Below are 54,770 nucleotides of genomic sequence, written 5' to 3' on the forward strand. Positions count from 1 at the left end.
CGCCCCGGTGCCGCTGCTCATCCATCGGGCCTTCGAAACCGCCCGTGATGTTGAAGCAGCGGTCGAAACCTTCCGCTGCCATCGCCTTGGCGGCTGCAAGGCTCCTGACCCCCGAACGGCACAGGAAGAAGAGTGCCGTCTCGCTGCCGATGCCGCGGCGCGTCAGCTCTTCAGCCAGCACCTCGGCGAAATCCTCGTTCACCGCCATGGCGGGATAGCTCTGCCATTCGACCAGCAGGATCTCCTTGCCGATCGACGACAGGTCGGGAATGCCGACATAGGCCCACTCGGCCTTGGTCCGCACGTCGATGAGCAGCGCCTGCGGCTCGCTCGACAGCGCCTCGAAGGCCTCCAGGGCCGGAACATCGCCGGCATAGGAGCCGGCAGGCGAAACAGACATGTCACCCCCTCATGCGCCCGACATTCAAGTCGAATGCAATCCCGAAACAACGCCTCACAAAATCTGGGAAGTCACCTCAAGCGGTAGACAATAAAGTAACGCACGGAGAAACCGAGTATACACTTACCAATGATCTGATTTTACGCGCGGTCACTCTACGAAACTGAAGAATGGTTCCGCTCAAACACGAAACCACGTCGGTTGGCCTTGTGGGGGCCGACGACAACTTCTTTCGTCGCCGCTATGAGGGAAAAATACACAGGCACCCCGCCCGCCGCAACGCCCGTCCAGACCTCTTCCAACCCCGCGCCTTGCGCCCGGAGGGGGCATCGGCGAAATGCCGAGGCTTAAACCCTTGCGAGTCAAAGGCTTCAATTCCCGTCCCGCGATAAGTCGTGCAAATCCGTAGCGGGCGAAAAATTTTTGGGTCCGGCCACTTGACTCGACCGGAATCGGATCGCCGCGGAGATCGTCCAGATTACCAAGAGATAACATACTGATATCTATGGGGAAATTATGTCAGGGTGACGATTGCGAGACAGTCGCGAAAGGGGCCCGAAATGCCTGCGGAACAGGCAGTCAGACGCTTATGCGCATAACAAAAAGCCCGGCCGAGGGCCGGGCTTTCCGCAAATCTGTGAATGAAATATCAGGCCGAGAGGGCCTTCACGCGCGCTGCAAGACGCGAGACCTTGCGCGAGGCGGTGTTCTTGTGAACCACGCCCTTCTGGGCGGCGCGCATCAGCTCGGGCTGGGCGGCGCGGAATGCCTCGGCGGCGGCGCCGGCGTCGCCGGAGGCGATCGCCTCCTCGACCTTGCGCACGAAGGTGCGGACGCGGCTGCGGCGATTACGGTTGACTTCGGTCCGACGCGCGATCTTGCGGGCGGCCTTCTTGGCGGACGGTGTATTGGCCATTAAGGGCCTTCCTGCTCAATTCGTTCGTGTCAGTCCGCTCCGGCGACGTCCAAGGCGCGCCTGGAGGGCGGGCGGCACGGCCGCCCCGTTCGAGGTCGCCCTTATAGTCGGGTGTGGCGGGGCCGTCAATCGCGGAGGCGGGCGTTTTCAGCGGTTCCGGAATGCCGGGGCCCGCTTCTCGAGGAAGGCGGCCATGCCCTCGCGCGCATCCTCCGTCGCGAAGAGCGAATGGAACAGCCGCCGCTCGCCGCGGATGCCCTCGGCCAGCGGCGTCTCGAAGGCGCGGTTGACCGCCTCCTTGGCGAGGAGGGCGGAGCTCCGCGCGAGGCCCGCGACCTTGGCGGCGACGGCGAGCGCCGTGTCCATCAGCTCGGCGGCGGGCACCACGCGGGAGACGAGGCCGATGCGCTCCGCCTCCGCCGCATCGACCAGCCGGCCGGTCAGCACCATGTCCATGGTCTTGGCCTTGCCAACCGCACGCGCGAGCCGCTGCGTGCCGCCGGCACCCGGCATCAGGCCGAGCGTGACCTCGGGCTGGCCGAATTTTGCGCTGTCCGCCGCGATGACGATGTCGCACATGAGCGCCAGCTCGCACCCGCCGCCGAGCGCGAAGCCCGACACGGCCGCGATGACGGGCTTGCGGACGGCGGCGAGGCGTTCCCAGGCGGCGACGAAGTCGTTCTCGATCAGATCGACATAGGAGAGCGGCTGCATCTCGCGGATATCCGCGCCTGCGGCGAACGCCTTCTCCGATCCCGTCAGCACGATGGCGCCGATCGCCGCATCGGCCTCGAAGGCGTCGAGGGCGGCATTGAGCTCGGTGACGAGCTGGCGGCTCAGCGCATTGAGCGCCTTCGGCCGGTCGAGCCGGACGAGCCCGACCGCGCCATGCGTCTCGACGATGATGGTCTCGTAGGACATGCCTTGCTTTCCTTGGGACCGATCGACACGCGCCGTCCCTCTGTCGGTTTCCGGGGTGTCATGGCCGGGCTCGACCCGGCCATCCAGCCTTCCGGCGTTTTCGTCCTGATAGAACGACAAGTCTGGATTGCCGGGTCAAGCCCGGCGATGACAGGTGTGGGGCCTCTTTGGGAACGCGATCCGCCGGCGCCTGTTCGTGCATGCGCCAAGACCCGTGGTGGCTCCCGTTGCGGCGTCGACCGTCTCAGCGCTGGCAGCGCCGGCAATGAAAGGTGGAGCGGCCGGACTGCACGGTGCGCTCGACGACGCCGTCGCAGGAAGGGCGCGGGCAGGGCTCGCCCTCCCGGTCATAGACGCGGAACGTGTGCTGGAAATAGCCGAGCTCGCCATTTGCCTGGCGATGGTCGCGCAGCGACGAGCCGCCCGCCGCGATCGCCTCGCCGAGCACGTCGCGGATAGCGGTGGCGAGACGGGCGGTATCGGCGGGCGAGAGCGAGCCGGCGGCCCGCTCGGGCGAGAGCTCGGCCCGGTGCAGCGCCTCGCAGACATAGATATTGCCGAGTCCGGCGATGAGGCGCTGGTCCAGCAGGGCCGCCTTCAGCGGTGTCCGCTTGCCCGCGAACAGGGCGTCCAGCACCGCGCCGCCGAATTCATTGCCGACCGGCTCGACGCCGAGGGCGCGCAGATGCGGATTGGCGTCGGCACCCGCGCGCAGCGCCAGATCCATGAAGCCGAAGCGGCGCGGGTCGTTGTAGACGATGCGAAAGCCGTTCGAGAGGTGGAAGACGACATGGTCATGCGCCGCCTGCTTGTCGCGCGGATGATAGAAGATGCCGGGCGTCGCGCTGGCGCCCCCTTCCTCGATCCGGAACGAGCCGGACATGCCGAGATGCATGATGACCAGCGCGCCGTCGTCGAGATCGGCGAGGAGATATTTGGCGCGCCGGCCGAGCGCCGTGACGGTCCGCCCGCCGACCCGTTCCGCGAAGCGCGCGGGGAAGGGGAAGCGCAGGTCCGGCCGCCTCAGTTCGACGCGGTCGATCCGCGCGCCCTCAAGGGCGGGGCGGAGACCGAGGCGGACGGTTTCGACTTCGGGAAGCTCTGGCATGATCGCGCTGCGTCGATGGTGATCGCCTCTCTCCGTGGCGCGGGGGACCGCGTTCCGCTATCAAGGCGTTGGATCGGTATCGGGTAATATAAGGAGTTGCGCACCATGACGACCGAAACTTCGGCGAACGGGTCGCGCGAGCGTGCGTCTTTCGGCTTTGCGGACGTGGATCTCGGCGCCAAGCAGGGCATGGTCGACGCCGTGTTCCACAAGGTGGCGTCGCGCTACGACCTGATGAACGACTTCATGTCGGCCGGCCTGCACCGCGTCTGGAAGGACGCGATGGTCTCCTGGCTGGCACCGCCCTCCGGCCGCGATTTCGAAGGCCTGGATGTGGCCGGCGGAACCGGCGACATCGCCTTCCGCATCGTCGAGCGCTCGCGCGGACGCGCCCGCGAGATCGTCTGCGACATCAATGCCTCGATGCTGGAGGTCGGCCGCGAGCGCGCCCGCAAGCGCCATCTCGATGGCAATGTCGAGTTCATCGAGGGCAATGCCGAGGAGCTGCCCTTCGCCAGCGGCCGGTTCGACGCCTATACGATCGCCTTCGGCATCCGCAACGTGCCGCGCATCGACGAGGCGCTGAAGGAGGCCTATCGCGTCCTGAAGCCGGGCGGGCGTTTCCTCTGCCTCGAATTTTCCGCCGTGGACGTGCCCGTGCTGGACAAGATCTACGACCTCTATTCCTTCCACGCGATCCCGGCGATGGGCGGCGTCGTGGCTGGCGACAAGGACAGCTACCGCTATCTGGTCGAATCGATCCGCCGCTTCCCGCACCAGGAACGCTTCGCGGAGATGATCCGCCGCGCCGGCTTCGCGCGGGTCGAATATCGCAATCTCACCGGCGGCATTGCCGCGATCCATTCGGGCTGGAAAATCTGAGGCCATGGCGATCCGCCCCGCCAGCCTCTTCCGCCTCGCCGCGGCCGGCTATGTGCTGGCCCGCGAGGGCGCCTTCGGCATTGTCGATCTCGATGAGCTGCCGCCTCAGGCCGTCTTCATGGTGCGCGCCCTGCGCCTTCTGGAACGGCGCGCGGTCAAGGGCGAGGATCGCGGCACGCGCATCACCGCCGCGCTGAACCGGCTCGGCCCGTCCTATGTGAAGCTCGGTCAGTTCATGGCGACGCGGCCCGATTTCGTCGGCGAGGATGTCGCCGAGGCGCTCGGGCGGCTGCGCGACGAGATCGAGCCCTTCGGCGAGGCCGCGGCGCGCGTCGTCATCGCGCGCGATCTCGGCAAGCCGGTCGAGCAGCTCTATGCGAGCTTCTCGCCGCCGATCGCCGCCGCCTCGATCGCGCAGGTGCACAAGGCGAGCCGGGTCAATGCCGACGGCTCTCGCGACGATGTCGCGGTCAAGGTGCTGCGGCCAGGCGTACGCCATCGCTTCAAGCGCGACCTTTCCACCTTCTACGCCGGCGCCCGGCTGGTGGAGGCCATGGATCCGGCGATGCAGCGGCTGCGGCCGATCGCCGTCGTCGACACGCTCGCCCGCTCGGTCTCGCTGGAGATGGATCTGCGCCTTGAGGCCGCCGCGCTTTCGGAGATGGCGGAACGCACCAAGGGCGATCCGGGATTTCGCGTCCCGAAGGTCGATTGGCAGCGGACCTCGCGCGATGTGCTGACGCTCGAATGGATCGACGGGGTCAAACTCTCCGATCCCGCGGGGATCGAGGCCGCCGGCCATGACCTCAGCGAGGTCGCGGTCCGGCTGATGCAGTCCTTCCTGCGCCATGCGGTTCGCGACGGCTTCTTCCATGCCGACATGCACCAGGGCAATCTCTTCGTCGATCCGGCCGGCAACATCGTCGCGGTCGATTTCGGCATTATGGGCCGGCTCGGCAAGGCGGAGCGACGGTTCCTCGCCGAGATCCTGTTCGGGTTCATCCGGCGCGACTATCGGCGCATCGCGGAGGTGCATTTCGAGGCGGGCTATGTGCCGCCGCGCCACACGGTCGAGGATTTTGCACAGGCGCTGCGCGCCATCGGCGAGCCGATCCACGGCCAGGCGGCGAGCGACATCTCCATGGCGCGGCTGCTGACGCTGCTGTTCGAGATCACCGAGATCTTCGACATGCGCACGCGGCCGGAACTCCTGATGCTGCAGAAGACCATGGTCGTGGTCGAGGGCGTCGCGCGCTCGCTCGATCCGAAATTCGACATGTGGCGCGCCTCGGAGCCTGTGGTCGGCGAGTGGATCGAGCGCAATCTCGGGCCGGTGGGCAAGATCGAGGAAGCCGCCTCGGGCGTCGGCGCCTTCGGCCGCGCGGCGGCACGCGTTCCGGCGCTGATCGACAATGCGGCGAAGCTCGCCGGGCGGCTCCGTGCCGCGACGGAGGAGGGGATCACGCTCTCGCCCGAGACGGTCGAGGCGATCGGGCGCGCCGAGGGGCGCGGCAATCGCTGGCTCACCATCGGCATCTGGGCCGTCGCCGTCCTGCTCGCCATCCTGGTGCTGCGATGAGCGCGGCCGCCGTTTGCCGGCCGGATGTGGCATGATGCGGGGCGGCCGTCCGGAGTGCGTTTCATGAGTTCGCTCGCCTCGCGCAACATCCTCCTCGTCATCGGCGGCGGCATCGCCGCCTACAAGGCGCTCGACCTGATCCGCCGCCTCAGGGAGCGCGGCGCGGCGGTCACGGTCGTGATGACAAAGGCCGCCTGCGAATTCGTGACGCCGCTCGCCGCCGGCGCGCTTTCGGGAACCAAGGTGTTCATGGAGCTGTTCGACCGGGCCGACGAGCACGATGTCGGTCATATCCGCCTGGCGCGCGGCGCCGACCTCGTGATCGTGGCGCCGGCGACCGCCGATCTGATGGCCAAGATGGCCGGCGGCCATGCCGACGATCTGGCGAGCGCCGTGCTGCTCGCTTCCGACCGGCCGATCCTGCTCGCGCCGGCCATGAACCCCCTCATGTGGGCGAATGCCGCGACACGGCGCAACGCCGCCCTGCTCGCCGAGGACGGCAAGCATTTCGTCGGTCCGGACGCCGGCGAGATGGCCGAGCGCGGCGAGGCGGGTGTCGGTCGCATGGCCGAGCCGCTCGCGATCGCCGCGGCCGCCGAGGCGATCCTCGCCCCCGTCGTCGGTCCGCTCTCCGGCCGCCATGTCATCGTGACCGCCGGGCCGACGCATGAGCCGATCGATCCGGTGCGCTATATCGCCAACCGCTCCTCGGGCAAGCAGGGCTATGCGATCGCCGCCGCCGCCGCTGCTGCCGGCGCGCGGGTGACCCTCGTCAGCGGGCCGGTCGATCTCGCTCCGCCGGTCGGCGTCACCGTCATCGAGATCGAGACGGCGCGCGACATGCTGGCGGCCGTCGAGATCGCGCTGCCGGCCGATGTCGCGATCTTCGCCGCCGCGGTCGCCGATTGGCGCCCGGTGCATGAGGCCGCATCCAAGATCAAGAAGGATGGCAGCGGCGCGGCGCCGCCGCTCGCCATGACCGAGAACCCCGACATCCTCGCGACCATCGCGCATCGCTCCGCCGGCCGTCCCGGCCTCGTCGTCGGCTTCGCCGCCGAAACCGACGATCTCATCGCCAATGCGTCAGTGAAGCTGAACAAGAAGGGGTGCGACGTGATCGTCGCCAATGATGTCTCGGCCGAGGGGGGTGTGATGGGCGGGGCGGAGAACGAGGTCGCTCTGGTGACTTCGGAGGGCATCGAGCGCTGGCCGCGCATGCCGAAGGGCGAGGTCGGCCGCCGTCTCGTCGCCTGGATCGGCGCGCGTCTCGCCAATGGCTGAACCCGGGCGAAATCGGGCGACACGCTGGTCGCGCGCCATCGGACGCGTGCTGCTGCGCGCCGTGCTGGCCCTCGCGATCGCGTTCAGCGGCCTCTTCATCGGCTTCGCGCTCTATTTCCAGCTGCCGCTGCCCGAGATGCCGCGCTGGATCGTGATCGGTCTCTGGGCGCTCCTCGTTCTCGTCATTCTCGCCGGCGAGATCGTCCGTGGCAGCTGGCGCGGACGGGGGCTCTATCTCCTTGCGCTGCTTGTCTTTTTCGGCTGGTGGTCGACCATCCACCCGACCAATGATCGCGTCTGGCGCGCCGATGTCGCCCATGGCGTCACGGGAACGGTCGACGGCGATACCGTCACGCTCGCCAATGTCCGCAATTTCGACTGGCGCTCGGATACGGACTTCACCGGCAAATGGGAAACGCGGACCTATGATCTCGCGAAGCTCCAGACCGTCGATCTGGTGCTGAGCTACTGGATGGGTCCTGAAATCGCCCATACCATTGTAACCTTTGGCTTTTCCGATGGGCAAAGGGTCGCCTTCTCGGCCGAGATCCGGCCGGACGAGACCCAGTCCTTCTCGGCGATCGCCGGTTTCTTCCGCGTCTTCAATCTGGTGCTGATCGCCGCCGACGAGCGCGACATCATCTATCTGCGCAGCAATGTGCGGAAGGAGGACGTCTATCTCTATCCGCTCGACATGCCGCAGGCGGGGATGCGCGCGCTGTTCCTCTCTTATGTCGAAAAGGGTAATGCGTTGGCGCAAAAGCCGAAATTCTACAACACGCTGACGGCCAACTGCACGACGGTGGTGTTCCAACTCGTGCGCGCGCTCGATCCCGGCCTGCCGCGCGATTATCGCATCCTGCTGTCCGGCCTCCTGCCGGGCTATATCTTCGACCATCAGGGCTATCGCACCGGCCTCTCCTTCGAGGATTTCCGCGCCCGCGCGGCGATCAGCCAACTCGGTCTCGCCGCGGGCGACGGCCCGGATTTTTCGGCGGCGATCCGGCCTCCCGAAGGCCTCGTCGGCCTTGCGGCGGTTGATAGGCGCTGAGGAAGGGTTGATTTCGGTCCGCCGAGGCCGACGATCCGCGAAAGCCAAGCCGAAAGGACGACCGTGCACCTCGAACCGACCGTCGAGCTCAAGATCCTCGACCCCCGCCTCACCCAGTGGGGCCTGCCCGACTACAAGAGCGCGGGGGCGGCTGCGATCGATCTGCACGCCTGCCTCGACGCGCCGCTGGTGCTCGAACCCGGCGCGCCGGCCGCCTTGGTGCCGGCCGGCTTCTCCGTCTTCATCCGCGATCCCTTCATCGCCGCGACGATCCTGCCGCGCTCCGGCCTCGGCCATAAGCAGGGGCTCGTGCTCGGCAATCTGACGGGGCTCATTGACTCCGACTATCAGGGTCCGATCCTCGTCAGCCTCTGGAACCGGGGCGCCGCGCATGTGACGATCAATCCCGGCGACCGGATTGCGCAGATGATGTTCGTGCCGGTGGTGCGGCCGTCTTTCGCGCTGGTCGAGGAATTCACCGCGGCGACAGAGCGCGGCGCCGGCGGCTTCGGCTCGACGGGCCGGGCGAGTTGAGAAACTAGGGAGCAGACGACCATGGCGGACACGGACGGAGCGCGGAAGCCGGGGCGCGGCCGCATCTACGAGTCGATCACCGACACGATCGGCGATACACCGCTGGTGCGCCTGAAGCGCATCGAGGCGGAGGCGGGTGTCGGGGCCAAGCTCCTGGCGAAGCTTGAATTCTTCAATCCGATCTCCTCGGTGAAGGATCGCATCGGCGTCGCGATGATCGACGCGCTCGAGGCCGAAGGCCGCATCACGCCCGGTCGGACCGTGCTCGTCGAGCCGACTTCGGGCAATACCGGTATTGCGCTCGCCTTCGTAGCCGCGGCGCGCGGCTACCGGCTGATCCTCGTCATGCCGGAGACGATGTCGATCGAGCGGCGCAAAATGCTGAAGCTGCTCGGTGCTGAGCTGGTGCTGACGGAAGGCGCCAAGGGCATGAAGGGCGCGATTGCGCGTGCGGAGGAACTGATCGCGGAGATCGGTGACGCGGTGATGCCGCAGCAATTCGCCAACCCGGCCAATCCCGCGATCCACCGCGCGACAACCGCGGAGGAGATCTGGAACGACACGCATGGTGACGTCGATGCCTTCGTGGCGGGTGTCGGCACGGGCGGGACGATCACGGGCGTCGGCCAGGTGCTGAAGCAGCGCCGTCCGGAACTGCGCGTCATCGCCGTCGAGCCGGCCGAGAGCCCGGTCCTTTCCGGTGGCGCGCCGGGGCCGCACAAGATCCAGGGTATCGGCGCCGGCTTCGTGCCGCCGGTTCTCGACACGACGGTCTATGACGAGGTGATCAAGGTCGCGAGCGCCGATGCAATTGCCCAGGCGCGCCTCGCCGCCCGGCTCGAGGGCATCCCGGTCGGCATCTCCTCGGGCGCGGCCATCGCGGCGGCCATCGAGGTCGGTCGGCGGCCGGAAATGGCGGGCAAGACGATCGTCCTGATCGTTCCGTCCTTCGCCGAGCGCTATCTCTCGACCGCCCTTTTCGAGGGGCTCGAATAGCAATCAGACGCGCCCTGCCGCGGGAATGCGGCGGGGTGCGTCCGTCCTGATCAATGATCCGATTGATTTAGTTCGCGAATTCGGCCGGGTTGAAGTCGTAGGCGAGGCCGCAGAATTCGCAGGTCACGGCGATCCGCCCGTCCTCGATCGACTGCTCGATCTCTTCGGCGGTAAAGCTGCGCAGCACGCCTTCGATCCGCTCGCGCGAGCACGAGCACTTGTCCTGGACCCGGCTCGGCTCGAACACCCGCACGCCGCGCTCGTGGAAGAGGCGGTAAAGCAGCCGCTCGGTCGTCACGTCGGGGTCGATGAGTTCGTGGTCTTCGACCGTGCTGATGAGCGACTGGGCCTCGACCCAGCGATCGTCAGCGTCCTCTTCGTCTGCTTCTGCGCCGCCGGGGGCGTCGCCGCCGGGCAGGTCGCGATGACGCTCCTCTTCCTCGGACTGCGGCAGGAACTGCACCATCACGCCGCCGGCGCGCCAGCTATGCGCGACGCCGCCATCCTCGCGCGTCATCATCTCCGCGACGGCGAGACGGACGGTCGTCGGAATCTGCTCGGACTGCTCGAAATAGGTATGGGCGACGTCTTCGAGGCTCGAACCGTCCAGCGAGACGATGCCCTGGTAGCGGCTGGTATGCGTGCCCTGATCGACCGTCATGGCGAGGATGCCCTTGCCGAGCAGGTCGGCCGGATCCGGCGTGCCTTCGGCTTCCAGCGCGGCGAGCCGCTCCTCGTCGAAACGGGCATAGGCGCGGAGGTCGCCGGGCGTGCGATAGTCGACCACGAGCATGTCGACGGGGCCGTCGGTCTGCGTCTGCAGGATGAACTGGCCGTCGAACTTGAGCGAGGAGCCGAGCAGCACGGTCAGGACGACCGCCTCACCGAGCAGCTTGGAGACCGGCAGCGGGTAATCGTGCCGGTCGAGCAAGGTCGACAGCGCCGGGCCCATCTGGATGGCGCGGCCACGCACATCGAGGCCGAGGACCTGGAAGGGCAATACGGCGTCGTCGCCCGCAGGCGTGATCGTCCGCGGCTCGCTGGCGCTCCCTGCGTCCATTACAGAGCCTCCTCGCCGGCGAGACACCAGGCGAGCACACCCTTCTGGGCATGCAAGCGGTTCTCGGCCTCGTCGAAGACGACCGATTGCGGGCCGTCCATGACTTCGGCGGTGACCTCTTCGCCGCGATGCGCAGGCAGGCAGTGCATGAAGACGGCGTCCGCATGGGCGCGCGCCATCAGCCGGGCGTTGACCTGATAGGGCTTCAGCAGATTGTGCCGGCGCTCGGCCTCGTTGTCGCCCATCGACACCCAGGTGTCGGTAACGATGCAGTCGGCGGCGTCGGCCGCCTCATGCGGATCCTCTCCGGCGATGACCTCGCCGCCATTCATCCGCGCCCAGTCGAGCAGACGATGGGCCGGCGCGAGTTCGGGCGGGGTCGCGATCTTCAGGCGGAAATCAAAGCGCGCCGTCGCGTGCACCCAGGAGGCGAGCACATTGTTGCTGTCACCGACCCAGGCGACGGTCTTGCCGGCGATCGACCCCCGATGTTCCTCGAAGGTCATGATGTCGGCCATCACCTGGCACGGATGCGAGCGGCGCGTCAGCCCGTTGATCACCGGAACGGTGGCATGGCGGGCGAGCTCGGCCAGCTGGTCCTGGTCGAGGATGCGGATCATGATGCCGTCGACATAGCGCGACATGACGCGCGCCGTATCGGCGATGGTCTCGCCGCGGCCGAGCTGCATCTCGGCGCCGGTGAGCATCAGCGTCTGGCCGCCGAGTTCCCGCATCCCGACGTCGAAGGAGACGCGGGTTCGGGTCGAGGGCTGCTCGAAGATGAGGGCGAGAACCTTGCCCGCGAGCGGGCCGACGCCGTCGCGCGCGCCATTGCGGACGGATTTCAGGCGCTTGGCGCCATCGAGGATGCGCCGCAGCGTTGCGGAATCGAAATCGCTCAGGTCGAGGAAATGCCGAACCATCTGCGCGCGCCTAGGCTTGATGGGTCGCGGGGGCGGGCTCGAACGCCCGGCATGCCGCTTCCAGCTTTTCGAGGGCCGCATCCACCTCGGCCTTGCCGATGGTCAGCGGGGGAAGCAGGCGCACGACATTGTCGCCCGCGCCTGCCGCCAGCATGTGCTGGGCGCGAAGCGCCGCCACGACCTCGGGCACGGGTTTCGCCGCATGCAGACCGACGAGGAGGCCCTCGCCGCGCACGCCGTCGAAGACGGTCGGGTGCTGGTCCACCAGCGCGGCAAGGCGCTGCTTGAGATAGAGACCGGTCTCGCGGACGTGATCGAGGAAGCCGTCGGCCAGGACCACGTCGAGCACGGCATTGCCGACGGCCATGGCAAGCGGATTGCCGCCGAAGGTCGTGCCATGCGTTCCGGGCGTCATCCCCTTGGCCGCCTCTTCCGTCGCGAGGCAGGCGCCGAGCGGGAAGCCGCCGCCAATGCCTTTGGCGAGCGAGACGATGTCCGGCGTGACGCCGGTCCATTCATAGGCGAACAGCTTGCCCGTGCGGCCGACGCCGGTCTGCACCTCGTCCATGACGAGCAGCAGGCCATGCGCATCGCAGAGCGCCCTGATCTCCTTGAAATAGCCCGGCGGAAAGCTCCGCACGCCGCCTTCGCCCTGGATCGGCTCGACCATGATCGCGGCGGTCTCGGGCGTGATCGCCGCCTTCACCGCCTCAATATCGCCGAACGGAACCTGGTCGAAGCCATCGGCCTTAGGGCCGAAGCCTTCAAGATATTTCTCCTGTCCGCCCGCGGCGAGCGTCGCCAGCGTCCGGCCATGGAAGGCGCCTTCCACGGTGATGATCCGGAAGCGCTCGGGATGGCCGTTCACGAAGTGATAGCGCCGCGCCGTCTTGATGGCGCACTCATTCGCCTCGGCGCCGGAATTGGCGAAGAAGACACGGTCGGCGAAGCTCGCATCGGCGAGCCGCTCGGCCAGCCGCTCCTGTCCCGGGATGCGGAAGAGGTTCGACGTATGCCAAATCTTGCCGGCCTGCTCCGCGAGCGCGGCGACCAGCACCGGATTGGCATGGCCGAGCGAATTCACGGCGATGCCGGCGGAGAAGTCGAGATAGGCCTCGCCCGATGGCGTAAACACCCACGCACCTTCCCCTCGCTCGAATTCGAGCGGCGCACGCGCGAACGTGTTGAAGAGGCTCGAATGCGACTTGGGCGGAACGGTAACGGGGGCGCTCATATCCCCTCCTTGGGTGTGGCCGTGACTTGACGATGGTCCAAAAATCAAAAGTGCCGCCCGAGGCCGTCGCGCCGGGCAGCACCTTTTTGCGTTGCCCTTATATCACGGTCGTGACGTTTTCTGTCAAGGAACGCCATGGGTCCCGGTGGCGTTGCACGGCTAAGCGCTTGACGCGACTCACGGATCAGGCATGTCGCCCTAAACTGGGGAAAAGGGTGAGATCGGCGTCTCGGATTCAGTGCGACTCTTGTCAGGGAGTCGCGCCATATAGTAGCTTAATGCTCGTTAAGATACGAAATATCGAGCGGTAGTACCTCCCCCCGATCGTTGCGTTAGCTGTGTCGTCGTTCGGCGTATCGAGCGGCGATCGATCTGGATTCGTACCACCGCTCCGACCGACAAGGATGAGCCATGACTTGGACGGACGAACGGGTTGAGTTGCTCAAGAAGCTCTGGACCGACGGACTGAGCGCCAGTCAGATCGCCACGGAGCTTGGCGGCGTGACGCGTAATGCCGTGATCGGCAAGGTGCACCGCCTCAGCCTCTCCGGAAGGGCCAAGCCTGCGGCCGCCCCGGTGGCGCGTGCCCGCAAGCCCGCTGCGACGACGTCGAACGGGCGCCAGATGCCCGCCGCCAGCCGGCCGCAGCCGACAATGCAGCGCCCCCTCGTCGCCGGCAATACGGCGCTGAAGCCCCTGGTTCAGCCGATGGCCGAACCCCGTCGCATGCTGCGCGCTACGGGCGGCGACGATGTCGTCGTGCCGATCAGCCTGCACGCGACGATCCTGACGCTCACCGAGCAGACCTGCAAATGGCCGATCGGCGATCCGAATTCCGAGGATTTCCATTTCTGCGGCCAGCGCTCGAACTCGGGCATTCCCTATTGCGAGTATCACTCCCGCATCGCCTACCAGCCGGTCAATGATCGCCGGCGTGAGCGCAAGCTCGTCGTCGGAGCCTGATCCCGTTCCGCGTGCCCGCCTGCCTTCCCCTCGCGCTCGCATGGAGGGGAGGGCACTCTTTTTGGAACCGGCGCGCCCGATCATCGTCTCCCGCTTGAGCCGGGGGGACGTTATCTCGTCCCTTCAATAATCTCTGACGGAAACACGGTCTCTGGCGGATACCGCTGAAGTATAGCCGGCGCGATCCGCGCGGCACCGTGGCGGTCGAACTCCCGGCCTTCGCATCGGATCGATCCGAAAGCCGGCTTCCACGCTTCGGCCCGAGGCTTCAGGCAACCCCGACGAACTGGTCGTCAAAGGCATAGCCCGAGCCGCGCACCGTGCGGATGGGGTCCTTGACGCGTCCGCGGTTCACGGCCTTGCGCAGGCGTCCGATATGGACGTCGACGGTCCGCTCGTCGACATAGACGTCCCGTCCCCAGACCCCGTCGAGAAGCTGCTCGCGCGAGAAGACGCGACCTGGGCTCTTCATCAGGAATTCGAGCAGGCGGAACTCCGTCGGCCCAAGACGCAGCTCGCGGCCCGAGCGGCGGACACGGTGCGTCTCCCGGTCGAGCTCGATATCGCCGGCCCTGAGCAGCGAGGCGATCACCTCCGGCCGCGACCGGCGCAGGATGGCGCGGACTCGCGCCATCAGCTCGGGCACCGAGAAGGGCTTGACGACATAGTCGTCCGCGCCCGTCGAGAGGCCGCGGATGCGCTCCTGCTCCTCGCCGCGCGCCGTCAGCATGACGATCGGCAGCGTGCGGGTGACGTCGCGTGCCCTGAGGCGGCGACAGAGTTCGATGCCCGAAATGCCCGGAAGCATCCAGTCGAGCAGCAGCAGGTCGGGAACGGTCTCGCGGAGCCGCGTCTCGGCATCGTCGCCGCGCGGCACCACTTCGACCTGATAGCCTTCCGCTTCCAGATTGTAGCGCAGGAGGAGGCTGAGCGCCTCCTCGTCTTCAACCACCATGACCCGTGGTGTCATTCATCAAATCCCGATCAGACCTGATCTCGGTGATCAGTTGTCCGCATAGGTGACGGTGGTAACGCTGGATTCGTCCTGCTTCGGACGGTCCTGCGTCAGCGCCTCGCCCGTGACGACATAGTGCACGGTCTCGGCGATGTTCGTCGTATGGTCACCGATGCGCTCGATGTTCTTGGCGCAGAACAGCAAATGCGTGCACAGCGAGATGTTGCGCGGATCCTCCATCATGTAGGTGAGGAGTTCGCGGAACAGCGACGTGTACATCGAGTCGATGTCGGCATCGCGCTTCCAGACCTCGAAGGCCTGGTGGACGTCGCGTGTCGCATAGGCGTCCAGCACGTCCTTGAGCTGGGCGAGCGAGAGCTCGGCCATATGCTCGACGCCGGTCATGAAGCGCTTCGACTGGAACTGGCCGTCGAGCGCCAGCACGCGCTTGGCGTTGTTCTTGGCGAGGTCGCCGATCCGCTCCAGATCATTGGAGATGCGCATCGCGCCGATCACCTCGCGCAGGTCCAGCGCCATGGGCTGGCGCCGCGCGATGATGCGGATGGCCTCTTCCTCGCACTGCCGCTGGATCTCGTCGAGCCGGCGGTCTTCCATGATCACAGTGTTGGCCATGACCGTGTCGATGCGCGTCAGCGCAGTGACGGAAAGATCCACCAGGCGTTCGGCGATCCCGCCCATCTCCGCGATGCGGCGCTGGACATCCTTCAGCTCGTCGTCGTAGCGCGAAACGATATGTTCCGACATGTCATCCTCCTGCCGTCGCCGGTCAGCCGAAGCGGCCGGTGATGTAGTCCTGGGTGCGCTTGTCGCTCGGCGCGGTGAAGATCTTCGACGTCTCGTCGAACTCGATGAGTTCGCCGAGATACATGAAGGCGGTGTAGTCGGAGACGCGGGCCGCCTGCTGCATGTTGTGCGTCACGATCGCGATCGTGTAGTCGGCCGTCAGCTCGTCGATCAGTTCCTCGATCTTGGCGGTCGAGATCGGATCGAGCGCGGAGCACGGTTCGTCGAACAGCACGACCTCGGGCCGTACGGCGATCGATCGGGCGATGCAAAGGCGCTGCTGCTGGCCGCCGGAGAGGCTGAGACCGCTCGAGGAGAGCTTGTCTTTCACTTCGTTCCAGAGCGCCGCGCGGGTCAGCGCCGCCTCGACGCGGGCGTCCATCTCGGCGCGCGAGATGTTCTCGTAGAGGCGGATGCCGAAAGCGATGTTGTCGTAGATCGACATCGGGAACGGAGTCGGCTTCTGGAACACCATGCCGATGCGCGCGCGCAGCAGGTTGAGATCCTGACCTGGGTTGAGGATGTTGCCGCCGTCGAACAGGACCTCGCCCTCGGCGCGCTGCCGCGGATAGAGATCGTACATCCGGTTGAGGACACGCAGCAGGGTCGACTTGCCGCAGCCCGACGGGCCGATGAAGGCGGTGACCTTCTTTTCGTAGAGCGGCAGGTTGATCGACTTCAGCGCCAGGCTGTCGCCATAGAAGAACTTGAGGTTCTTGATCGAGATCTTCTCGGGCAGCGCGTTCGGCGCGACAGCGGACTGCATCATTTCGAGGTCCTCGGGCTAAGGAAGGTGCGGGCGATGATGTTGAGCGCGAGCACCGCGATGGTGATGAGCAGCGCACCGCTCCAGGCGAGCTTCTGCCATTCCGGATAGGGGCTGAGGGCGAACTGGAAGATGGTCACAGGCAAGCTGGACATCGGCGCGTTGGGGTCGACGCTCCAGAACTGGTTGTTGAGCGCGGTGAACAGCAGCGGCGCCGTTTCGCCGCTGACACGGGCGATGGCCAGCAGGACGCCGGTGACGATGCCCGACAGTGCGGCGCGATAGGCGACCTGACGGATCATGACTGCGCGCGGCAGGCCGAGCGCCGCCGAGGCTTCGCGCAGCGTGTTCGGCACCAGATTGAGCATGTCCTCGGTGGTGCGCACGACGACCGGGATCACCAGGATCGCCAAAGCGAGCGAGCCGGCGATGGCGGAGAAGTGCCCCATCGGCGCGACCACGACCTCATAGACGAACAGGCCGATCACGATCGACGGCGCCGCCAGCAGGATGTCGTTGATGAACCGCACGACATTGGTGAGCTGGTTGTGGCGGCCATATTCCGCCATGTAGGTCCCGGCCAGGATGCCGATCGGGGTGCCGATCGCCACGCCGGCGATCGTCATGATCAAGCTGCCGATGATGGCGTTCAGCAGGCCGCCGGCTTCGCCCGGCGGGGGCGTCATCTCGGTGAAGATCGAGAGCGAGAGGCCGGAGAAGCCCTGGTAGAACAGCGCGATCAGGATCAGGGCCAGCCAGAGCAGGCCGAAGATCGTCGCGGCGAAGGACAGCGTCAGCAGGATGCCGTTGCTGCGGCGGCGCCTGCGATAGAGCGCCTGGGCGGCCGGCGTCGAGATGGCGGAATTTCCCAAAGATGCCATGGTGTTCGCCTCAGTTGCCGGCTTTGGTGTTCATGCGCGCCAGCATGATGCGGGCGGCAGCCAGAACGATGAAGGTGATGACGAAGAGGATCAGGCCCAGCGCGATCAGCGAGGACGTGTAGAGATCGCCCACCGCCTCGGTGAACTCGTTGGCGATCGATGCCGAGATCGTCGTGCCCGGAGACAGGATCGAAGCAGAGATCTTGTGCGCGTTGCCGATGACGAAGGTCACGGCCATGGTCTCGCCGAGGGCGCGTCCCAGGCCCAGCATGACGCCGCCGATGACGCCGACGCGCGAATAGGGCAGCACGACCTTCGTCACCACTTCCGCCGTCGTGCAGCCGAGGCCGTAGGTCGCCTCCTTGAGCACCGGCGGCACCGTGTCGAACACGTCGCGGGTGATCGAGGTGATGAAGGGCAGCACCATGATCGCCAGGATGATGCCGGCGGTCAGGACGCCGATGCCATAGGGCGGGCCGGCGAAGATCGAGTTCAGCACCGGGATCGGCGCGAAGACGTCGATGAGGAAGGGCTGCACCGTGGCCTGGAAGAAGGGTGCGAAGACGAACAGGCCCCAAATGCCGTAGATGATCGAGGGAATGCCGGCGAGCAGTTCGATGGCGACGCCGATCGGACGCTTCAGCCAGGGCGGGCACAGTTCGGTCAGGAAGATCGAGATACCGATGCCGACCGGGACGGCGATCAGCAGGGCGATGATCGACGTGACCACCGTGCCGTAGATCGGAGCCAGTGCGCCGAACTTCTCGGTCACCGGGTTCCAGCTCTGGGTGGTCAGGAAATCGAGGCCGAATGTTTGGAACGCAGGGATCGAGCCGTAGATCAGCGAGACGATCACGCCGCCGAGCAGGAGCAGGACCGTCAGCGCGGCTGCGAAGGTGACCCAGTTGAAGAGCAGGTCGCCGGCGCGCAGCCGACCCATTCGCTTGAGCTTGGTGCTGTCTACGCCTGCGCTCCGCAACCCGGTCATTATAGCGTCCGCCATCTCGTTCCCCCGGCCCTGATTGGAGCCTTCAATCTGAAGAGATCAGGAGAGGGGCGCCGCCCCTCTCCCAGGATCGATTGATCTTGCTTGCGATGCTTACTTGGCCATCTCGACGAAGAGCGGCTTGCCGTCCGCGCCGACGATATCCTTGGCCCAGGTGGCCTTGATGTTCGCAACGACGGAGTCGGGCATCGGGATGTAGTGCAGGTCGGCCGCGGCCTGGTCGCCATTGGCGTAGGCCCAGGCGAAGAACTTCAGGGCGGCGGCGGAAGCGGCGTCGTCCTTCGGCTGCTTGTGCATCAGGATGAACGTCGCGGCGGTGATCGGCCACGCCTTGGCACCCGGCTCGTTCGTCAGGATGACGTAGTAGCCCGGCAGCTTCGACCAGTCGACGCCTTCGGCGGCGGCGGCGAAGTTCGGCACTTCCGGAGCGACCGTCTGGCCGTCCTTGTTGACGAGCTTCGTGAAGGTCATGTTGTTCTGCGCGGCGAAGGCATACTCGACATAGCCGATCGAGCCGACCGTCTGCGACACGCCGGCGGCGACGCCTTCATTGCCCTTCGCGCCGAGGCCGACCGGCCATTCGACGGCAGAGGCGGCGCCGACGTCGCCGGCCCAGGCCTGCGAGACCTGCGAGAGATAGGTCGTGAACACGAAGCTGGTGCCCGAACCGTCAGAGCGATGCACGACGGCGATGGCGGTCGACGGCAGCGTCAGCGACGGGTTGAGCTTCTTGATCGCCTCATCGTCCCACTTGGTGATCTTGCCCTGGAAGATATCGGCGAGGGTCTGGCCGTCGAGGACGATATCGCCCGGCTTGACGCCCGGAACGTTGATGATCGGGACCACGCCGCCGATCACGGTCGGGAACTGGACGAGGCCTTCCTTCTCAAGCTCTTCCGGCTTCAGCGGGGCGTCGGTCGCGCCGAACGTGACCGTCTTGGCCTTGATCTGCTTGATGCCGCCGCCCGAACCGATCGACTGATAGTTGAGCTTGTCGCCGGTTTCCTTCTGATAGGTATCGGCCCACTTGGCGTAGATCGGATAGGGGAAGGTCGCGCCAGCCCCTGAAATGTCGGTGGCATTGGCCGATCCGAAACCGATGGCGGCGGTGACGAGACCTGCCGCGAATGCGATGTTCGTGAGTTTCACTGACCATCTCCCTGGTGCAGTCCAAAATGAAGCGGCGCTCCGTCGCAGAGAGGTCGCATCGGCAGCGCGGGTCGGACCCTAGTGGCCACCGGTAATGGTTCTATGACGAAGAGCTGACAAGTTTATGACAGGCTAAGTATCTGTCGACGCAGCGCTTATCGCGGACGGGAGAGGCTTGTCTGCGGTGGTGAAGGTCGGGAATTCGACTTTGAACAACGCGCCTTCCCCCGGCCGGCTCTCAATGTTCAAGCGGGCCCGGTGACGGTTCAGGATGTGCTTGACGATGGCGAGGCCGAGCCCCGTTCCGCGTTGCGCGCCGGTTCCGTCATTGGCCCGGTAGAACCGCTCGGTGAGCCGCGGGAGATGTTCGGCGGAAATGCCGGGACCGAAATCGCGCACACCGACGCCGACGAGCCCGCCATCCGCGCTCGCCTTGGCCTCGACGACAACGCGGCCGCCGGAGCGGCCATATTTGCAGGCGTTCTCAACGAGGTTCTGGAACACCTGCACCAGTTCGTCGCGGTCGCCCGCCACCAAAAGCGGCGTGGCCGGCAGAACCGTCTCGATCTGGACCGACTGTCCTTGGGCTTGCGGCTCCAGCGCATCCACGACGCCGCGGACAATCGCGACGACGTCGACCGGCGAGTCCGGCCGCATATGCGCCTTCATCTCGATGCGCGACAGCGATAGCAGGTCGTCGATGAGCCGGCTCATACGGGTCGCCTGGTCATGCATGATGGCCAGGAAGCGTTCGCGTGCCTTGGTATCGTCGCGTGCCGGCCCCTGCAGCGTCTCGATGAAGCCGGCGAGCGAGGCGAGCGGCGTGCGCAGCTCGTGGCTCGCATTGGCGACGAAATCGACGCGGATCTTCTCGCTGCGCCGCTGCTCGGTGAAGTCGGAGATGATCAGGACGATGAAGCCCGGACGGCTCGCGTCATCCTTGGGGTCCATGCGCGAGAATGATGCGCGGTACCAGCGCTCGGTCGGAACCCGCTCCAGGAACTCGATCCGCTCGGCCGGCCCGCCGGCGGCGACGCGCTCGAAGGTGCGGACGAACTCCGGCGCTCTGAGGCGCAGCGTCAGCGGATCGCCGGGGCGGATCGGAAAGGCAGCCTCGGCATGACGGTTGGCGTAGCGGACGACGCCGCGCCGATCGAGGATGATGCAGGATTCGGGCAGCGCATCCGCCATGCGCTTGACGCCCGTCTCGGGCCAGACCGAAGGCGGCGAGCGCCTGGCGAGACGCAAAGGCTCGATCCGCTCCTCGGCATAGACAATGCCGGTCGCGACGAGCATGAGCGCGAAGAGGAGCAATGCGGGGAGCGCCGCCAATTGACCGGTGACGACGAGCAACACGATCGCGGCGAACAGAATCCCGAGCAGAAGCCGCGCGTCCGCGATCTTCTGGAAGAAGCCGCGCGTGCGCACCGGGTCGGGAGCGTTGCCCTGCTCCTGGTCGTCTTCACTCATGCAGCAGCCTCGAACCCGCCTTCTCATCCACACGGGCAGTGGCGGCCTGCGCGGCCGCCATCGAACCGTCCGAATCCTTGGCAGAAGATGGCACAGGGTAGAGGACAAACCGACGACTTATGTGACAGAATCGCGCGCGACAGGCGGGACGCACGAAAAGGGCGCAAGACCCATGGCCAAAGAGAAGCTGAAGAAGGCGGACGCTGAGAATGTCGAGCCCGGGCAGGGTGTCGACACGCTGCCGTCCGTTCTGGTGCCCAACGTCGATGCCGCGCCGGTCACGCTGAAGTCGGGCAGCTTCGATCTGGACAATCCCGTCCTGCCATCCTGGGTCGAGGAAAAGGCGTTCAAGTCCGGCGGATATCCCTATGACAGGCCGCTGAAGTCCGACAAATACGAGGAGGATCTGAAGGCGCTCCAGGTCGAGCTCGTCAAGCTCCAGCACTATGTCGTGACCCGCAAGCTGAAGCTGGTGCTGATCTTCGAAGGGCGCGATTCGGCCGGCAAGGGCGGCGCGATCTTTGCATTCCGCCAGTATCTCAATCCGCGCAGCGCCCGCGATGTCGCGCTGCCGAAGCCGTCCGAGACCGAAGCCGGCCAATGGTATTTCCAGCGCTATATCGCCGAGCTGCCGACGGCCGGCGAGATCGTGACGTTCGACCGCTCCTGGTACAACCGCGCCGGCGTCGAGCCGGTGATGGGGTTCTGCACGCCCGAGGAGCACAAGATCTTCCTGAAGCAGGCGCCGCGCTTCGAGGGCATGCTCGTCGAGGCGGGCACCATCCTGTTGAAGTTCTGGCTCGACATCGGCCAGGAAATGCAATTGAAGCGGTTCCACGAACGCCGGCACAATCCGCTCAAGATCTGGAAGCTCTCGCCCATGGACTACGCTGCGCTGGACAAATGGGACGCCTATTCGGCGGCGCGCGACCAGATGCTGGAGGCGACGCATTCCGGCCCAGCGCCGTGGACGGTCGCGCTGGCCAACGACAAGCGGCGGGCCCGTCTCAACATCATCCGCCATGTGCTCGGATCGGTGGATTACGACGGGCGCGACAAGACCATCGTCGGCAAGCCGGATCCGCTGATCCTCGGCCAGGGACTTTCTTTCCTCAAGAAGAAGTGAGAGTGAGTCCGTCGCCGCTGCCGGCATCGGGTCGGCGCCGCCGCCTATCCACGCCATGAGCCAGCTCGACAACGTCCTTCGCCGATCGATCGCCCATATCGACCCTGCCGACTGGCAAGGGCGCGATCGGGTGTTCGCGAGCGCGCGCGAGGCCATGATCCGCCTGCTCCGCGTCTATGATCCGCCGCTGTCCGCTGACGATATCGATCGGAAGATCAAGGAGTTCGACGACGTCATCGGCGCGATCGAGGTCGAGTATCGCTGGGCGCGCCCCCTTGGGGACACGCTGGCGCTCGCTCCGCCGCGTCGGCCGGCCGCGCCAGTCCTGGCCGCCTTGCCGCCTCCCGAAGAGGACGAGGCGGACGAAGAGGATGAGGGCGCGGCTGTCGACACCGGGAGTGTCGACGAGGCGGACGAGCTCTATGCGGACGATCCGGATGACGAGGATTACGACGACTACGAAGATTATGACGGCGACGAATATCCATTTGACGGCGACGACGAGCCGCGGGGCGGCCTGTTCGGGCTGATCGACCGCATCGGCTGGCGCATGATCGCGGCGGTGATCGGCGCGGTCGTCATTGTCGGCCTCGCCGGATCGGCGCTTCTCGTTATGGGACACGGGTCCGGAAAGACCACTGCGTCCTCGCCGGAAACGCCGGCCGTCATCGATACGGCCGCGCCCGCATCCTCCGCACCGCCGCCGCAGGCCTCACCCGCTTTCGAGCCTCCCGCGACAGAGACAGCCGCGGCCCAGCCTCAGCCCGAGGCCCAGCCTGTTGCACCCGGCGGGCTGGCGCTGGAGACACTCGTGCTGTTCGACGGCCGCGATCCGGGCGTCTTCCAGTCGACCTCCGACAATCCCGTCGTCTTCCAGGGCGACCAGGACGGCGGCTTTGCGCGCGTCTCGTCCTCGACGACCTCGGCCGGAGCCCGGGTGCGGATCGGCCGCGGCGTCTATGAACGCATCGCGGGCCATCGGATCCGCATCGTGCTGGTCGCACGCGCCTCGCGGACCGCACCGGCGATGAATGTGCGCTTCGCCTATCAGAACGGCCGCGTCCAGAGCCCGTGGAGCGAGGTCAAGCTCGGGTCGAGCTACACCCCGCTCTCCGCGGAATGGACCGCGCCGCCGGAGCGCGGCGGCCCCGAAAACGATTCGCTGATCATCGAGCCCGGGATCCCGGGCGACGGCACGTCGATCGACGTCCGATCCGTCCGCATCGAGGTGCTGGGGTAGACGCATCCGGCGGCCGGATCAGCCGCCGAGATAGCCCCTCGTCTGCAGATAGGCGACGATACCATCCGCCATCGACTGGGCGTCGGTTTCCGTCGTCCTCAGATGGATCTCCGGCGCTTCCGGCGCCTCGTAGGGACTGTCGATGCCGGTGAAGTTCCGGATCTTGCCTTCCCGCGCCTTGCGATAGAGCCCCTTCGCGTCGCGCGCCTCCGCGACTTCCAGCGGCGTGTCGACGAACACCTCGATGAATTCGCCCGCCTCGACGAGATCGCGCGCAAGGCGGCGTTCCGAGCGGAAGGGCGAAATGAAGGAGACGAGGACGATCAGCCCGGCATCGACGAAGAGCTTCGCCGTCTCCGCGACGCGGCGGATGTTCTCGACCCGGTCGGCATCGGTGAAGCCGAGGTCGCGGTTGAGGCCGTGGCGCACATTGTCGCCGTCGAGCAGATAGGTGTGCCGGCCGAGAAGGTTCAGCTTCTGCTCGACCAGATCGGCGATGGTGGATTTCCCGGCCCCCGAAAGGCCCGTGAACCAGAGAATTGCCGGCTTCTGGCTCTTGGCGAGCGCCCGCGAGGCCTTGTCGACGGTGAGCGCCTGGCGGTGGATGTTGGTCGCACGGCGGAGGCCGAAGCGGATCATGCCCGCGGCGACCGTCTGGTTGGTGAAGCGGTCGATGAGAATGAACGCCCCCGTCGTCCGGTTCTCTTCATAGGCATCGAAGGCGACGGGCTCGGCGAGCGACAGGTTCGCGAAGCCGATGTCGTTCAGCGCCAGCGTCTTGGCGGCGAGCGGCTTCATCGTCTCGATTTCGAGCCGGTGCTTGAGCTCGCTCACGGCGGCGCCGACGACCCGCGTTCCGATCTTCATCAGATAGGGGCGCCCCGGCAGCATCGGCTCTTCGGCCATCCAGATCAGATGGGCGGCCACCTGGTCGGAAACCTCCGGGCGGGCCGTGGCCGGCGCCAGGATATCGCCGCGGGAAACGTCGATCTCGCGATCGAGCGTCAGCGTCACGGCGTCCTCCGCCGCGGCGCTCTCCCGGTCGCCATCATGGGTGACGATCCGGGCAACGCGGGCGGCATGGCCCGATCGCGCCACGACGATCTCGTCGCCGACGCTGACCTCGCCCTCGGCAACCGTGCCCGCATAGCCGCGGAAGGAAAGATCCGGCCGGTTCACCCATTGCACCGGGAAGCGGAACGGCCGCGACGGCGCGAGTTCGGGCGCCAGGTCGACGGTCTCCAGATGTTCGATCAGCGTCGGTCCCCGATACCAGGGCATGCGCTCGCTCTGGAACGAGACATTGTCGCCGAACCGGGCCGAGAGCGGGATGGCGACGCGGCTGGCGAAGCCGTAATGGCCGGCATCTTCGTCGAACGCGGCGACGATCCGCTCATAGACGGTGCGATCGAATTCCACGAGGTCGATCTTGTTGATCGCGAGCACGACATGGCGGATGCCGAGCAGCGCGGCGATGGTCGCATGGCGCCGGGTCTGGCTGAGGATGCCCTTGCGCGCATCGATCAGCAGCACGGCGAGATCGGCCGTCGAGGCGCCGGTCGCCATGTTGCGCGTGTACTGCTCGTGGCCCGGCGTGTCGGCGACGATGAAGCGCCGCCGATCCGTCGCGAAGAAGCGATAGGCGACGTCGATCGTGATGCCCTGTTCGCGCTCCGCTTCCAGCCCGTCGACGAGCAGGGCGAAGTCCATGGCGTCGCCCGCCGTGCCGAACTTCTTCGAGTCCTTCTCGAGCGCGACGATCTGGTCGTCGAACAGGCGCTTCGAATCGTAGAGCAGCCGCCCGATGAGGGTCGACTTGCCGTCATCGACGCTGCCGCAGGTCAGGAAGCGCAACGTTCCCTTATCGGGCTCGGCACGTGCGCTCGCTTCGCTCGCGAGCTGCAGCACGGTGAAGGGCTCGCTCATCAGAAATACCCCTCACGCTTCTTCTTCTCCATCGAGCCGCTCTCGTCGTGATCGATCAGCCGGCCCTGCCGCTCGGAGGTCGTCACCGAGAAGGTCTCGTGCACGATCTCCTCGACGCTGGCGGCGTCGGATTCGACCGCCGCCGTCAGCGGATAGCAGCCGAGTGTGCGGAAACGGACGCGCTTCATCTCCGGCACCTCTCCGGGGAGGAGGCGCATGCGCGCGTCATCGGCCATGATCAGCTGGCCGCCACGCCGCACGACCGGTCGGTCCGCCGCGAGATAGAGCGGGACGATCGGGATCGCTTCGGCCAGGATGTATTCCCAGATGTCGAGCTCGGTCCAGTTGGAGAGCGGGAAGACGCGGATCGTCTCGCCCTTGGCGATGCGGGTATTGTAGAGCGACCAGAGCTCGGGGCGCTGGTTCTTGGGGTCCCAGCCGTGATGGGCGGAGCGGAAGGAGAAGATCCGCTCCTTGGCCCGGCTCTTCTCCTCGTCGCGCCGGGCGCCACCGAAGGCGGCATCGTAGCCGCCGGCATCGAGCGCCTGCTTCAGCGCCTCGGTCTTCATGATCTGCGTATAATTGGACGAGCCGTGATCGAACGGATTGACGCCCGCCGCCGCGCCTTGCTGGTTGGTGTGCACCTTCAGATCGAGGCCCAGCCGCGCGGCCGTCTCGTCGCGGAAGGCGATCATCTCGCGGAACTTCCACGTCGTATCGACGTGGAGCAGCGGGAAGGGAGGCCGCGCGGGGAAGAACGCCTTCATCGCCAGATGCAGCATGACCGACGAATCCTTGCCGATCGAATAGAGCATCACGGGATTTTCGAAGGTTGCGACGACCTCACGCAGGATGAAGATCGACTCGGCTTCGAGGCGGCGAAGATGAAGCGGAAGTGCGCTGGTCATGGAGATCTCCGGAACGCAGCGAAACTAGACCTCCGCAGGGAGCAGGCCGAGATATGCGCGTCGCGTAGATTCCCTGATGCGTTGTCGCGCTTGGCGCGAATGGCGCATGGCGAGAAATCCCGTTCCAGATAACTCTATCGTCTTAGTCGTCTTTGCGAATGTCGAGGCGCCCGCCGGCAATGAAGGACGGGTTCCGGTAGGTGTCGAGGCCCACACCCGATTTCGGTCCATAGACCAGCGGCTCGCCCTCGGGCGTGGTCACCATGCCGCCGGCCGCGCGGAGCACCGCATCGCCGGCTGCGGTATCCCACTGCATGGTCGGCCCGAAGCGGGGATAGAGGTCCGCCCGGCCCGACGCGATCAGGCAGAATTTGAGCGAGGAGCCGGCCGGCACGATGGAAGCGCCGGGATAGCGTTCGATGAAGGCGTCCGTCTGCGAGGTGCGGTGGGAACGGCTCGCCACGATGCGGAGTGGCGCTGCGGGCTGCGCCACGGCGACGGCCCGCCGCTCGGCGATCCGCCCCGCCTCGATGCGCATTTCCTCGGCGCCGGCGCCGAGACGCCCCGCGAAGAGAACGTCGCGAGCCGGCGCGTAGACGACGCCGGCAATGGGAATGCCGGCTTCGATCAGCGCGATGTTGACGGTGAACTCGCCATTGCGCGAAACAAATTCGCGCGTGCCGTCGACAGGATCGACGAGGAAGAAGCGGCTCACCACATCCGGTATGATGCCGCCGCAGCAGGCCTCTTCGGCCACGACCGGAATGCCGGGTGCGATCCGCGCGAGAGCCGCCAGAATGATGATCTCGGCGCGGCGGTCGGCTTCGGTGACCGGCGAGGCATCATCCTTCGCGTCGACCGAAAAGTCGCGACCATAGATCGCCATCACTTCGGTACCGGCCGACAGCGCCGCCGCCACCATGCCTTCGAGCAGCGTGGCCTCGTCGGCTGATTCGCCGGGGACCGACGACATCGATTGAGCTTGCATCACGCCTCGCTGGCCGTCTGGAATTCAGCGCCCGGACGACCTCTTAGCGCCATTGCGCGCCGCGACCAAGCGCGGCGCGCCCCGTGGCGCAGGGACCAGCCTCAGGCTGCAATGCCGACCGGGTCCGCGAAGCTCACGCCGAGCGCTTCGGCAACGGCGCGGTGGGCGACGCGGCCGCGATGAATGTTGAGGCCTGCCCTCAGATGCGGATCCCGGGCGAGGGCTGCAAGACCCTCGCCGGCCAAGGCCAGTCCGAAGGGCAGCGTCGCGTGATTGAGCGCATGGCTCGAGGTGAGCGGCACGGCGCCCGGCATGTTGGCGACGCAGTAGTGGATCACGCCATCCTCGACATAGGTCGGATCGGCATGGGTCGTCGCATGGGACGTCTCGAAGCAGCCGCCCTGATCGATCGCGACGTCGACGAGCACCGCGCCGCGCTTCATCTTCGGCAGCATGGCGCGCGTGACGAGCTTCGGCGCGGTCGCGCCCGGAATGAGGACGGCGCCGATCACGGCGTCGGCCGCGATCACCTCTTCCTCGAGGGCGTCGATGGTCGAATAGCGCGTGCGCACGCGGCCGGCGAAGATCTCGTCGAGCTCGCGCAGCCGGGGGATCGAACGGTCGAGGATCGTCACCTCCGCGCCGAGGCCGGCCGCCATGCGAGCGGCATGCAGGCCGACGACGCCGCCGCCGATGACGGCGACGCGGGCAGGCGCCACGCCCGGGACGCCGCCGAGAAGGATGCCGCGGCCGCCATTCGGCTTCTGGAGTGCCGTCGCCGCGGCCTGGATCGAGAGGCGTCCGGCGACTTCGCTCATTGGTGCGAGCAGCGGCAGGCCGCCCTGTGCATCGGTCACGGTCTCATACGCGACGGCGGTGACGCCCGACGCCATCAGGCCGCGCGCCTGATCAGGATCGGGGGCGAGGTGGAGATAGGTGAAAAGGATCTGGCCTTCGTGCAGTTGCGCCCATTCGGAAGGCTGCGGTTCCTTGACCTTCACGACCATGTCGGCGAGCGCGAAGACTTCGGCTGCCTGGGATGCGATGGCGGCACCGGCCGCGACGTAGGCCTCGTCACCCGCCCCGATGCCGTCGCCGGCTCCGGTCTCGACCAGCACGCGATGGCCGCGCGCGACATATTCGCGAACCGCAGCCGGCGTGAGGCCGACGCGGAATTCGTTGTTCTTGATCTCCTTCGGAACGCCGACAAGCATGGTGATGATCCCCTGGTATTTTCTGGATGTCGCGCAGGATATCGCCGCTCCAGATGCGGTTCTGTGCTAATTCATGTCTCCGAAAGTCATTCAGCGCACATTTGATGCGTTGAACGCCGCTGCGGAGGCGAATCCATGCATCTGGACGAATTTGATCGCAGGATCGTCGGGCAATTGGCCCGCGATGGGCGTCTTTCGACGGTGGAGTTGGCCGATCGGGTCGGGCTGTCGCCCTCGGCCGTCACGCGCCGCCTGCAGCGCCTCGAGCAGGACGGCGTCATTGCGGGCTATCGCGCCGTGATCGATCCGGCGGCGGTCGGGCTCGGCATCACCGCCTTCGTCGAAATCTCACTCGAGCGGCAGAACGATGAGGCCCTGAAGGCGTTCGAGGCGGCGGCGCGGAAGTGTCCCAACATCCTGTCGCTGCATCTGATGTCGGGCTCAAGCGACTATCTGCTCCGCATCGTCGCGCGCGATCTCTCCGATTTCGAGCGTCTGCACGCCAATGTCCTCGGCCATCTGCCGGGCGTGGCGCGGATCGAATCCAAGTTCGCGCTGCGCGAGGCCATCGAGCGACCGTTGATGGTGGTGCCCGAGAGACCGCCGCGCAGCTGATCGCGACTGGCATATGGCGCCGTCGGACGCTATGCGAGAAGACGAGCCGCGCCGGCCGGAGGAGAACGGTGAGCCGGCTCGCAAGGGAGGAGCGCGCTGATGCCGCCGATGAAGATCGACCCCAATCCCCGGATGCCCTACCAGCATCCGATGCCGAAGGAGACGCTGCCCGACATCGTCATCCCCGATGCGGTTCCTGCTGACGAGCGGGTCTGGGTACCGCAGTCCGAGCGCGTCTGGTTCCGCCCGCTCTGCCTCAATCGCTCGCAGGGCTACTGGATGAACCTCTTGCGCGTGCGCAAGTCAGGCGTCCTCAGCCGCCATCGCCATCCCCAGGCCGTGCACGGCTATGTCATCAAGGGCCGCTGGCACTATCTGGAGCACGATTGGGTGGCGGAGGAGGGCGGCTATGTCTTCGAACCCCCGGGCGAGACCCATACGCTGGTCGTGCCCGACGATGTCGAGGAGATGATCACGCTCTTCCAGGTCAACGGCATCATGTACTACGTCGATGCCTATGGCGAGCCGCTCGGCTTCGAGGACGTCTTCACCAAGATCGACATGTGCCGCGCGCATTACGAGAAGGTCGGCCTCGGCGCAGACTATGTCGACCAGTTCATCCGCTGAGGGGAGCGTTTGGCGCGGCGGTCGTTTCCTGGCTGGCGTGACCGCAAGGGCATAACGAGCCGGCGTGGATCGCCAATGGCCATCCGTGATGCTGCGCCGCACCTTCACGGATTTGTCAGATATGCTGCACTGCACTCGCGTTGACGCGGCGCACCATAATGCGCATTATCGGGACGTTGCTGTCCTAAAGCATACTCCCTCCCTAAAGCCCGCCGGCGCGACTCGTCGCTCCGGCGGGTATTTGTTGTCCGCTCCTGCGTTTGATGCTGTGCCTCTTCGAGGTCGCCGCCCGGTGGGGCCTCACAGCGCGCGGCTGCCGCCATCGATCTTTGCCGGTGAAGAGAACTGGTACCGACACGAACATCGGCGAAATGCGCGGCTCGACCTGTTGGTCGGCTACGGCGCGCAGCTCGGATGCATCTTGAATGGGAAAATGGTGCCTAGGGCTGGAATCGAACCAGCGACACGCGGATTTTCAGTCCGCTGCTCTACCAACTGAGCTACCTAGGCCCGGCGCCGGTGGGTCGTGCCACGAGCGCGAAGACACGGCCTTATAGGGGAGCGCGGCAGGCCTGTCCAGAGGTCCGAGTGGGCTCTTCGAGCCTGTGGAAAGCTGTCGCGGCGACGGCGCGAAAGCCGGCTGCGCAGGGGCGTTCAGGCCTCTTCCTCGTCGTCCTCGCCTTCGCCTTCCACCGCGGCGATCGCATAGGCGCCCGTCAGCCAGCGATGCAGGTCGACATCCTTGCAGCGCTTGGAACAGAAGGGATAGGCGGCGCGCGTCGATTCCTGGCCGCAGATGGGGCAGGGCCGCGGCGGCCGCAGGGGTACCACCTCGGCAGACGGCTTCGTGCCCTGCTTGCCCTTGCTCATGCTCTCGATCCTCAGCTCGGCCCGAGCCAGCCCTTGCGTGTCGGAAAGCCCTCGCCCTCCAGCATGGCGACCGTCTCGTAGAGCGGCAGCCCGACGACCGAACTGTAGGAGCCGACCAGCCGCACCACGAAGGTTCCAGCGAGGCCCTGGATGGCGTAGCCGCCAGCCTTGTCGCGCCATTCGCCCGAGCCGAGATAGGTATCCATCTCCTCGCGTGAAAGACGCTTGAAGCGCACTTTCGTCTCGACGAGGCGCTGGCGGATCGCGCCCTTGGGCGTGATCAGGCAGACGGCGGTATAGACGCGGTGCGAGCGGCCGGAGAGCAGGAGCAGGCATTCGCTCGCCTGGTCGTGGAACTCCGCCTTCGGCAGGATGCGCCGGCCGACCGCCACCACCGTGTCCGCCGAGAGGATATAGGCATTGGCGAATTCGGGCGTCCGCGCCGCCATGGCGCGGGCAGCGTCCGCCTTGGAGCGGGCGAGTCGCTTGGCGAGGCTGCGCGGCAGCTCATGCTTCAGCGGCGTCTCGTCGACCGAGGTCGGCAGCAGGCTGTCGGGCTCGATGCCGGCCTGCGAGAGGAGCTGCAGGCGGCGCGGACTGCCGGAGGCGAGCAGGAGCTTCGGCCCGAACGCGGCTTTGGGCTCTGACTTTGGCTCGGGCGTTCCGATCATGCGCGATCTTCCGGTCGGTGAGGGCAAGGCTGGGGCGAAGCGCGCGGAACCTAGCGGAAATCGCCGGGCAATGAAACCGGCGGCAAACCTCAGCCGCTCGACGCCGGCATCCAGCCGAAGCGCGCCTTGATCCGGTCCGCCAGCTGGTCGCGGACGGCGCGATAGGCATCGAGCACCTGCTCGCGCGACCCCGATACCAGCGTCGGGTCGGGGGTCGGCCAGTATTCGACGTCCAGTGCCATGGTGCGCGTCAGTTCCAGCGCGCGATGATGCGCCTCGGGCGACAGCGTGATGACGAGATCGAAATTGGTGTCTTCGAGATCCTCGATCGTGTGCGGGCGATGGCGGGAGAGATCGATGCCGCGCTCCTCCATCACGATCTTCACGAAGGGATCGGCCTCGCCGCGTTTCACGCCCGCCGATTCGACATAGAGCGAACCGGGAAAGAGCTGGCGCGCCAGCGCCGCGCCCATTGGCGAGCGGATCGCGTTCATGCCGCAGACGAACAGCACCGAGGAGGGCGGCCTCGAGCGCGCCGGAGCCGCCGGCCCGGGGGCGACGGTGGCGGCCAAGCCTCAGCCTTTCCAGTGCAGCGCGCAGACGAGGGTGAACAGCCGCCGCGCCGTCTCGAAATCCACGATGATCTTGCCGGCGAGCCGCTGCATCAGCAGCCGCGACCCCTCATCGTGCACGCCGCGACGGCCCATGTCGATCGTCTCGATCTGGCTCGGCGTCGCGGTGCGGATGGCCGCATAGTAGCTGTCGCAGATCAGGAAATAGTCCTTCACGATCTTCCGCAGCGGCGTCAGCGACAGGAGATGCAGCACGAGCGGGCTGTCCGCCTCGTCGCGTATGTCGAAGACGAGCCGGTTGTCGCGGATCGAGAGGTGAAGCCGATAGCCGCCGGTCGGATGGCCGGGCAGGACGAAGCGGTTGTCCTCGATCAGGTCGTAGATGGCAATATTGCGCTCATGCTCGACATCGGCCGTCGAGCGGCCGATGGATGCCGCGTCAAGCTCGACGGCAATCAGCCGGCCGGTCTCTCCCTCCAGAAGGTCCGCCATCATCCCGCCTTGAAGCGTTTCCCCGGCACGAGCGTCTTCAGGCGAAAGGTCAAGGAACTCGCTTGAAGACGACGCGGCACGTTTCCGTTTTGCCGATCCTGCTACAGATTGAGCCGGATCGCCACCGATCGTGCATGGGCGCCGAGGCCCTCCGCTTCCGCAAGTGCGATCGCGGCCGGTCCGAGAGCGCGCAGCTGCTCCGGTCCCGTGCGGAGGATCGACGTCCGCTTGACGAAGTCGAGCACTGAGAGCCCCGAGGAGAAGCGCGCCGAGCGCGCGGTCGGCAGGACGTGGTTGGAGCCGCCGACATAGTCGCCGATCACCTCCGGCGTCGAGCGCCCGACGAAGATCGCGCCGGCATTGCGCACGCCGGCCAGCAGCGGCTCCGGGTCGGCGACCGCGATTTCGAGATGCTCCGGTGCCAGGCGATTGGCGAGCGGCAGCGCGTTCGCAAGGTCGTCGACGAGAATGACGGCGCCATAGTCGCGCCAGCTCGCCGCGGCGGTCTCGCCGCGCGGCAGCGTCTTCAATTGCCGCTCGACCGCCGCCTCGACCGCCGTCGCGAAGGCGGCGTCGTCGGTGATCAGGATCGACTGGGCCGCCGTGTCGTGCTCGGCCTGCGCGAGAAGGTCGGCGGCGATCCAGTCCGGATCGTTGTCGCCATCGGCGAGAATCAGCACCTCTGACGGGCCGGCGATCATGTCGATGCCGACCGTGCCGAACACCTGGCGCTTTGCCGCCGCTACATAGGCATTGCCCGGCCCAACGATCTTGTAGACGGGCTTGATCGTCTCCGTGCCATAGGCGAGCGCAGCGATCGCCTGCGCGCCGCCGACCCGGTAGAGCTCGTCGACGCCGGCAAGGCGGGCTGCGACGAGGACCAGCGGATTGATCACGCCGTCCGGCGTCGGCACGACCATGACGACGCGATCGACGCCGGCGACCTTGGCCGGGACGGCGTTCATCAGCACGGAGCTCGGATAGGACGCGGTGCCGCCGGGCACATAGAGGCCGACCGCCTCGATCGCAGTCCAGCGTGCGCCGAGCTCGACGCCGAGCGCATCGACATAGCGATCGTCGACCGGCTTCTGCCGCTCATGATGCGAGCGAATGCGATCGCGCGCCAGAATCAGCGCCGCGCGCGTGCGCTCGTCCACCGCCTTGTCCGCCGCCTCGAACTCCGCCTCGCCGACGCGCAGCGTGGCGGGCGTCAGCTCCAGCCGGTCGAAGCGCTTGGTATAATCGAGCACCGCCGCGTCGCCGCGCGCGCGCACATCGGCCAGGATGGCGCGCACCGCGCTGTCGACGTCCTCCGACACCTCGCGCTTGGTCGCGAGCAGCGCGACGAAGCGCGCTTCGAAATCCGGATCGGCGGCATTGAGACGAATGGCCAAGACACGGCTCCTCTTGTGCGAGCGACGTGTCTAGCGCGGTTGGACAGCAAGCGGAAGCGGTCGAAGCGTAGGGTATGCGACTACACCCTCAGGAGATGGCGTGTGGGGGCTGACAAAGCCAGAATGCATGTCTAGGTTGTAGTTTCGGGTACGCCGCAAATCTGGAGGAAAAGATGCGCAGCCGAACGTACGCGCCCCTGACGGCGGCGAATTCCATTGTCTATCGGGAGATCACGGGCTGGCCGAAGAACGTGACTAGTCGTTTGAATCGGAAGTTGAGTGCCCTCTGTCGGCACGGCGCCTATCACGTGAAAATCGGTATAACCAACTCGCCGTCAACTCGATGGAAACAAGCATACCGGTCGAACGGCTGGAGCCGGATGCATGTCATTTAAGCATCCTCCCGCCACGACCATGTTTGTGGAATAGAAAAGGCTCTTATCGAGCGGCTAGACAACTATCTCGTTCCTGAGATGCCTTGGTATTACAATGGTGTCGCCGGAGGTGGAGGGCGTAAGCCAGTAAGCCCTCCCTACTATCTGTATATTGTCACCGCACCAAAGTACGCCAGAGTCATCTACTGAACTATCTGAATTCAAATCCAGATTGGTAGCGACACGTTTTCTACGCGGTCTGGACGTCGACTTCATGCTTGGGGCAGCAGGTCGTGGCCCAGGCCGGACCGAAATCGCTGATCGCCGCCTCGATGCATTCGACATCGAGCGCGATGGCCGCGCCGCCGGCGAAGATGAGCGTGATCGTGCCGGCCGGCTCGTTGCTCGCCTCGAACGCGATGGCGAGGAGGTCGAGAACTGCTTCGGGATCGGTGCGGTCGATGCCGGCCGAGCGGCAGGCGAGGACGCGGTCGAAATGGAAGCCGGAGCGGCGTCGCTCCCAGGTCTTCTTGAAGGTGCCCTCGGCGGGCTTTTCCCAGACGAAGCGGTTCACGACGGCCGCGAAGCGCTTCTCCTTGGGCAGGAAGGTCATATCCTTGACCTTCAGGACGGCGTCCTGAACATGCGCCGATACGACGGCGAGATCATCGACATCGAAAGCTACAAGTTTCAAACGGTCCATTTCAGCACCCTTCCACCAACTGCGCAGCGAAGGTGGGGACGGACCGCGTGAAAAGCAAGCCGGGCGACGATCAGCCGGCGATGCGTTCGATGGTCGCGCCGCAGCGCGACAGCTTGTCCTCGAGCCGCTCGAAGCCGCGATCGAGATGATAGACGCGGTTGACCATGGTCTCGCCCTCGGCCGCGAGGCCGGCGATCACCAGCGAGACCGAGGCGCGCAGATCCGTCGCCATGACCGGCGCACCCTTCAGCGCCGGCACGCCGACGACGGTCGCGTTCTGCCCGTCCAGATGGATTTCGGCGCCGAAGCGCGCCAGTTCCTGGACATGCATGAAGCGGTTCTCGAAGATCGTCTCGCGAATATGAGAGGTGCCCTGGGCGCGGCACAGCAGCGCCATCAGCTGCGCCTGCAGGTCGGTAGGGAAGCCGGGGAAGGGCTCCGTCGTCACGTCGACGGGCTTCAGGTCCGCGCCGTTGCGATAGATGCGGATGCCCTCATTGGTCGGCGTCACCTCGGCGCCGACCTCGGTCAGGATCTCGAGCGGACGGGCGAGCGTGTCGTAGCGCGCGCCCTCGAGCAGCACATCGCCGCCGGTCATGGCGACCGCCATGGCATAGGTGCCGGCCTCGATGCGGTCCGGCATGACCTCGTGCCAGGCGCCGTGCAGGCGGTCCACGCCCTCGATGCGGATCGTGGATGTGCCGGCGCCGGTGATCTTGGCGCCCATCTTGATGAGGCATTCGGCGAGATCGACGATCTCGGGCTCGCGGGCGGCATTGGTGATGACCGTCTCGCCCTTGGCGAGCGTCGCCGCCATCATCGTCACATGCGTCGCGCCGACCGTGACCTTCGGGAAGTCGACATGCGCGCCGCGCAGCCCGTTCGGCGCCCGGGCGACGACATAGCCGGCCTCGATCTCGATCTCGGCGCCGAGCTGCTCGAGCGCCATCAGGAAGAGATCGACCGGCCGCGTGCCGATGGCGCAGCCGCCCGGCAGCGAAACCTTGGCGAAATGCTCGCGCGCCAGCAGCGGCCCGATCACCCAGAAGCTCGCCCGCATCTTGGAGACCAGCTCATAGGGGGCGGTGGTGTCGACGATGGTGCGCGCGGTCAGCTGAACCGTCTCGCCGGCAAGGTCGCCGTCGCCGATTCGCTTGCCGGACACCGTCATGTCGACGCCGTGATTGCCGAGGATGCGCTTCAGCAGCGCGACATCGGCGAGGCGCGGCAGATTGGCCAGCGTCAGCGTCTCGTCGGTGAGGAGGCTGGCGATCATCAGCGGCAGGGCGGCGTTCTTGGCGCCGGAGATCGGAATCGTGCCGTTGAGGCGTGCGCCACCGACGATGCGGATCCTGTCCATCCAAACGGGCCTTTCGCGTTTGCCGGCGAGCAGCCGATTCGAAATGGATGCGCCCCCGCCTGAAGTTCGCCCGTTTAGCCCAGGAATGCGGCCGACTCAAGGAATGGCGCGCGCCGAGGTGACGTCGGTCACTCTTCCTCAGGCGTGCCGGCCGCCTCGCCGAAATCATCGAGGCCGTTGCGGCGCGCCTGCTTGCGGCGCTGCAGATTGGTGCGGAGCGCCGCCGCCAGCCGTTCGGCGCGCGCATCCTTCGCGCCGCCCTTCGCCGCCTTGGCCGCCGGCCCGGTCGTGCCCTTCGCGCCTTCCTGGTCTGGCGCCTGCCCGCCAGCCGCGCCAGTCCCCTGGCCCTCTTCGCGCGAACCCGTCTTCACCATCGTCAAACCCGTTTCGAGCGTCGGCTCTGAAAGCTTTCACGGGAAACCGCCGTCCCGCGCTTGATCCCATCCGTCCTCTGTGGCAGAAGACCGCCGACCGCGCCAGAGGCCGGACACGCTGCAGTAGCTCAGTGGTAGAGCACTCCCTTGGTAAGGGAGAGGTCGAGAGTTCAATCCTCTCTTGCAGCACCATTCTTTCCCGCAGAATTCGTGCCGAACCGATCCCGTCCCTCGCGAGACGGGCGTGACGCATTCGCGATGCGGGATCGGGTTGTCTCCCGATCCCCGGTGCGGCACGCGGTAGCGGGCTTTTTCGCGTTCTCAGATGCTGGTGTAGCCGGCGTCTGCGCGCAGGATGGAGCCTGTCATCAGGCTCGAGGCGTCCGAGGCCAGGAACTGGACGACGGATGCGATTTCGTGCGGCTGGCCCATGCGGCCCATCGGCGTCAGGTCGAGCCATCGTGCGATCAGGCCGGGCTGGCTTTCGAGGCCGTGCAGCAGCGGCGTCTCGATATAGGTCGGCGCCACCGCATTGACGCGCACGCCGCGCGTTGCCCATTCGACGGCCAGCGAGCGGGTCAGGTGGTGCACGCCGGCCTTGGAGGCGTTGTAGTGGCATTGCGGCTGCGGCGTATTGACGATCTCGGCCGACATGGAGCCGATATTGATGATCGAGCCGCGCCCGGCTTCGAGCATGCGGCGGCCGAAGCCGCGGCAGGTGCGGAATACGCCCGTCAGATTGACGTCGATGACGCGCTGCCATTCGTCGTCGGACATGTTCTCGGCCGGCGTGTTGGTCACGATCCCGGCATTGCAGACGAGGATGTCGAGCGGCGGCAGCTCTGCGGCCATCGCGTCGATCCCGGCGCTGTCGGTCACATCCAGCGCGGCGGCGCGCGCCGCGTAGCCCTTGGCGACCAGCGCTGCCGCTGTTGTCTCGGCCCGGCGCGGATCGATGTCGGTGCAGATGACCTCGGCTCCGGTTGCCGCCAGCGCTTCGGCGCAGGCCGCGCCGATCCCCTGTCCGGCGCCCGTGACGAGCGCCAGCCGCCCGGCAAGATCCAGCCTCGCGCGATAGTCGATCGATGCGTGTTCGCTCATGTCCTGAGGTCTCCTCCTGATGTCGCGTTCCGGTCTCGGCCAGCTGTCGGCAGCCGAATACCGCATGCTGGCGGCCCGCGAAGGCCCCGTTTCGGCTGATTTGATAGTTAAACTACGTTTGTGCGCCGATCGCGGTCAATCCCCGGCCGAATGCGGTCTTGTCGAGACGCGGGAGCGACGAGTGGTTGGCGGTGGGATTTCGGTCTTCGATTGAGAGATCGTCCTATCCTATTGATCTGAATATGCAATAATGAGATCGCTTCATCGCGAGGCGCTTCCGGGGCCGGTTCCGCGCTCCCGGCGCGCGCCCACTTGCGGATTAGTAGTATTGCTATATTACTGGCATTCAAGAGCAACGATTGGAAACGTCCGATGCCTGATCAGACCATTCGCGCCCTCGATGGCAAGCTGTTCATCGACGGGGCCCTCCGCGAGGGCGCGGGGGCTCGCCTGCCGGTGGTCAATCCTGCGACCGGTGAGGTCCTTGGCACGATTGCCGCGGCGACGCCGGCCGAGATCGAGGCGGCCGTGGCGGCAGCGCGGCGGGCTTTCCGTCCCTGGGCGGCGCTCACGCCGCGCCGACGCGCCGAGGCGCTGCATCGGCTGGGGGATCTGATTGCGACCGACGCCGATGCGATGGCGCGCGTGATGACGCTGGAGCAGGGCAAGCCGCTCAACGAGGCACGCGGCGAGATCCTGAAGCTCGCCGAGGCCTGCCATTTCTATGCCGAGGAAGCGACGCGCGTATTCGGCGAGATCGTGCCGAACGACCAGCCGGGCTTCCAGAGCCTCGTCGTGCGCGAGCCGATCGGCGTCGTCGGCGCGATCACGCCGTGGAACTATCCGGCCGAGCTCGTCGGCTGGAAGCTCTGCGCCAGCCTCGCCGCCGGCTGCACGATCATCATCAAGCCGGCGGAGCTGACGCCGTTCACGGCGCTCGCCATTGCCGCCAAGGTTGCCGAGGCAGGTATCCCGGCCGGCGTCGTCAATGTGCTGACCGGCAAGGGCTCGCAGGTCGGGCAGGCGCTGGTCGATCATCCCGGCGTCGACAAGATCGCCTTCACCGGATCGAGCGCCGTCGGCCTGCATATCCAGCAGAGCTGTCCGGTGGTGAAGCGCCTGTCGCTCGAGCTCGGCGGCAATTGCCCGCTGATCGTCGCCGAGAGCGCCGACCTCGCCGCGGCCGTGAAGGGCGCGACGCGGCGGAGCTTCCGCAATATGGGTCAGATCTGCATCGCGATTAACCGGATCTATGTCGCCCGGCCGCTCTACGAGGATTTCCTCGCCGCGCTCGGCGCCAGCGCCGACCGGCTGACGATCGCCAACGGCATCGAACGGCCCGACGCGGATGTCGGCGCGATGGCCTCGGCCGAGCCGCTCGAGAAGACCAAGGCGCATCTTGCCGACGCGCTCGCCAAGGGCGCCAGGCTGGTCGCCGGCGGCAAGGCGCCGGAGGGCGAGGAATTCGCGCGCGGCTTCTTCTTCCGCCCCACCGTTCTCGGCGACTGCACGCATGAGATGCTGGTCATGAGCGAGGAGACGTTCGGTCCGCTCGTCGGCGTCGCGCCCTATGACACGCTCGACGAGGCGATCGAGAGAGCAAACGACACGCCCTACGGCCTCGCCTCCTATGTTTATGCCCGCGATCTCGTCGAGATCCAGCGCCTCTCGGCCGGGCTCGACTATGGCAATGTCGCCATCAACAATGTCGATGCCGGCATCATGAACGCGCCCTATGGCGGGCGGAAGCAGAGCGGCATCGGCTATGAGCATGGCCGCGAGGGCCTGCTCGAATATTTCAACTTCAAGCATGTGCGGCTGCATCACGGCGTCGGGGGCTAAGCCATGACCTCGGTGATCCTGGGCATCGATATCGGGACGTCCGGCTGCAAGGCGCTCCTGCTCGACATCGACGGCAATGTCGTCGCGAGCGAGACGGCGACCTATGGACTTTCGCAGCCCCGGCCGGGCTGGACCGAGCAGGATCCCGAGTTGTGGATCGAGGGCGCGCGTCAGGCCGTGGCGGGTGCGCTCGCGAAGGCAGGATCGGTCGAGATCCTCGCCGTCGGGCTGTCCGGCCAGATGCACGGGTTGACGCCGCTCGATGCCGATCGGCAGGTTCTGCGTCCCGCCATCCTGTGGAACGACCAGCGCAATGGCGCGGAATGCGCGGCGATCACCGAGGCGGCCGGCGGGATCGAGGCGCTGCTCGCGGCAACCAACAACCGCATGCTGATCGGCTATACCGGCGGCAAGATCGCCTGGATGCAGCGTCACGAGGGCGAAATCTTCGCCAAGCTGCGTCATGTGCTGAATCCTAAGGACTATCTTCGTCTCCGCCTTACCGGCGAGATTGCGACCGAGGTTTCCGACGCCTCCGGCACGGGGCTGTTCGATGTGCGGGCCCGGCGCTGGGCCGATGCGCTCGCGGGGCGGGTCGGCATCGATATCGGCCTGCTGCCGCCCGTGCATGAATCGCATGTCATCACCGGGCGGATCGATGCGCAGGGCGCTGCGCTGTTCGGGTTGCCGGCGGGCATTCCTGTTGCGGGCGGTGGCGGCGACAGCGTCATCCAGACGATCGGCTCCGGCGTGATCGCGCCCGGCGAACTGCAGACCACGATCGGCACGGCGGGCATTCTCGCCGCGGCGCTCGATACGCCGCAGCCGAATCCGGACGGCCGCCTGCAGGTCTTCTGCAATGTCGTGCCTGACAAATGGCACTGCATGGGCGTGTCGCTGAATGCCGGCGGTGCCATGGGCTGGTTTCGCGATTGTCTCGCCGCAGGTTTCGGCGGGGCGGCGGCGCCGTCCTTCGACTCGATCGTGGCGGCGGCTTCCCGGAGCCCGGCTGGCGCACGCGGCCTTCTGTTCCTGCCCTATCTCAATGGCGAGCGCTGCCCGCATCCCGATCCCGATGCGCGCGGCGCCTTTATCGGGCTGACGAGCCGGCATGGCCGCGCCGATATCGCCCGCAGCGTCATGGAGGGCGTGGTGCACGCCTTCCGTGACATGTACGCGCTGATGCAGCCGATCGGCATTACCGGCGCGATCGTGAAGGCCTCGGGCGGCGGCGCGCGCGCGCCGCTCTGGCGCCAGATTCAGGCCGACATGTTCGGCTGCGACGTGGTGACGACCGAGGGCGCCGCGGAAGGCGCGGCCTTCGGCGCGGCGCTGGTTGCCGGCATCGGCATCGGCGTGTGGCCGGATGGCGCAGCCGCTGCCTCCGCATGCCGTGAGCTGACGCGCGAACGGCCGCAGGGTGATGCCGGCCGGGTCTATGATCGGGCCAACGCGATCTTCCGCAGTCTCTATCCCGCCCTGCAGGAGAGCTTCGCCGCGCTCGGCGATCCGCTCTTCGAAGAGGCGTCCCATGTCTGAGCACGCTTCATCGAAGGCGAGGAAGTCCGAACCCATGACGTTCGCGCGCCCTGCGACCTATTCGGCGCTGATCTTCGATCTCGACGGAACGCTGATCAACAGCGCGCCGGACATTGCGGCGGCGGTCAACCGCACCTTCGCGCTGCGGGGCTGGCCGGAACTCGAGACAGATTATGTCGAGGCCTTCATCGGCAACGGGCCGCGCCGGCTCCTCTACGACATGCTGTCGGATCTCGGCCTGCCCTGCGACGATGCGACCGTCACGGCCGCGCTCGACGGCTATATCCGGAACTATACCGAGCATCCGGCCGATCGCACGCGCTTCTATGACCATGTGCTCGACGATCTCGTCGCGCTCCGCGATGCTGGCTTCCGCCTCGGCATCTGCACCAACAAGCCGCATGCGCTGACGCAGTCGATCCTCGAAGTGCTCGGTCTCGACGTGCTGTTCGAGGCCGCGCTCGGCGCCGATGCGGTACCGGCCTGCAAGCCCGATCCGCGCCATCTCATCGCCGTGGCCGAGGCGATGAGGCTCCCCGTCGGCGAGGGCGCGGTGAACTGGGCCTATGTCGGCGACACCGCGGTGGACCAGGCGACGGCGGATGCCGCCGGCGTTCCGTTCTTCGTGGTGCCCTGGGGTGGCGGTTCCCTGGTCGATGTTCCCGCGCATCAGCGTTTGAGCCGGCTTGCCGATCTGGTGCAGTTTGGTCCCCGCACCGCGACCGCGGTCGAGTGAGCGGAGGACAGGGCGTGACGGTCAGCCTTTTGCAGCGCGTTCTTCAGGAAAAGGCGACCATGGGCGCCGCGGAGCAGCGCGTCGCGGCCTATGTGAGCACCTCGCCGGGCGAGGTGATCCATATGAGCATGGCGCGGCTCTCGCAGATCTGTTCGGTCAGCGATCCGACGATCATGCGCTTCTGCCGGCGTTTCGGCTTCGAGGGCTATCAGGACTTCAAGCTGCATCTGGCGCAGAGCCTCGTGCCCTCGGCGCCCTTCGCCTATGAGCAGATCGTGCAGGGCGATGGTATCGACAACATCGTGCGCAAGACCTGCCGCAACTCGCTGAACGCGATCCAGCGGCTGTTGGAGGACATCGTCCCGCAGCATGTCGAAGAAGGCGCGCGGATTCTGCATGCCGCGAGCTGGACCGGCATCTATGCGACCGGCATTTCCGAGGTGACGGCGCTCGATGCCGAGCACAAGTTCCAGCGCCTCGGCATGCGCTGCCAGGCGCTGCTCGGCGGCAAGAAGCAATGGATGCATGCGGAAAGCGCGCGGCCCGGCGAGGTTGCGCTGATCTTTTCGCAGTCAGGCCATACCAAGCAGATGGTCGAGGTGGCGATCGCCGCGCGGGCGGGCGGCGCGCGCGTCGTCTCGGTCGCCGCGGATGACAGCCCGCTCGCGCGTGTCTCCGACGTTGTGATCGCCGTGCTGCCCTATGACCGCACCGAACTCATGACGCCGCTCGCCTCGCGGCTCAACCATCACCTCGTCATCAACATGCTGGTGACGGCGATCGCCATCATCGGCGGCAGCGAATTCCCGGATCAGCTTCCCGCGCTCGATTCCTGGCAGACCGACAAGATCTGACGCCTCGCGGCGCCAGCCCACACGACATTGCAATGAAGAGAATTGGAGGAGAGATGAGCGCTCAGGACGAGGCCAAGAGGGTTGCCGGTCGGCGCGTGATCGAGGAATTCGTGCGCGACGGCATGAAGCTCGGGCTGGGCTCCGGCACGACCTCGCATTTCTTCGTGCGCGAGCTTGGCAAGCATGTGGCGGCCGGCATGCGGCTGACCTGCACGACGACGTCGCGCTCGACCAACGATGTGGCGCGCGAGGTCGGCATCCAGATCACCGATCCCAACGAGATCGGCGAGATCGACCTGACCGTCGACGGCCCGGATGAGGTCGATCGCCAGTTCAACATGATCAAGGGCGGCGGCGCCTGCCTGCTCTGGGAAAAAATCATCGCGCATGCTTCGAAGCGGATGATCTGCATCTGCGACGAGACCAAGATCGTCGATCAGCTCGGCGCCTTCCCGCTGCCGGTCGAGGTGGTGCAGTTCGCCTGGAAGCAGACCGAGCGCATGGTCGCGAACACGCTCGCCGCCCACGGAATCGTCGGCGTTCCGATTGTGCGGCGCATGCGCGACGGCCAGCCCGTGGTGACGGATAGCGGCAACTTCATCCTGGATTGCCGCTGCGGCGTCATCGCCGAACCCGCCAAGCTGGAGATCGAACTGAACCGCATTCCGGGCGTGGTCGAGAATGGCCTCTTCACCCGCGAGGCGGTGGGAATGGTGGTCGGGTGCTTTGACGGCACGTCCTACGTTTCGATGCGATAATGTAGTAAAACTCGTATAGCGTTTTGATCTTTGTCTGATCGCTCTGGATGGCGACCCTCGGGCCGCTTTCCGCACATTCTTGCGCTTTTCGCGACCTTCGCTCATGGGTGGCGGGTGTCGGGAATCTCGATGGATCCCCATCGTCGCGCTTGACAGTGAGCATGGGCGTAGTATTACTATCATCACAATAACAGGGAGGAAGTTTGAATATGACCAGTAAAACCGGTGTGACCCGGCGTGGCCTGATGGCCGGCGGCGCGGCTCTCGGTGTCGGTGCGGCACTGGGCGGCACGGCCTTCGCGGCGGACGGCGTCTTTGTTCCGTATTCGAACAAGAGCCTCGACTATTACTTCTTCGTCATTCAGGAAGAAGCGGTGAAGCGGGCCGTCGAGGGCAATAAGTGGCGCTTCCAGTCCACCAATGCCAATTTCGACAATACGCGCCAGCTTGAGCAGTGGCAGAGCCTGATGCTGTCGAACCCGCAGGCGATCGTTTCCGATCCGATCGACAGCCAGGCGATCGTCAGCGCCATCCGTCGCTATAACCAGCGCAAGATCCCGGTCGGCATCATCGACACGCCCGCCGATGGCGGCGACGTTGCGATCACGGTCTCCTTCGACAACCGCCTCGGCGGCGAGATGGCGGCCAAGCAGATCATCGAGCGCCTCGTGAAGAAGTATGGCAGCCCCAAGGGTACGGTGCTGAACTGCTTCGGCGCGCTCGCCTCCGTCGCATGGCGCCTGCGCAAGGAAGGCATGGACGCCGAGTTCGCCAAATATCCGGAAATCAAGTATCTCGCCCGTCCGACCGAAGGTCAGCTCGAGCAGATGCTCTCCGTGACACTCGCGACGCTGTCCGAGTTCCCCGATCTCGACGCCGTTCATGCGCCGAGCGATTCGCCCTCGCGCGGCATCGTCACGGCGCTGCAGCAGAAGGGCCGCTGGAAGAAGGTCGGCGAAGAAGGCCACGTCATCTTCGTCAATATCGACGGCGAGCCTGTCGCGCTGAAGTGGATCCAGGAAGGCTACATGGATGCCTGCGTCTCGCAGGACCCGATCGCCTATGGCGAGATCGCGGTCGAGATGCTCGGCAAGCATTCCATGAAGGGCGAGGCGGTTCCGATCGGCGTCTACGAGAACAAGAACTACTTCTGGGAAAAGGGTGAGATCGTCGCCGGCAAGACCGGCCCGACCCTGATCATCCCGCCCTTCATCATCGACGGATCGAATGCCGCCGATGCGCGTCATTGGGGCGCGATCGCCGAGAAGAAGTGGGGTATTCCCTACACCTAGGATCCGTCCTTTCGAGACGGCTTGGCCGGCATCCGGGTCTCGACCCGGGGCCGGCTTCCGCGTCTGCCGGCAGGGCCGGCGGATGCGCGTCCGACAGGTGTCCGCCGTGTGACGGCGGCGCGGAATCTGAGAGGCCGGCGGGCGGAGACAGCTCCTCCACCCGCCCGTCGGCGCGAGGAGATCGACAGATGCTGCATCAGCACCAGCCCATGCCGGAAGGCGACCATATCCTCAAGGTGGAGGATGTGAGCAAGCGCTACGGCCCCGTGATCGCGCTGCGCGGCGTGTCGATCGCGGTCAAGCGTGGCTCCATCCACGGCCTTCTCGGCGAGAACGGCGCCGGCAAGAGCACGCTGGTCGGCATCATTTCCGGCCAGTTCCCGCCGAGCGGCGGCCGGATCGTGCTGAACGGCACCCCCTTGGCGCATGCCGATGTGCGCGCCATGGAGGAGGCGGGCGTCTTCCTGGTCACGCAGGAATCGATGATCATCGATCACATGTCGGCGGCCGAGAACCTGATGCTCGGCATCTGGCCGAACCGGCGCGGCTTCGTGAACTGGAGGCGCCTCACTGCCGATGCCGCACGCATGCTGGAGGGCAGCGGCATCGATCCGAAGGCGCGGGCGGGCAAGCTCGACGCGGTCGCCCGGCGTAAGCTCAATATTCTCCGCGCCATGTTCTCCGGCGGCAAGGTCATCATCCTGGACGAGCCGACCGCGGCGCTGACGGTGGCCGACCGGCGCGTGCTGTTCGATTTCATGCGCCGCCTCAAGGCAGACGGCGTCACCTTCATCTTCATCTCGCACTATAATGACGAGATCCTCGACGTCTGCGACGCGGTCTCGGTGCTGCGCGACGGCCTGCTCGCCGGCGGCTCCGACGATATCGGCGCCATGACCTCGGAACAGCTTTCGGAACTGGTGCTCGGCCGTGGGCTTGCCCTGTTCCAGCGCGAGCGTCAGTCGCATGAGGGCAAGGCACCGCTGGTGTCGTTTCGCGGCGTCGTCGCGAAGCATGTCGATCTCGCCGCGCTCGACATCGCGCCGGGCGAGATCGTCGGCTTCACCGGGCTACCCGGTGCCGGCGCCAAGGAGTTCGCCCGTACCATTTTCGGTCTGAACGTCGCCGAGGCCGGCACGATCGCGATCGGTGGCGCGGAGCCGGTACCGCTGCCGCGCGCTCCGCGCGACGCCTTCGATACCGGGATCGCCTATCTCTCGGATGATCGTCGCCGGGAAGGTTCGGTCGGCCAGATGTCGATCGGCGACAATATCGCCATGTCGTCGCTGCCCGCGCGCAGCCGCGCCGGCTTCATCGACAAGGCTGCCGAAAGCCAGGTCGTCGACCGCTATTTCCAGGCCATGGGCATCAAGGCGCCCACGCCGCAGGCCGCTGTCGACACGCTGTCCGGCGGCAACCAGCAGAAGGTGTGCCTCGGCCGCGTGCTCGCGACCGAGCCGCGCCTTCTTATCGTCGACGAGCCGACGCGCGGCATCGACATCGGCGTGAAGCAGGACGTGCTGCGCATCATCGACCGCCTCAGCCGGACCGGCGTCGCCGTCATCATGGTCTCGACCGATACGGACGAGCTGGTGCGCGCGACCGACCGCATCTGCATCTTCGAACATGGCGCCATCCGCGAAACGCTCACGGGCGCCGACATCTCGACCGAGCGCCTGCGCCGGACGGCCCAAGCATGACGGCCGAGCAGGATATGACGGGAGGAAACACGATGAACGACGGAACCCTGGCGGCCGCGAAGACGGTTCAGCCGCAGCCGGCGGCCGAGTCGCGCAACGTCCTCGGCTGGGTGCTGCACAATGTCGTGTGGATCTGGCTGATCGCTCTCGTCGCGATCTTCGGCTTTTTCAACGAGTTCTTCCTGACGATCTTCAACATGCAGAACATCACGGTCCAGGCGACCGTGCTCGGCATGCTCGGCCTCGCCGTGGCGCTGCCTCTGCTGGTGGCGGAGATCGATCTGTCGATCCCGGCCAATGCCGGCTTCTCGGCGGCGATCGGCGCGCTCGCCTATTCCGACCTCGGCCTGCCTTGGCTTGTCGCTATGCTCCTTGGCATCGCTGTGGCGACGGCGATCGGCTTCTTCAACGGGCTCTGCATCACCAAGCTCAAGATGGTGTCGCTCATCGAGACGCTGTCGATGATGATCATCCTGCAGGGCGCCCTACTGGCGCTGACGCAGGGCAAGACGCTGACCAATCTATCCGACGGCTATATCTGGATCGGTCAGGCGACCTTCGCCGGTGGCTGGCCGGTCATGCCGCTCGTGTTCGTCCTGGCGCTGATCGCGATGAGCATCCTGCTCCGCTTCACGACGCTCGGCCGCAGCATCTATGCGGTCGGCGGCAACGCGGTGGCGTCGAAGTCGGCCGGCATCCGCGTCGATCGCATCAAGGTGCTGACCTACACCATCTCAGGCTTCCTGGCCGGTCTCGCCGGCTTCCTGCTCGCGTCGTGGCAGATGGCGATCACGTCGAACCAGGGCTCGAGCTATCTGCTCTATGCCATCGCCGCGCCGATCATCGGCGGCGTCAGCGTGTTCGGCGGGCGCGGCAATGTGCTCGGCGTGCTCGGTGGCGTGCTGCTGCTCACCGTCATCCAGGTCGGCCTCGCCATCATCTCCGTGCCGTCCTTCTATGTCGGCATGATCGGCGGCTGCATGATCTTCATCGCCGTGGCGATCGACGCCATCCGCGTGCGCTATTTCGGTTGAGGCGAATGGTTGCGCGCTTCACCGCGCGCAGGTCATGGCGTGGGGAGGAGCCGGTAGATCAGCCGGCGCGCGACGATGAACTCGCCGCTGCGCAGCGCCGCTGGATCGAATCCCGCGACGCCGACCGGAGCAACGCCGCTGTAGCGGTAGCGACGACCGTGCTCGTCCTCGACGACATCGAAGATCGGGTGGTCGCCGAGGCGGCCGATCTCCCGGCCGCAAGGATGCACGCGGCCGAGCTCGAAGAAGACCCGCGAGCGCGCGAGCGCCTGGGGGCGGCCTGTGGGAAGATAGGGCATGGAGGCACACGAAATCCTGCGTATCGGGTCAGGATCGGCTCTCAGGCCAGGTGCCTGAAGAGCAGCCCGAGCGCGATGCAGCCTGCGACAAGCATCAGATCGAAGCGCAATTCCCGCCAGACCTTGCGGATCGCGGCGAACCTTCGCGGAACGTCGTTGTTTCCGCGTGACTGTGGGGCGTGAGGCGCGATCATGGGCGTCGCTCCCCCCGGCTTGCCGCGAGGGCTTGCGGCAGCGTCGCCTCGAACGAGGCGAGTTCCGCCAGCAGCAGTTCGATCTGCAGCAGCGAATCCGGCGATGGCCGTATCAGCGGCAGGCGTGGCCGGCCGTCGAAGTCCTCCCGAAGGCAGGATAGTGCGGCCTTGACGAGCGTCGGCTCGGGTTCGCCCCGGGCCGCGTCGAGCAGGGGCTGCAGCCGGTTCTGCACCGCGCGCGCCTGGGCGAGATCGCCACGGCCGCATGCGAAATGGAGCAGGCGAACCGTCCGTGGCAACAGATTCGCGAGGAGCGACAGTCCTCCGCCGCACCCGGTGAAATGGGCAGCCGGGACGTCGCCATCATCCGCCCCAAGCACCGTCGTCCGTCCGTTGACCGCCGCAAGGGTCGCCGGCTTGCCGACGAAGCCGGCGATGCCGTTCACGCCTGCCAGTTTCGAGATCGTCTGCGGATCAAGCGCGACGCCGGTTCGATCCGGCATGTCGTGCACGAGGATCGGCAGATCGACGACCTCGGCGATCGCCGTGAAGTGGAGCAGGATCCCATGCTGAGAAGGCCGATTATAGTAGGGCACGGTGATCAGCAGGGCGTCGGCGCCGGCGCGACGCGCGGCGAGCGACCACGCGATCGTCTGGCCGGTGGCGTTCGATCCGCTCGCCGCGACGACGGGACAGCGTCCGCCCGATGCCTCCACCGCGAGTGCGACCAGCCGTTCGCGCTCGGCCTCCGATAGGGTCGATCCTTCCCCGGCGAGTCCTGCCGTCACGATGCCGTCGACCCCGGCTTCAATCAGGTCCGCAACCAGTGCGGAGAAGGCGTTCTCGTCGATCGAGGCGCCCTTGAAGGGCGTCATGGAGGCCGCCAGAAGTCCGCTGACGGGCGGACGCGGGCGTCGGTTGAACCAGGATATGTTCATGGATCGCGTGTTCATGGGTCGCGTGGCTGGTGCCGCTCCGCACCGGCCATCCTCACATTGCGAGGCGCACATGGCCGCCGACGACCTTCACGCCGTCGGGGCTGCGGCCGCTCTCGGTGGCGGCGTAGCGCACCGCGGCCGAGCGGCTCGTGAACACGCCGCCGCCAAGACCATGAGTTTCGACCGCGAGCCAGCGACCGAGACAGTCCTGCCCAACGACGAAGGTCACATTCGTGATCCGCGTTCCCGGATGGAAACGATCGGCCACAGAAGATCGCATTGGCATCGTGAAGTTCCGAAATACCCAGCGCGTCGTGTGCGCCGCGACGGAAATCTCGGCTTCCGGGCATAAGGATTCGAGATCGATTTCTCGTCCCGGCCATAGGAATTCCGTAAAGGCCAGGACGCCGCCGAAACGGCAGGCGGTTGCGCCGCGGGCGTGCTCAGGCCTGTCCGGATCCCAGAAGCGCACGTGTCCGAGGATCGTCTTCGCCGCCGTAGAAGCGCGCCAGAGCGTCCGTCAGGAGTTCCCTGTCGCGCGGGTCGTCGGCGGCGGCGCGAAACAGCGTCAGGCAGGATCGGAACTTCAAATCGTCGGGCGAGCCGAAAATCCGGTGTGCGGACATATCGCGGTGCGCGAGGAGGAGGGCGACATGCCGGCGCAGCCTTTCCCCAAGCAGGGGATGGGCGAGGTATCGCCGGGCTTCATCGAGATCCGCGATGGCGTAGCGTTCCGCCATCGGCGAGTGCCCCAATCCGGCGATCTGCGGGAAGACGAACCACATCCAGTGTGTCTGCTTGCGGCCGGCCGCGAGCTCCTTCTCGATCTGCGATAGCAGCGGGTCCTGTGCAGCGACGAAACGTCCCAGATCCGGATGCGCGCGCATCATTCACCTCTCCTGGCCTGAACCGTGAGGCCGTCGGCCGCTGGATCCGGGCAATGCCGGGTAGCCGCTCGCGCGATCATAGAGCAGAGTATCCATCGGTGCAGAGCGGTGGTGGCCCCGTTCCGCGGTGCGGGGCTATGCGCTAAGTTCGCGCGGGGAAATCGGGCTTGACCAAATGCAACTGACAGAGCTGTGGCCCTACGCGCTGATCGTCGTGTCGGGGGCTGCGCTTGTCATGGTCCTCTTCATGCTGCTGGTCGCCCCGCGCGACACGGCGGGCTCGTCCACTCGCGCCAGGTTGCGCGGGACAGCCAGGCCGAGGGCCGGACAGCCGGCGACGCCACCGAGCGGCCCGGCGGGGGAGCGGAATGTCGCCCCCGGCCCGGGCGAGCGTCTGCCGCCGCCGGAGGCCGTCATGCCGCCGCCGCGTTCGGCCGGACCTGCAGCCGCCGCACCGGCCCGGCCCGAGCCGCGAGGCCAGCCGGCACCGCTTCAGAACGGCGGATTTGGCGCGGCGCTCCGATCCGAAGAACGGCCCCCCGCTGCGCGCGAGGAAGCGGGTTTCGACATTCCCTCCTTCCTGCGCCGCGAGGTGCAGTCAGGCGTCGCCGAGCCGGCGCCACCGCCCGCGGCGCCGAGCATGGTGCGTCCGCTCGCCAATGGTCTCGGCAGTATCGCCTTCGATCCGCCGCGAAACCTGCGGGAGGGAGACGTGGCGGTGCTGACGATTCGCCTGGCGCGTCCGCAGGAAGAGCCGACCGCCATGCCGCCGGTCATCCCCGGGCTCCGTGGCGCGCTCGCCTCCGCGGTATCGCATGCCGCCGTCTCGGCAACGGTCAGCCTGTCGGCGGCGCGCGGAACCTTTCGCATCGAGGCGCGCTCGCCGCTCATCCAGGTGCTCGACGAGCGGCGGCCCGTCTCCGAGTGGAGCTTTCATGTGACGCCGCTGAAATCGGGGCGGCAGCGGCTCGAACTGACCGTCGCCGGCGCGCGCAACGTGGGCGGTACGCTTGAAGCGGTGGACCAGGATATCGTGCCGAGCATGGTCGCGGTGCGTGTCAATGGGCGGCGCGTGGCGGTCCGGGCTGCGCGGATCGCGGCGGCGCTGCTCGGCGTCGTGATCATCGCCTGGGTCGTGGCGGCCTATGCCGGCCCGCCGCGCTGACGCGCCCGGCGTCTCCTCCAGCGGCATGGGCAAGGCTTTGCTTTGGGGGGGAGCCTGCTATAGGTGGTCAACCGCTATGGCCGCTTGGCTGTATCCGGTCTCCGATGATCCCTCAGACGATAAACCATGCAGCTCTCCCGCCTTGCCATCGATGATCTCGTCGCGATCGAACCACGGCGCTTCGGCGATGATCGCGGCTTCTTCAGCGAAATCTTCCGGGAGGAGTGGTTCCGCCGCGAGGTCGCCGATGTCGCCCTCGTGCAGGAGAACCACTCGCTGTCGCGGCGCGCGGGCACGATCCGCGGTCTGCATTTCCAGGCGCCGGAACACCCGCAGGGCAAGCTCGTGCGCGTCGCGCGCGGACGGATCTGGGACGTCGCCGTCGATATTCGCTTGGGTTCGCCGACCTTCGGGCAGCATTGCGCCATCGAGCTGTCGGCGGAGAACGGCCTGCAGCTGTGGATCCCGGTCGGCTTCGCACACGGGTTCTGTACGCTCGAGCCGGATTGCGAAGTGGTCTACAAGGTCAGCGACTATTATTCGGCGGCCAATGATCGGGGCCTCGCCTTCGACGATCCGGCGCTCGGCATCGTGTGGCCATGCGATCTGGCCGGCGCGACGCTGTCGGAGAAGGATCGCCGGCACTGCGGCCTTGCCGAACTGCCGGATTATTTCGTTCATGGTGGCTGAGGGAGGATCCATGCGCGTCATCGTCACCGGCGGGGCCGGCTTCATCGGATCGGCGCTGGTTCGCCATCTGGTCTCCGAGGTCGGCGCCGAGGTGCTGACCGTCGACAAGCTCACCTATGCCGGCAACCTCGCCTCGCTCAAGAGCATCGCCAACGCGCCGAACCATCGCTTCGAAAAGCTCGACATCTGCGACGCGGCGGGCATCGGCTCGGCCTTCGAGACGTTTCGGCCCACCCATGTGATGCATCTGGCGGCCGAAAGCCATGTCGACCGCTCGATCACCGGATCGAAGGCCTTCATCGAGACCAATGTCATCGGGACGTTCACGCTGCTGGAGGCCGCCCGGCGCTATTGGGGCGCGCTCGACGGCGAGGCGAAGCGCGACTTCCGCTTCCTGCATGTGTCGACCGACGAGGTCTATGGCTCGCTCGGCCCCGAGGGGCTGTTCACCGAAGAGACGCCTTACGATCCGTCGTCGCCCTATTCGTCCTCCAAGGCGGCCTCGGATCACCTGGCGATCGCCTGGCAGCGGACCTATGGGCTGCCCGTGGTCGTCTCGAACTGCTCGAACAATTATGGGCCCTATCACTTCCCCGAGAAGCTGATCCCGCTCACCATCTTGAACGCGCTCGACGGCAAGAAGCTGCCGGTCTACGGCAATGGCGCCAATGTGCGCGACTGGCTCTATGTCGAGGACCATGCGCGGGCGCTCGCCCTGATCGCGACGCGCGGCGAGGTCGGCCACAAATACAATGTCGGTGGCCGCAATGAGCGGTCCAATATCGACGTCGTCCGCCGGATCTGCGCCATTCTCGATGAGGTCCGTCCGGCCGGCGCGCCGCATGACCGGCTCATCAGCTTTGTCACGGACCGGCCCGGGCATGATCATCGCTATGCGATCGATGCCAGCAAGCTCGAGACGGCGTTCGGCTGGAAGGCGCAGGAGAGCTTCGACACCGGCATCGAGAAGACGGTGCGCTGGTATGTCGACAATGCCTGGTGGTGGCGGCCGCTGCGCGAGGGCGTCTATGCCGGCGATCGGCTCGGCGTGATCGAGAAGACGACCTGATGGTCCTGCCGCGCATGGCGGTCACCGGCCGCACCGGACAGATCGCGCTGTCGCTTGCAGAAGGCGCTGAGGCGGCAGGCTTTTCGCTTGTCACGCTCGCGAGGCCGGAGGTCGATCTGGCCGAACCGGCCTCGGTGGAAGCGGCGCTGCTGGCGCTGGCACCCGATCTCGTCGTATCGGCCGCGGCCTATACGGCCGTCGACAAGGCCGAGAGCGAGCCGGATCTCGCCATGCGGGTGAACCGCGACGGCCCGATGATGCTCGCCCGAACGGCATCGCGGCTCGGCATCCCGATCGTCCATCTGTCGACGGACTACGTCTTTGATGGAACGAAAGGCGCGCCCTATCTGGAGACGGACGCCGTCAGCCCGCTCGGCGTCTATGGTGCGACCAAGCTGGCCGGCGAACGGGCGATCGCGGAAGCGAGCGACGATTACGCAATCCTGCGCACGTCCTGGGTCTATTCGCTGTTCGGCGCGAATTTTGTCAAGACGATGCTGAGGCTCGCGGCAAGCCGCGACCGACTCACCGTCGTCGCCGACCAGCGCGGCAGGCCGAGCTATGCGCCTGATATCGCTGCGGGAATCTTTGCGGTTGCCCGCCACCTGCTCGAAACGTCGGCGCCGGAGGGCCGCGGCGTCTTCCATCTTACGGGCGGCGGGGACACCACTTGGCACGCCTTCGCAGCTGCAATCGTCGCCGGCGCGGCAGAGCGCGGCGGACGCGGCGTGCCCGTCGATCCGATCACCACGGCGGATTATCCGACGCCGGCGCGGCGGCCCGCCGATTCCCGGCTCGATTGCGGCAGGATCGAACGCATCCACGGCGTCGCGTTGCCGGATTGGCGCGTTTCACTGGACGCATGCCTAGATCGGCTGATGGCCGGCTGAGATCTGCACCCGACCGGCGAGCCGTGCTAGACGGGGGGCGAACGGGAGGGCAGGGAAGCCATGGCCAGGATCCTCGTCGGCGGCGTCTATCTGACGGACAGGCCGAGCACCGTCGATGCCGCCGTCGCGGCCTTTTCGGCCAGTTCGCAGCATGAAATCGTCCAGCGCTGGATTGCGCTCGGGCCGGCGCCGGAGCGGCCGGTGCCGCACACGGTGCGCCATGTCGACAAGCGGACGCCGAAATATCACCTCCTGAATGCGCTGTTCGAGGATGCGGCGCTGTTCGACTGGGTCGTGGCCTGCGACGACGACGTCGAGTTCGGCGAAGACTTCGTCGACCGTTTCTTCGCGCTCGCAGAGAGGCATGATTTCGCGCTCTGCCAGCCCGCTCGAACGCGGGAAAGCTATATCGATCATGCTATTACGGCCGAGATCGAGGGGCTTTCGGCGCGGCGGACCCGCTTCGTCGAGATCGGCCCGGTGACGGTGCTGCGGCACGATGCGGTGCGCCTGCTGCTGCCGTTCACGGACATTGAGGGCATGGGCTGGGGGCTCGATTTCATCTGGCCGGCGATCATGGAGGCCAACGGTCTCCGGCTCGGTATCGTCGATGGAGCGCCGGTGCACCATCGGCTGCGGCCTTCCGTGGTGAATTACAGCTATGCCGATGCCGAGGCGCGGATGAACGAGGTCGTCGCCGCCGTGCCGCATCTGTCCCGCGCCGAGGCCTATCGCATTCTGGAGACCTATCCTTGAGCGCGGCGATCGCCGTCCTTTTCGCCCACGCGCCGCCATTGGCGATCGAACGGGCGATCGCTCGGCTTTCCGGGCAGTCGCTGCCGGCCGATCGCTTCGAACTGGTCGTCGTCGACCGTACCGAAGGGTACACCCTCTCGACGATCGTGCGGCAGGCGTCGCCGGCTTTCGCGGTCCAAGTGTTGAAGCAGGGACCGGCGAGCCGGGCGCAGGGCGGTAACCTCGCCGTGTTCGGCGCGAGCGCGCCGCTGGTCCTCTTTCTCGATCCGCTGGTCGATCCCGAGCCTGGCCTGCTCGAAGCGCATGTCGCCGCGCATCAGCGTGCGGCAGAGACGGCGGCGGTGATCGGCGCGGTGTCGCTCGGGCGGGAGCGGGGTCCCGATGCGAGGGCGATCGCCGACCGGCCGGCGCTGCTCTCCTTCGGCTGGCCGCAGGCGGAGCGACCGGCCCGCGACAGCGTGTGGGGCGGTTCGGTCTCGGTGCGGCGGGAGGTGCTGATCCGCTTTCACCTGTTCAATCCGCTGCATCGCCCTCGCTTCGATGATCTGGATCCGGCCTGGCGCCTTGCCGAGCGCGCCTTCGAGCCCGTCTTCGAGCCGGCGGCCCTCTCGCGGCTCGGAGAGGCGGCGACGGCGGATGAGCTGATTGCCCGCGCCTTCGCGCTCGGCCTGCAGGAGGATGTGCATCGCCAGG

The 54,770-nt window shown here is 66.5% G+C and carries 57 protein-coding genes and 2 tRNA genes (2 of these 59 running past the window's edge); 26 read left to right on the forward strand and 33 right to left on the reverse strand.

Annotated features, from left to right (window positions below; all coding sequences use genetic code 11):
• The 4 genes from GGR25_RS23125 to mutM all read right to left on the reverse strand — a co-directional run.
• On the reverse strand, positions 1-400 hold the 5' portion of the coding sequence (locus GGR25_RS23125) for a rhodanese-like domain-containing protein (protein ID WP_183401246.1). It extends 47 nt beyond the left edge of the window; 400 of the gene's 447 nt are visible here — the first part of the coding sequence; its start codon is at positions 398-400; the stop codon falls past the left edge of the window.
• 649 nt (positions 401-1,049) lie between these two features.
• On the reverse strand, positions 1,050-1,316 hold the full coding sequence (rpsT, locus tag GGR25_RS23130; RefSeq protein ID WP_183401247.1) for a 30S ribosomal protein S20: 267 nt from the start codon (positions 1,314-1,316) through the stop codon (positions 1,050-1,052).
• A gap of 147 nt (positions 1,317-1,463) precedes the next feature.
• Entirely contained in the window at positions 1,464-2,237 is a 774-nt protein-coding gene (locus GGR25_RS23135; RefSeq protein ID WP_183401248.1) for an enoyl-CoA hydratase, read from the reverse strand.
• A gap of 244 nt (positions 2,238-2,481) precedes the next feature.
• The gene (gene mutM, locus GGR25_RS23140) at positions 2,482-3,345 is read right to left on the reverse strand and encodes a bifunctional DNA-formamidopyrimidine glycosylase/DNA-(apurinic or apyrimidinic site) lyase (RefSeq protein ID WP_183401249.1); all 864 of its coding nucleotides are present in this window, start codon (positions 3,343-3,345) and stop codon (positions 2,482-2,484) included.
• Between the two features lie 105 nt (positions 3,346-3,450).
• Between mutM and ubiE the strand changes: the two genes are divergently transcribed.
• The 6 genes from ubiE to cysK all read left to right on the forward strand — a co-directional run bounded on the left by ubiE (position 3,451) and on the right by cysK (position 9,668).
• Positions 3,451-4,227: a bifunctional demethylmenaquinone methyltransferase/2-methoxy-6-polyprenyl-1,4-benzoquinol methylase UbiE gene (ubiE, locus tag GGR25_RS23145; protein WP_183401250.1), complete on the forward strand. Its 777-nt coding sequence runs from the start codon at positions 3,451-3,453 to the stop codon at positions 4,225-4,227.
• A gap of 4 nt (positions 4,228-4,231) precedes the next feature.
• On the forward strand, positions 4,232-5,806 hold the full coding sequence (gene ubiB / locus GGR25_RS23150) for a 2-polyprenylphenol 6-hydroxylase (protein ID WP_183401251.1): 1,575 nt from the start codon (positions 4,232-4,234) through the stop codon (positions 5,804-5,806).
• Positions 5,807-5,869: 63 nt separating this feature from the next.
• A complete protein-coding gene (gene coaBC / locus GGR25_RS23155) occupies positions 5,870-7,087 on the forward strand; it encodes a bifunctional phosphopantothenoylcysteine decarboxylase/phosphopantothenate--cysteine ligase CoaBC (RefSeq protein ID WP_183401252.1) in 1,218 nt (405 codons plus the stop codon).
• Positions 7,080-8,138: an Lnb N-terminal periplasmic domain-containing protein gene (locus GGR25_RS23160; RefSeq protein WP_210300069.1), complete on the forward strand. Its 1,059-nt coding sequence runs from the start codon at positions 7,080-7,082 to the stop codon at positions 8,136-8,138. The genes coaBC and GGR25_RS23160 overlap by 8 nt, the downstream gene beginning before the upstream one ends.
• Positions 8,139-8,201: 63 nt before the next feature.
• The gene (gene dut / locus GGR25_RS23165) at positions 8,202-8,672 is read left to right on the forward strand and encodes a dUTP diphosphatase (protein WP_183401253.1); all 471 of its coding nucleotides are present in this window, start codon (positions 8,202-8,204) and stop codon (positions 8,670-8,672) included.
• A gap of 21 nt (positions 8,673-8,693) precedes the next feature.
• Positions 8,694-9,668 (forward strand): cysteine synthase A, encoded by a 975-nt coding sequence (gene cysK / locus GGR25_RS23170; protein ID WP_183401254.1) that lies wholly within the window; start codon positions 8,694-8,696, stop codon positions 9,666-9,668.
• Positions 9,669-9,735: 67 nt separating this feature from the next.
• Here cysK and GGR25_RS23175 read toward each other — a convergent pair whose 3' ends face one another.
• From GGR25_RS23175 to GGR25_RS23185, 3 genes are read right to left on the reverse strand one after another with little or no spacing between them, the layout of a single operon-like run.
• Positions 9,736-10,728 (reverse strand): Hsp33 family molecular chaperone, encoded by a 993-nt coding sequence (locus GGR25_RS23175; protein WP_183401255.1) that lies wholly within the window; start codon positions 10,726-10,728, stop codon positions 9,736-9,738.
• A complete protein-coding gene (gene argF, locus GGR25_RS23180; RefSeq protein ID WP_183401256.1) occupies positions 10,728-11,651 on the reverse strand; it encodes an ornithine carbamoyltransferase in 924 nt (307 codons plus the stop codon). The genes GGR25_RS23175 and argF overlap by 1 nt, the downstream gene beginning before the upstream one ends.
• 10 nt (positions 11,652-11,661) lie before the next feature.
• On the reverse strand, positions 11,662-12,885 hold the full coding sequence (locus tag GGR25_RS23185; RefSeq protein ID WP_183401257.1) for an aspartate aminotransferase family protein: 1,224 nt from the start codon (positions 12,883-12,885) through the stop codon (positions 11,662-11,664).
• Positions 12,886-13,296: 411 nt separating this feature from the next.
• Here GGR25_RS23185 and GGR25_RS23190 point away from each other — a divergent pair, with 411 nt between their 5' ends.
• Positions 13,297-13,848, forward strand: coding sequence for a GcrA family cell cycle regulator (locus GGR25_RS23190; RefSeq protein ID WP_183401258.1), 552 nt, complete (start codon positions 13,297-13,299; stop codon positions 13,846-13,848).
• A 268-nt stretch (positions 13,849-14,116) separates the two neighbouring features.
• Here GGR25_RS23190 and phoB read toward each other — a convergent pair whose 3' ends face one another.
• The 7 genes from phoB to GGR25_RS23225 all read right to left on the reverse strand — a co-directional run bounded on the left by phoB (position 14,117) and on the right by GGR25_RS23225 (position 20,879).
• Positions 14,117-14,818: a phosphate regulon transcriptional regulator PhoB gene (gene phoB, locus GGR25_RS23195; protein WP_183401259.1), complete on the reverse strand. Its 702-nt coding sequence runs from the start codon at positions 14,816-14,818 to the stop codon at positions 14,117-14,119.
• 33 nt (positions 14,819-14,851) lie between these two features.
• Positions 14,852-15,568 carry a phosphate signaling complex protein PhoU gene (gene phoU / locus GGR25_RS23200; RefSeq protein ID WP_183401260.1) on the reverse strand — a complete coding sequence of 239 codons (717 nt, stop codon included), beginning with the start codon at positions 15,566-15,568 and terminating at the stop codon, positions 14,852-14,854.
• Positions 15,569-15,590: 22 nt separating this feature from the next.
• A complete protein-coding gene (gene pstB / locus GGR25_RS23205; RefSeq protein ID WP_183401261.1) occupies positions 15,591-16,376 on the reverse strand; it encodes a phosphate ABC transporter ATP-binding protein PstB in 786 nt (261 codons plus the stop codon).
• Entirely contained in the window at positions 16,373-17,254 is an 882-nt protein-coding gene (gene pstA / locus GGR25_RS23210) for a phosphate ABC transporter permease PstA (protein WP_183401262.1), read from the reverse strand. The genes pstB and pstA overlap by 4 nt, the downstream gene beginning before the upstream one ends.
• A gap of 10 nt (positions 17,255-17,264) precedes the next feature.
• The gene (gene pstC / locus GGR25_RS23215) at positions 17,265-18,194 is read right to left on the reverse strand and encodes a phosphate ABC transporter permease subunit PstC (RefSeq protein WP_246410205.1); all 930 of its coding nucleotides are present in this window, start codon (positions 18,192-18,194) and stop codon (positions 17,265-17,267) included.
• Positions 18,195-18,353: 159 nt separating this feature from the next.
• On the reverse strand, positions 18,354-19,409 hold the full coding sequence (gene pstS, locus GGR25_RS23220; protein WP_183401264.1) for a phosphate ABC transporter substrate-binding protein PstS: 1,056 nt from the start codon (positions 19,407-19,409) through the stop codon (positions 18,354-18,356).
• 132 nt (positions 19,410-19,541) lie between these two features.
• Positions 19,542-20,879 (reverse strand): ATP-binding protein, encoded by a 1,338-nt coding sequence (locus GGR25_RS23225; RefSeq protein WP_183401265.1) that lies wholly within the window; start codon positions 20,877-20,879, stop codon positions 19,542-19,544.
• A gap of 172 nt (positions 20,880-21,051) precedes the next feature.
• Between GGR25_RS23225 and ppk2 the strand changes: the two genes are divergently transcribed.
• Together ppk2 and GGR25_RS23235 are read left to right on the forward strand one after the other, a co-directional pair.
• Entirely contained in the window at positions 21,052-22,005 is a 954-nt protein-coding gene (ppk2, locus tag GGR25_RS23230; RefSeq protein WP_183401266.1) for a polyphosphate kinase 2, read from the forward strand.
• A gap of 55 nt (positions 22,006-22,060) precedes the next feature.
• Positions 22,061-23,245: a hypothetical protein gene (locus GGR25_RS23235; RefSeq protein WP_183401267.1), complete on the forward strand. Its 1,185-nt coding sequence runs from the start codon at positions 22,061-22,063 to the stop codon at positions 23,243-23,245.
• 18 nt (positions 23,246-23,263) lie between these two features.
• On the opposite strand, the gene cysN is transcribed toward GGR25_RS23235, so the two are convergent.
• From cysN to ald, 4 genes are all read right to left on the reverse strand, one after another.
• A complete protein-coding gene (gene cysN, locus GGR25_RS23240; protein WP_183401268.1) occupies positions 23,264-25,171 on the reverse strand; it encodes a sulfate adenylyltransferase subunit CysN in 1,908 nt (635 codons plus the stop codon).
• Entirely contained in the window at positions 25,171-26,079 is a 909-nt protein-coding gene (gene cysD, locus GGR25_RS23245) for a sulfate adenylyltransferase subunit CysD (protein WP_183401269.1), read from the reverse strand. Before cysD ends, cysN begins: the two co-directional genes overlap by 1 nt.
• A gap of 142 nt (positions 26,080-26,221) precedes the next feature.
• Entirely contained in the window at positions 26,222-27,067 is an 846-nt protein-coding gene (gene cysQ, locus GGR25_RS23250) for a 3'(2'),5'-bisphosphate nucleotidase CysQ (RefSeq protein WP_183401270.1), read from the reverse strand.
• Positions 27,068-27,168: 101 nt separating this feature from the next.
• Positions 27,169-28,281 carry an alanine dehydrogenase gene (gene ald / locus GGR25_RS23255; protein ID WP_183401271.1) on the reverse strand — a complete coding sequence of 371 codons (1,113 nt, stop codon included), beginning with the start codon at positions 28,279-28,281 and terminating at the stop codon, positions 27,169-27,171.
• Positions 28,282-28,416: 135 nt separating this feature from the next.
• Here ald and GGR25_RS23260 point away from each other — a divergent pair, with 135 nt between their 5' ends.
• The gene (locus tag GGR25_RS23260; RefSeq protein WP_183401272.1) at positions 28,417-28,896 is read left to right on the forward strand and encodes an Lrp/AsnC family transcriptional regulator; all 480 of its coding nucleotides are present in this window, start codon (positions 28,417-28,419) and stop codon (positions 28,894-28,896) included.
• A 99-nt stretch (positions 28,897-28,995) separates the two neighbouring features.
• Entirely contained in the window at positions 28,996-29,523 is a 528-nt protein-coding gene (locus GGR25_RS23265; RefSeq protein WP_183401273.1) for a 2,4'-dihydroxyacetophenone dioxygenase family protein, read from the forward strand.
• Between the two features lie 434 nt (positions 29,524-29,957).
• On the opposite strand, the gene GGR25_RS23270 is transcribed toward GGR25_RS23265, so the two are convergent.
• From GGR25_RS23270 to GGR25_RS23310, 9 genes are all read right to left on the reverse strand, one after another.
• Positions 29,958-30,033: transfer RNA gene (locus GGR25_RS23270), tRNA-Phe, on the reverse strand.
• A gap of 144 nt (positions 30,034-30,177) precedes the next feature.
• The gene (gene yacG / locus GGR25_RS23275) at positions 30,178-30,393 is read right to left on the reverse strand and encodes a DNA gyrase inhibitor YacG (protein ID WP_183401274.1); all 216 of its coding nucleotides are present in this window, start codon (positions 30,391-30,393) and stop codon (positions 30,178-30,180) included.
• An 11-nt stretch (positions 30,394-30,404) separates the two neighbouring features.
• On the reverse strand, positions 30,405-31,064 hold the full coding sequence (locus GGR25_RS23280) for a Maf-like protein (protein ID WP_183401275.1): 660 nt from the start codon (positions 31,062-31,064) through the stop codon (positions 30,405-30,407).
• Positions 31,065-31,153: 89 nt separating this feature from the next.
• Entirely contained in the window at positions 31,154-31,636 is a 483-nt protein-coding gene (locus GGR25_RS23285) for an arsenate-mycothiol transferase ArsC (protein ID WP_183401276.1), read from the reverse strand.
• A 3-nt stretch (positions 31,637-31,639) separates the two neighbouring features.
• Positions 31,640-32,128: a UPF0262 family protein gene (locus GGR25_RS23290; RefSeq protein ID WP_246410207.1), complete on the reverse strand. Its 489-nt coding sequence runs from the start codon at positions 32,126-32,128 to the stop codon at positions 31,640-31,642.
• Between the two features lie 101 nt (positions 32,129-32,229).
• Positions 32,230-33,522 carry a histidinol dehydrogenase gene (hisD, locus tag GGR25_RS23295; RefSeq protein ID WP_183401278.1) on the reverse strand — a complete coding sequence of 431 codons (1,293 nt, stop codon included), beginning with the start codon at positions 33,520-33,522 and terminating at the stop codon, positions 32,230-32,232.
• 624 nt (positions 33,523-34,146) lie between these two features.
• Positions 34,147-34,599: a DUF2948 family protein gene (locus GGR25_RS23300; RefSeq protein ID WP_183401279.1), complete on the reverse strand. Its 453-nt coding sequence runs from the start codon at positions 34,597-34,599 to the stop codon at positions 34,147-34,149.
• 70 nt (positions 34,600-34,669) lie between these two features.
• Positions 34,670-35,959, reverse strand: a complete 1,290-nt coding sequence (murA, locus tag GGR25_RS23305) for a UDP-N-acetylglucosamine 1-carboxyvinyltransferase (RefSeq protein ID WP_183401280.1) — start codon at positions 35,957-35,959, stop codon at positions 34,670-34,672.
• A gap of 128 nt (positions 35,960-36,087) precedes the next feature.
• Complete coding sequence (locus tag GGR25_RS23310; RefSeq protein WP_210300070.1) at positions 36,088-36,339, reverse strand: hypothetical protein; 252 nt, start codon at positions 36,337-36,339, stop codon at positions 36,088-36,090.
• A gap of 111 nt (positions 36,340-36,450) precedes the next feature.
• On the opposite strand from GGR25_RS23310, the gene GGR25_RS23315 reads away from it, so the two are divergent.
• Positions 36,451-36,525 (forward strand) — tRNA-Thr (locus GGR25_RS23315).
• A 129-nt stretch (positions 36,526-36,654) separates the two neighbouring features.
• Here the strand turns inward: GGR25_RS23315 and GGR25_RS23320 are convergent.
• The gene (locus tag GGR25_RS23320) at positions 36,655-37,434 is read right to left on the reverse strand and encodes an SDR family NAD(P)-dependent oxidoreductase (protein ID WP_210300071.1); all 780 of its coding nucleotides are present in this window, start codon (positions 37,432-37,434) and stop codon (positions 36,655-36,657) included.
• 372 nt (positions 37,435-37,806) lie between these two features.
• Here GGR25_RS23320 and GGR25_RS23325 point away from each other — a divergent pair, with 372 nt between their 5' ends.
• The 8 genes from GGR25_RS23325 to GGR25_RS23360 all read left to right on the forward strand — a co-directional run bounded on the left by GGR25_RS23325 (position 37,807) and on the right by GGR25_RS23360 (position 47,189).
• On the forward strand, positions 37,807-39,276 hold the full coding sequence (locus GGR25_RS23325) for an aldehyde dehydrogenase family protein (RefSeq protein WP_183401282.1): 1,470 nt from the start codon (positions 37,807-37,809) through the stop codon (positions 39,274-39,276).
• Between the two features lie 3 nt (positions 39,277-39,279).
• Complete coding sequence (xylB, locus tag GGR25_RS23330; protein WP_183401283.1) at positions 39,280-40,815, forward strand: xylulokinase; 1,536 nt, start codon at positions 39,280-39,282, stop codon at positions 40,813-40,815.
• A 34-nt stretch (positions 40,816-40,849) separates the two neighbouring features.
• Positions 40,850-41,551, forward strand: coding sequence for an HAD hydrolase-like protein (locus tag GGR25_RS23335; protein ID WP_183401284.1), 702 nt, complete (start codon positions 40,850-40,852; stop codon positions 41,549-41,551).
• Positions 41,552-41,565: 14 nt separating this feature from the next.
• The gene (locus GGR25_RS23340) at positions 41,566-42,405 is read left to right on the forward strand and encodes an SIS domain-containing protein (protein ID WP_183401285.1); all 840 of its coding nucleotides are present in this window, start codon (positions 41,566-41,568) and stop codon (positions 42,403-42,405) included.
• Positions 42,406-42,458: 53 nt separating this feature from the next.
• On the forward strand, positions 42,459-43,163 hold the full coding sequence (rpiA, locus tag GGR25_RS23345) for a ribose 5-phosphate isomerase A (RefSeq protein WP_183401286.1): 705 nt from the start codon (positions 42,459-42,461) through the stop codon (positions 43,161-43,163).
• Positions 43,164-43,372: 209 nt separating this feature from the next.
• The gene (locus tag GGR25_RS23350) at positions 43,373-44,455 is read left to right on the forward strand and encodes a sugar ABC transporter substrate-binding protein (RefSeq protein ID WP_210300072.1); all 1,083 of its coding nucleotides are present in this window, start codon (positions 43,373-43,375) and stop codon (positions 44,453-44,455) included.
• 188 nt (positions 44,456-44,643) lie between these two features.
• Complete coding sequence (locus GGR25_RS23355) at positions 44,644-46,155, forward strand: sugar ABC transporter ATP-binding protein (RefSeq protein ID WP_210300073.1); 1,512 nt, start codon at positions 44,644-44,646, stop codon at positions 46,153-46,155.
• Positions 46,156-46,187: 32 nt separating this feature from the next.
• Positions 46,188-47,189, forward strand: coding sequence for an ABC transporter permease (locus tag GGR25_RS23360; protein WP_183401288.1), 1,002 nt, complete (start codon positions 46,188-46,190; stop codon positions 47,187-47,189).
• Positions 47,190-47,221: 32 nt separating this feature from the next.
• On the opposite strand, the gene GGR25_RS23365 is transcribed toward GGR25_RS23360, so the two are convergent.
• The 5 genes from GGR25_RS23365 to GGR25_RS23385 all read right to left on the reverse strand — a co-directional run bounded on the left by GGR25_RS23365 (position 47,222) and on the right by GGR25_RS23385 (position 49,507).
• Positions 47,222-47,488 (reverse strand): hypothetical protein, encoded by a 267-nt coding sequence (locus GGR25_RS23365; protein ID WP_183401289.1) that lies wholly within the window; start codon positions 47,486-47,488, stop codon positions 47,222-47,224.
• Between the two features lie 41 nt (positions 47,489-47,529).
• The gene (locus tag GGR25_RS23370) at positions 47,530-47,682 is read right to left on the reverse strand and encodes a hypothetical protein (protein WP_183401290.1); all 153 of its coding nucleotides are present in this window, start codon (positions 47,680-47,682) and stop codon (positions 47,530-47,532) included.
• Positions 47,679-48,692: a dihydrodipicolinate synthase family protein gene (locus tag GGR25_RS23375; protein ID WP_343068157.1), complete on the reverse strand. Its 1,014-nt coding sequence runs from the start codon at positions 48,690-48,692 to the stop codon at positions 47,679-47,681. The genes GGR25_RS23370 and GGR25_RS23375 overlap by 4 nt, the downstream gene beginning before the upstream one ends.
• Positions 48,673-48,849 carry a hypothetical protein gene (locus GGR25_RS23380; RefSeq protein ID WP_246410209.1) on the reverse strand — a complete coding sequence of 59 codons (177 nt, stop codon included), beginning with the start codon at positions 48,847-48,849 and terminating at the stop codon, positions 48,673-48,675. The genes GGR25_RS23375 and GGR25_RS23380 overlap by 20 nt, the downstream gene beginning before the upstream one ends.
• 214 nt (positions 48,850-49,063) lie before the next feature.
• The gene (locus GGR25_RS23385) at positions 49,064-49,507 is read right to left on the reverse strand and encodes a DUF1810 domain-containing protein (protein WP_183401329.1); all 444 of its coding nucleotides are present in this window, start codon (positions 49,505-49,507) and stop codon (positions 49,064-49,066) included.
• A 175-nt stretch (positions 49,508-49,682) separates the two neighbouring features.
• Here GGR25_RS23385 and GGR25_RS23390 point away from each other — a divergent pair, with 175 nt between their 5' ends.
• The 6 genes from GGR25_RS23390 to GGR25_RS23415 form a co-directional block, all read left to right on the forward strand.
• The gene (locus GGR25_RS23390; RefSeq protein WP_183401292.1) at positions 49,683-50,672 is read left to right on the forward strand and encodes a hypothetical protein; all 990 of its coding nucleotides are present in this window, start codon (positions 49,683-49,685) and stop codon (positions 50,670-50,672) included.
• Between the two features lie 126 nt (positions 50,673-50,798).
• Positions 50,799-51,362, forward strand: a complete 564-nt coding sequence (gene rfbC / locus GGR25_RS23395; RefSeq protein ID WP_183401293.1) for a dTDP-4-dehydrorhamnose 3,5-epimerase — start codon at positions 50,799-50,801, stop codon at positions 51,360-51,362.
• A gap of 10 nt (positions 51,363-51,372) precedes the next feature.
• On the forward strand, positions 51,373-52,431 hold the full coding sequence (gene rfbB, locus GGR25_RS23400) for a dTDP-glucose 4,6-dehydratase (RefSeq protein ID WP_183401294.1): 1,059 nt from the start codon (positions 51,373-51,375) through the stop codon (positions 52,429-52,431).
• Positions 52,431-53,321, forward strand: coding sequence for a dTDP-4-dehydrorhamnose reductase (rfbD, locus tag GGR25_RS23405; protein WP_183401295.1), 891 nt, complete (start codon positions 52,431-52,433; stop codon positions 53,319-53,321). Before rfbB ends, rfbD begins: the two co-directional genes overlap by 1 nt.
• A gap of 60 nt (positions 53,322-53,381) precedes the next feature.
• Positions 53,382-54,077 carry a hypothetical protein gene (locus GGR25_RS23410; protein WP_210300074.1) on the forward strand — a complete coding sequence of 232 codons (696 nt, stop codon included), beginning with the start codon at positions 53,382-53,384 and terminating at the stop codon, positions 54,075-54,077.
• Positions 54,074-54,770: the 5' portion of a glycosyltransferase family protein gene (locus GGR25_RS23415; protein WP_183401296.1), read on the forward strand. The gene runs 206 nt beyond the window's last position; 697 of the gene's 903 nt are visible here — the first part of the coding sequence; it begins with the start codon at positions 54,074-54,076; its stop codon lies off the right edge, out of view. Before GGR25_RS23410 ends, GGR25_RS23415 begins: the two co-directional genes overlap by 4 nt.

Origin of the sequence: Kaistia hirudinis (assembly GCF_014196455.1) — a bacterium.
GTDB classification, from domain to species: domain Bacteria; phylum Pseudomonadota; class Alphaproteobacteria; order Rhizobiales; family Kaistiaceae; genus Kaistia; species Kaistia hirudinis.

What these genes read in the sequence shown, in the direction of transcription:
- GGR25_RS23385 (WP_183401329.1), bottom strand. Translation starts at nt 49,507, where the DNA reads ATGCGCGCGCATCCGGATCTGGGACGTTTCGTCGCTGCACAGGACCCG.
- GGR25_RS23370 (WP_183401290.1), bottom strand. Translation starts at nt 47,682, where the DNA reads ATGATCGCGCCTCACGCCCCACAGTCACGCGGAAACAACGACGTTCCG.
- yacG (WP_183401274.1), bottom strand. Translation starts at nt 30,393, where the DNA reads ATGAGCAAGGGCAAGCAGGGCACGAAGCCGTCTGCCGAGGTGGTACCC.
- GGR25_RS23260 (WP_183401272.1), top strand. Translation starts at nt 28,417, where the DNA reads ATGCATCTGGACGAATTTGATCGCAGGATCGTCGGGCAATTGGCCCGC.
- GGR25_RS23175 (WP_183401255.1), bottom strand. Translation starts at nt 10,728, where the DNA reads ATGGACGCAGGGAGCGCCAGCGAGCCGCGGACGATCACGCCTGCGGGC.
- pstB (WP_183401261.1), bottom strand. Translation starts at nt 16,376, where the DNA reads ATGATGCAGTCCGCTGTCGCGCCGAACGCGCTGCCCGAGAAGATCTCG.
- GGR25_RS23235 (WP_183401267.1), top strand. Translation starts at nt 22,061, where the DNA reads ATGAGCCAGCTCGACAACGTCCTTCGCCGATCGATCGCCCATATCGAC.
- cysN (WP_183401268.1), bottom strand. Translation starts at nt 25,171, where the DNA reads ATGAGCGAGCCCTTCACCGTGCTGCAGCTCGCGAGCGAAGCGAGCGCA.
- rpsT (WP_183401247.1), bottom strand. Translation starts at nt 1,316, where the DNA reads ATGGCCAATACACCGTCCGCCAAGAAGGCCGCCCGCAAGATCGCGCGT.
- phoB (WP_183401259.1), bottom strand. Translation starts at nt 14,818, where the DNA reads ATGACACCACGGGTCATGGTGGTTGAAGACGAGGAGGCGCTCAGCCTC.
- GGR25_RS23360 (WP_183401288.1), top strand. Translation starts at nt 46,188, where the DNA reads ATGAACGACGGAACCCTGGCGGCCGCGAAGACGGTTCAGCCGCAGCCG.
- GGR25_RS23390 (WP_183401292.1), top strand. Translation starts at nt 49,683, where the DNA reads ATGCAACTGACAGAGCTGTGGCCCTACGCGCTGATCGTCGTGTCGGGG.
- GGR25_RS23320 (WP_210300071.1), bottom strand. Translation starts at nt 37,434, where the DNA reads ATGAGCGAACACGCATCGATCGACTATCGCGCGAGGCTGGATCTTGCC.
- GGR25_RS23365 (WP_183401289.1), bottom strand. Translation starts at nt 47,488, where the DNA reads ATGCCCTATCTTCCCACAGGCCGCCCCCAGGCGCTCGCGCGCTCGCGG.
- cysD (WP_183401269.1), bottom strand. Translation starts at nt 26,079, where the DNA reads ATGACCAGCGCACTTCCGCTTCATCTTCGCCGCCTCGAAGCCGAGTCG.
- GGR25_RS23410 (WP_210300074.1), top strand. Translation starts at nt 53,382, where the DNA reads ATGGCCAGGATCCTCGTCGGCGGCGTCTATCTGACGGACAGGCCGAGC.
- coaBC (WP_183401252.1), top strand. Translation starts at nt 5,870, where the DNA reads ATGAGTTCGCTCGCCTCGCGCAACATCCTCCTCGTCATCGGCGGCGGC.
- cysQ (WP_183401270.1), bottom strand. Translation starts at nt 27,067, where the DNA reads ATGCAAGCTCAATCGATGTCGTCGGTCCCCGGCGAATCAGCCGACGAG.
- GGR25_RS23375 (WP_343068157.1), bottom strand. Translation starts at nt 48,692, where the DNA reads ATGTGCGCCTCGCAATGTGAGGATGGCCGGTGCGGAGCGGCACCAGCC.
- rfbD (WP_183401295.1), top strand. Translation starts at nt 52,431, where the DNA reads ATGGTCCTGCCGCGCATGGCGGTCACCGGCCGCACCGGACAGATCGCG.
- ppk2 (WP_183401266.1), top strand. Translation starts at nt 21,052, where the DNA reads ATGGCCAAAGAGAAGCTGAAGAAGGCGGACGCTGAGAATGTCGAGCCC.
- ubiB (WP_183401251.1), top strand. Translation starts at nt 4,232, where the DNA reads ATGGCGATCCGCCCCGCCAGCCTCTTCCGCCTCGCCGCGGCCGGCTAT.
- GGR25_RS23265 (WP_183401273.1), top strand. Translation starts at nt 28,996, where the DNA reads ATGCCGCCGATGAAGATCGACCCCAATCCCCGGATGCCCTACCAGCAT.
- GGR25_RS23280 (WP_183401275.1), bottom strand. Translation starts at nt 31,064, where the DNA reads ATGATCGGAACGCCCGAGCCAAAGTCAGAGCCCAAAGCCGCGTTCGGG.
- rpiA (WP_183401286.1), top strand. Translation starts at nt 42,459, where the DNA reads ATGAGCGCTCAGGACGAGGCCAAGAGGGTTGCCGGTCGGCGCGTGATC.
- GGR25_RS23190 (WP_183401258.1), top strand. Translation starts at nt 13,297, where the DNA reads ATGACTTGGACGGACGAACGGGTTGAGTTGCTCAAGAAGCTCTGGACC.
- ald (WP_183401271.1), bottom strand. Translation starts at nt 28,281, where the DNA reads ATGCTTGTCGGCGTTCCGAAGGAGATCAAGAACAACGAATTCCGCGTC.
- rfbB (WP_183401294.1), top strand. Translation starts at nt 51,373, where the DNA reads ATGCGCGTCATCGTCACCGGCGGGGCCGGCTTCATCGGATCGGCGCTG.
- GGR25_RS23160 (WP_210300069.1), top strand. Translation starts at nt 7,080, where the DNA reads ATGGCTGAACCCGGGCGAAATCGGGCGACACGCTGGTCGCGCGCCATC.
- cysK (WP_183401254.1), top strand. Translation starts at nt 8,694, where the DNA reads ATGGCGGACACGGACGGAGCGCGGAAGCCGGGGCGCGGCCGCATCTAC.
- GGR25_RS23355 (WP_210300073.1), top strand. Translation starts at nt 44,644, where the DNA reads ATGCTGCATCAGCACCAGCCCATGCCGGAAGGCGACCATATCCTCAAG.
- ubiE (WP_183401250.1), top strand. Translation starts at nt 3,451, where the DNA reads ATGACGACCGAAACTTCGGCGAACGGGTCGCGCGAGCGTGCGTCTTTC.
- murA (WP_183401280.1), bottom strand. Translation starts at nt 35,959, where the DNA reads ATGGACAGGATCCGCATCGTCGGTGGCGCACGCCTCAACGGCACGATT.
- GGR25_RS23185 (WP_183401257.1), bottom strand. Translation starts at nt 12,885, where the DNA reads ATGAGCGCCCCCGTTACCGTTCCGCCCAAGTCGCATTCGAGCCTCTTC.
- rfbC (WP_183401293.1), top strand. Translation starts at nt 50,799, where the DNA reads ATGCAGCTCTCCCGCCTTGCCATCGATGATCTCGTCGCGATCGAACCA.
- GGR25_RS23325 (WP_183401282.1), top strand. Translation starts at nt 37,807, where the DNA reads ATGCCTGATCAGACCATTCGCGCCCTCGATGGCAAGCTGTTCATCGAC.
- pstC (WP_246410205.1), bottom strand. Translation starts at nt 18,194, where the DNA reads ATGGGTCGGCTGCGCGCCGGCGACCTGCTCTTCAACTGGGTCACCTTC.
- GGR25_RS23335 (WP_183401284.1), top strand. Translation starts at nt 40,850, where the DNA reads ATGACGTTCGCGCGCCCTGCGACCTATTCGGCGCTGATCTTCGATCTC.
- GGR25_RS23290 (WP_246410207.1), bottom strand. Translation starts at nt 32,128, where the DNA reads ATGGCGGACCTTCTGGAGGGAGAGACCGGCCGGCTGATTGCCGTCGAG.
- phoU (WP_183401260.1), bottom strand. Translation starts at nt 15,568, where the DNA reads ATGTCGGAACATATCGTTTCGCGCTACGACGACGAGCTGAAGGATGTC.
- xylB (WP_183401283.1), top strand. Translation starts at nt 39,280, where the DNA reads ATGACCTCGGTGATCCTGGGCATCGATATCGGGACGTCCGGCTGCAAG.
- mutM (WP_183401249.1), bottom strand. Translation starts at nt 3,345, where the DNA reads ATGCCAGAGCTTCCCGAAGTCGAAACCGTCCGCCTCGGTCTCCGCCCC.
- GGR25_RS23350 (WP_210300072.1), top strand. Translation starts at nt 43,373, where the DNA reads ATGACCAGTAAAACCGGTGTGACCCGGCGTGGCCTGATGGCCGGCGGC.
- GGR25_RS23225 (WP_183401265.1), bottom strand. Translation starts at nt 20,879, where the DNA reads ATGAGTGAAGACGACCAGGAGCAGGGCAACGCTCCCGACCCGGTGCGC.
- GGR25_RS23135 (WP_183401248.1), bottom strand. Translation starts at nt 2,237, where the DNA reads ATGTCCTACGAGACCATCATCGTCGAGACGCATGGCGCGGTCGGGCTC.
- pstA (WP_183401262.1), bottom strand. Translation starts at nt 17,254, where the DNA reads ATGGCATCTTTGGGAAATTCCGCCATCTCGACGCCGGCCGCCCAGGCG.
- GGR25_RS23300 (WP_183401279.1), bottom strand. Translation starts at nt 34,599, where the DNA reads ATGGACCGTTTGAAACTTGTAGCTTTCGATGTCGATGATCTCGCCGTC.
- argF (WP_183401256.1), bottom strand. Translation starts at nt 11,651, where the DNA reads ATGGTTCGGCATTTCCTCGACCTGAGCGATTTCGATTCCGCAACGCTG.